Source organism: Pseudomonas sp. HMSC076A11 (assembly GCF_001810205.1).
Lineage (GTDB): Bacteria > Pseudomonadota > Gammaproteobacteria > Pseudomonadales > Pseudomonadaceae > Pseudomonas > Pseudomonas aeruginosa.
The window spans coordinates 71,078-127,266 of record NZ_KV800315.1; the positions used below are offsets into that span (position 1 = coordinate 71,078).

A 56,189-nucleotide genomic window follows, 5' to 3' on the forward strand; every position below is an offset into this window, starting at 1 on the left:
CCAGCCGTAAGGCTGGACGGATCGTTACGGAGAGTCACCGCATGATCGATCTCTACACCGCCGCCACGCCGAACGGCCACAAGGTTTCCATCGCCCTCGAGGAAATGGGCCTGCCCTACAGGGTGCACGCGCTGTCGTTCGACAAGAAGGAGCAGAAGGCTCCGGAATTCCTCAGGATCAATCCCAACGGCCGCATCCCGGCCATCGTCGACCGCGACAACGACGACTTCGCCGTCTTCGAGTCGGGCGCGATCCTCATCTACCTCGCCGAGAAGACCGGGCAACTGATGCCCGCCGACGTCAAGGGTCGCTCGCGGGTGATCCAGTGGCTGATGTTCCAGATGGGCGGGGTCGGCCCGATGCAGGGGCAGGCCAACGTGTTCTTCCGTTATTTCCCGGAGAAGTTGCAGGGCGCCATCGACCGCTACCAGCATGAGACCCGGCGCCTCTACGAAGTTCTCGACGGTCGCCTGGGCGAGGCCGAGTACCTCGCCGGCGACTACAGCATTGCCGACATCGCCACCTATCCCTGGGTGCGCATCCACGACTGGTCCGGTGTCGCCGTCGACGGGCTGGACAACCTGCAGCGCTGGATCGCCGCCATCGAGGCGCGTCCCGCGGTGCAGCGCGGACTGCTGGTGCCGCGGCGGGAGAAGGAGGGCGACGACGCCATCCGTACCGCCCAGTCGATGCTGACCCGTTGAGGGCCGGTATGCGAGGGTTCCTGTTGCTATCCCTGGGCGTTTTCAGCTTTTCGGCGCTGGCCGCCGACCTTCCCGGCAGCCATGACCTGGACGTCCTGCCGCGCTTCCCGCGCGCCGAGATCGTCGACTTCCGCCAGGCGCCGAGCGAGGAGCGGATCTACCCGCTAGGGGCGATCAGCCGCATCAGCGGTCGCCTGCGCATGGAGGGCGAGGTGCGCGCCGAAGGCGAGCTGACCGCGCTGACCTACCGCTTGCCGCCCGAGCACAGCAGCCAGGAGGCGTTCGCCGCGGCGCGCACCGCGCTGCTCAAGGCCGACGCCACGCCGTTGTTCTGGTGCGAGCGGCGCGACTGCGGCTCCAGCAGCCTGCTGGCCAACGCCGTGTTCGGCAATGCCAAGCTGTACGGCCCGGACGAGCAGCAGGCCTACCTGCTGGTGCGCCTGGCGGCGCCACAGGAGAACAGCCTGGTGGCGGTCTACTCGATCACCCGCGGCAATCGCCGCGCCTACCTGCAGGCCGAGGAACTCAAGGCCGATGCGCCGCTGGGGGAACTGCTGCCGAGCCCGGCGACCCTGCTGCGCCTGCTCAAGGCCAACGGCGAACTGACCCTCAGCCATGTGCCGGCGGAGCCGGCCGGCTCCTGGCTGGAGTTGCTGGTGCGGACCCTGCGCCTGGATACCGGGGTGCGGGTCGAGCTGTCCGGCAAGCACGCCCAGGAGTGGCGCGACGCCCTGCGCGGGCAGGGCGTGCTGAACAGCCGCATGGAGCTGGGCCAGTCGGAGGTCGAGGGCCTGCACCTCAACTGGCTGCGTTGAACGCGTTCGCCCGGGCCTGCGGGCCCGGGCGATGGCGAAAATGCCTTCGGCAAGGCCGCCCGCCAGAGTAGACTGCCTTTCCCCCGCGCCCCACGCTCCGGCTGGAAACGGCGCACGCCGAGCGCTGTCTATCGGTGTATCCCCCTTTGAGGAAGGCCTGCCTTGATGTTCGATAACGATCGGCTGTTGCTTCGCGTGCTGTTGTTCGGCCTGCTCGGTGCCAGTCTCTGGGTGCTGGCGCCATTCTGGTCGGCGCTGTTCTGGGCCGCGGTGCTGGCTTTCGCCAGTTGGCCGCTGATGCGTATGCTCACGCGCCTGCTCGGTGGCCGCGAGTCGCTGGCGGCGGGCCTGCTGACCCTGGGCTGGATCGTCCTGGTGGCGTTGCCGCTGATCTGGCTCGGCTTCGGCCTGGCGGACAACGTTCGTTCGCTGATGGAGCTATTGAAGAATCTCCAGGTCGAGGGCCTGCCGCCGCCGCCTTCGTGGATGGCCGGCGTCCCGCTGATCGGCGACCGCCTGATCGGCTGGTGGAACTCCATCGACCAACAGGGCGTGGCGTTCTTCTACGTGCTCAAGCCCTATGTCGGCGAGGTCGGCAACTGGCTGCTGGCGCGCAGCGCGAAGATCGGTGGAGGGATCCTGGAACTGGTCCTCAGTCTGATCCTGATCTTCTTCTTCTACCGCGACGGGCCGCGCCTGGAGTCCATCGTCCACCGTGCCCTGGAACGCCTGATCGGCAACCGCGCGGAGCACTATCGCGACCTTGTCGCCGGCACCGTACAGCGGGTGGTCAACGGGGTGATCGGCACCGCCGCGGCGCAAGCCCTGCTGGCCTGGATCGGCTTCACGATCGCCGGCGTACCGGGAGCCATGCTGCTCGGCCTGCTGACCTTCGCCTGCAGCCTGCTGATGGTCCCGCCGCTGGTCTGGGGCCCGGCCACCGCCTGGCTGTTCTTCAAGGGCGACTATGGCCACGGGGTGTTCCTCGGCCTGTGGGGCTTCTTCATCATCAGCGGGGTGGACAACATCCTCAAACCCTACCTGATCAGCCGTGGCGGCAACCTGCCGCTGGTGGTGGTGCTGCTCGGGGTGTTCGGCGGCCTGCTGGCGTTCGGCTTCATGGGCCTGTTCCTCGGCCCGATCCTGCTGGCAGTGGCCTACAACCTGCTCAGCGACTGGCTCGCCAGCACGCCGCGGACGCCGCCCGCCGAAGGGCGCGGCCCGGATGCCTGAGTGACGAAGGAGAAAAAGCCCCGCGATGCGGGGCTTTTTGCGTCTGCGGGGCTACAGGTGTTCGCTGCGGGCCGCCACGTACTGGCTGCGCCCGGCGCCGAGGCCGAACAGGGTAGCGGCGATGGCGACGCCGATGAAGATATAGCCGACCGCGTTCCAGCCGCCGGTCAGGTCGTGGACCACGCCGACCATGAACGGTCCCATGGCCGCCAGGGTGTAGCCGACGCCCTGGGCCATGCCCGACAGATGCGAGGCGACGTGGGCGTCGCGCGAGCGCAGGACGATCAGCGCCAGGGCGATGCTGAAGGTGCCGCCCTGGCCGAGGCCGAGCAGGACCGCCCAGCCCCAGATGGTCGGCAGCGGCGCATAGAGGAAGCCGAGCAGGCCGGCGAGGGTGGTAGCCATCACCAGCACCACCGCCAGGCGCTGGTCCCTGGCGCGAGCGGCGAGCCAGGGCGCGAGCAGGGCGGTGATCAGTTGCAGCATCACCGAGCCGGACAGCACCAGGCCGGCTTCCACCGCAGTCATGCCGCGGTCGATCAGGATCGACGGCAGCCAACCGAAGACGATGTAGGCCAGGGACGATTGCAGGCCCATGTACAGCGTGACCTGCCAGGCCAGCGGGTCGCGCCACAGGCCGACGACACGGAAGGCCTGGCGATGGGCGTGCTGGCCCTGGCGGGTCTGCGGCAGCCAGAAGGCGGCGGCGAGGATCGCCGGCAGCGACCAGAACGCCAGCGCCAGTTCCCAGTTGCCGAAGAGCTTCTCCAGCGGCGCGGTGGCGCCGGCGGCGAGCGCGGCCCCCAGGCACAGGGCCATGGTGTAGACCCCGGTCATCACCCCGGCCTGGCGCGGGAAGTCGCGTTTGACGATGCCCGGCAGGAGCACGCCGATGATGCCAATGCTGGCGCCGGCCAGAACGCTGCCGGCGAACAGGCCGAACACCGGGAACAGGCTGCGCAGGACGATGCCGCCGGCCAGGCAGAAGAGGATCAGCAGCACGCTGCGTTCGGCGCCGATACGCCGGGCCAGGCGCGGCGCGAGCGGCGCGAACAACCCCAGGCAGAGTACCGGCGCGGTGGTCAGCAGGCCGGCGGCGGCGGCCGAGAGGCCGGTATCGTCGCGTACCTGGTTGAGCAGGGGGGCGAGGCTGGACAGCGCCGGGCGCAGGTTCAGCGCCACCAGCACCAGGCCCAGCAGGAGCAGCCAGGGGCGTAGCGGCGGCGCCGGCGGGGCTGGTTCGTCGTCGACTTCGGCATCGATCAGCAGTTCTTCCGGAGGATGGCCGGGGTGCGCTCCCGGCCGGGCATTCAAGGCGTGAGTCATGGGTCTGTCCCGGGTTCAGATCAGCAGTGCGCGGTTGGCCGCGGCGGCAGCGTCCGGGTCTCCGCGTTCTATGGCGTCGAGCAGTTGCTGGTGCAGCTCGAAGCAGGGCTGGGCCCTTTGTGGGTCGGCCATGGTGCGTTCCAGCGAGGTCCGGATGACCTGCGAGAAGTAGCGGTAGAGTTCGCTGAGCACCGGATTGTGGGCGGCATCGACCATCCGTTGGTGGAAGCGGACGTCGTGCTCGATGTAGTCCTGCAGGTCGTCGCTGCCGTAGCGCTGGCGCGATGCGTCGAGATACTCGCGCAATGCGCTCAGGTCGCTGTCGTCGCGGCGAACGGCAGCCAGGCGCGCCGCCTCGATCTCGATCATCCCGCGTGCCTCCAGGGAGTGCTGCACCGCGCTGCGCGCCAGCACCAGCATGGTTTCCAGTGGATCGGCGCAGGCGCGCACGTAGGTGCCGTCGCCCTGGCGGACTTCCAGCACGCCGGAGAAGGTCAGCACGCGCACCGCTTCGCGCACGGTGTTGCGGCTCATGCCGAGCAGCTCGGCGAGTTCCGGCTCCGGCGGCAGGCGCTGGCCGAGCGGCCAATGGCCGGCGTCGATGCGCTGGCGGATCTGCTCCAGGGCGATGTCCACCAGGGAGCGCTTGAGGGGAATGGTCACGGAAGAAACATCCAATCATCGGATGAATTTGCGCGCAGGATACCTCGGCAGTTGCAAGCCCGGAAAGCGTCGCTCGGGGAAAAAGCGTTGGCCTGGCGGCGAGACGCATGACGCTGCGCCGCCAGGTCGCCGATGCGTCAGTCTACGGCGGCGGTTTCGCCGGCGCGCAGGGACATGCCCAGTTGCGCTCGTCGGCGCAGCCAGGGACTGGGCCGGTAGCGCGGGTCACCGGTAAGCGCCTGCAAGCGCTGGAGAATGCTCAGCAGGCGCCGCGGGCCGAGGCGGTCGCCCCATTCCAGCGGGCCGTGGGGATAGCCGAGGCCGAGGTGCACCGCCTGGTCGATATCCTCGACGCTGGCAATGCCCTGCTGGGCGATGTCGCAGGCGAGGTTGACGATCATCGCCAGTACCCGCTGGACGACGAAGCCGGGACTGTCGCGCAGCACCGTGACCCCGACGCCGTCGCCAGCCAGTAGCGCGTGTGCCGCGTCGCGCATGGCCGGGGCGGTCAGCGGCGAGAGCATCAGGCAGCGCCGGCGCTCGAGGTCGCAGAGCAGGTCGATGCCGACGCTGCGCTCGGCGGGACAGGCGAAGCGCTGCACGGCGCTGCTCAGGTCCTCGCCCCAGGCGGCCAGCAGGCAGAGCGCTGCGGCGGAAGGGCGTTCGCCGGTTTCCGGCTCGACGCCGAGGCGATGCAGCAGTTCGGCGAGCGTGCGGCGGTCGTCCTCGTTTTCGCAGCCCAGCCACACCGGTGGTCGGGCGGCGGCCTGCGGCACCGGTTGCGGACCGGGCTTGTCCTGCGGCTGGCCGTCGACGTAGCGATAGAAGCCCTGGCCGCTCTTGCGCCCGAGACGGCCGGCGGCGAGCAACTGGCGGGTCAGCGGGTGCGGGCGGTAGCGCGGTTCCTGGTAGTACTGCTGGTAGATCGATTCCATTACCGGGTGCGACACGTCGAGGCCGGTAAGATCGAGCAGTTCGAACGGCCCCATGCGGAAGCCGGCACACTCGCGCAGCACACGGTCGATCTCGGCGCATTCGGCGACGCCTTCGCCGAGGATGCGCAGGGCCTCGGTGCCATAGGCGCGGCCGGCATGGTTGACGATGAAGCCGGGGCTGTCCTTGGTCCGTACGCCGCGGTGGCCCAGGCGCGCGGCGAGGGCGAGCAGGGCGTCGCCGACTTCCGGAGCGCTGGCCAGGCCGTCGACCACCTCGACCACGCGCATCAGCGGCACCGGGTTGAAGAAGTGAAAGCCGGCGACCCGCTGCGGCCGCTCGCAGGCGGCGGCGATGGCGGTGATCGACAACGACGAGGTATTGCTGGCGAGGATGGTCTCCGGCGCGACTATGGCTTCCAGCCGGCGCAGCAATTCCTGCTTGGCCTCCAGGCGCTCGACGATGGCCTCCACCACCAGTTCGCAGTCGCCCAGTTGTTCCAGGCGTTCCGCCACCCGCAGCCGGTTTTGCGCGGCCTCGGCGTCGGCGGCGCTCAGCTTGCCTTTGCCGCACAGGCTCTCGAAGGTCTGCCGCAGGCGCTGGCGTGCCTCGGCGGCGGCCTCGGCGCGGCTGTCGAACAGCCACACAGTCAGGCCGGCCTGGGCGGCGATCTGGGCGATCCCGGTGCCCATCGCACCGGTACCGACCACGGCGATACAACGAATATCGGGCATCGTCTATTTCCCCTGGTAGTTCGGCGGGCGTTTCTCCAGGAAGGCGTGCATGCCTTCCTTCTGGTCCTGCGAGTCGAACAGCAACTGGAACGCCTTGCGTTCCAGGGCCAGGGCACTGTCCAGCGGCAGGTCGGCACCGGCCAGGACCACCTCCTTGATCTGCGCCAGCGCCAGAGGGGGCAGGCGGGCGATCTCCGTGGCCAGTTCCAGGGCGCGCGCCAGCGTCGACTCGTCCGCCACCACTTCGCTGACCAGGCCCATGGCCAGCGCTTGCGGAGCCTTCACCAGGCAGCCGGTGAACAGCATGCGCAGCGCCTGGAACTTGCCCACCGCCCGTACCAGGCGCTGGGTGCCGCCGGCACCCGGCATCACCCCGACCTTGATCTCCGGCTGGGCGAACTGTGCCGACTCGCCGGCGACGATCAGGTCGCAATGCATCGCCAGTTCGCAGCCGCCGCCCAGGGCGAAGCCGTTGACCGCGGCGATCACCGGCTTCGGGCAGCGCGCGATGGCTTCCCAGTAGCGCTCGCTGTGGCGGCCGTACAGGCCGATCGCCGTGCTCGTCGAGAGATCGCGGAGATCGGCGCCAGCTGCAAAGCAGCGCGAGTCGCCGGTGAGCACGATGACGCGGATCGCCGGATCCGCGCCGAGCGTCTGGAAGTGGCTGGCGAGGCGCTGGCGCACTTCGTCGTTCAGCGCGTTCCTGGCTTGCGGACGATTGAGGCGAAGCAGGGCGATATCGGCTGCGGGAAATTCGAGCAGGACCACGGGCGAAGGATCGGCGGACATGGAAGCTCCGATGAATTGATATTTCGCTATGCGAAATATAGTTTCATGATTTATCGAAAATAATCAGCGCCAGCCGGGGCGTTGTAAATACTCGCGTCGGATTTTGGACGATCTACTTATACAATTTACTGTTTTAAAAGGATTTTATTTTCGTTGTTGAAAGTGCATGGGTTCTTCTATTAGTTTCGCTATGCGAAATATGATTTTGTTTTATTGATTTTTTGAAAAAGAGGTCCCTACTATGCGCGGCAACGACGAGCGCCGGAGTCCGGCGGAAGGTGCCAGTACGGAAGCGGAAGTGTCCGCCTTCGAAGCTGTGCTGATCGACCCGATGCAGGAGAAAGACGAGGAACTCAAGGACCGCCAGTTCGTCACCGCGCTGGCCCGCGGGTTGGAATTGCTGCGCTGTTTCACACCACGGGAAAGCCTGCTGGGCAACCAGGAACTGGCGAAGAAGACCGGCCTGCCGAAGCCGACGGTGTCGCGTCTGACCCACACCCTGACCCGGCTGGGCTATCTGCGTCACCTGCCGCATAGCGGCAAGTACCAGTTGGAAGTGGGCGTGATGTCGTTCGGCTACGCGATGCTCTCGAACCTGTCGATTCGCGCGCTCGCCCGCCCTTTGATGGAAGAGATGGCCGGCTACGCCAAGGCCGCGGTGGCCATGGCGGCCCGCGACCGGCTGAGCATGGTCTACCTCGACGTGGTGCATGGCGAGGCCAACCTGACCATGCGTCGCCAGGTCGGCAGCCACCTCTCGCTGCACCGCAGCGCGATCGGTCGGGCCTGCCTGGCGGCGATGCCGGAGGACGAGCGGGAGTTCATCCTCGGGCACATCCGCAAGCGCCACCCGGAAGACTGGCCGGAAGTGCGCAAGGGGCTGGAGCGGGCCTTCCGCGACTATGCCGACTACGGCTTCTGCCTGTCGCTCGGCGAGTGGCAACGCGACGTCAACGCGGTGGGCGTGGCCTTGCACCATGAGAGCCATGGGCTACTGGCGTTCAATTGCGGCGGGCCGAGTTTCCATCTCAAGCGCGAGAAACTGGAGGACGACATCGGCCCGCGCCTGCTGCACATGGTCCACAACATCGAGGCCGCCACCCGCTGACCGAGGCCGGTGACGGAATCATGGCAACCGGCCTAGGGGCCTATTGGAGTGAGCATGATTCGTGATCCGGAAACCCTGAACCTGCTGCTGGACAGCATCCGCCAGTTCGTCCGCGAAAGCCTGGTGCCTCATGAGCAGGAAGTGGCGGAAACCGACCGCATTCCCGAGGCGATCATCGCCCGCATGCGCGAGATGGGCCTGTTCGGCCTGTCGATCCCGGAGGCCTACGGCGGCCTCGGGGTGACCATGGAGGAAGAGGTGAGCATCGCCTTCGAGCTGGGGCGGACCTCGCCAGCGTTCCGTTCGCTGCTGGGCACCAACAACGGCATCGGCTCCCAGGGCATCGTCATCGACGGCACCGAAGAACAGAAGCGGCGCTACCTGCCGCGCCTGGCGTCGGGCGAACTGCTCAGTTCGTTCTGCCTCACCGAACCGGACTCCGGTTCCGACGCCGCCTCGCTGAAGACCACGGCGGTGCGTGACGGCGAGCACTACGTGCTCAACGGTACCAAGCGCTTCATCACCAACGCCCCGCAGGCCGGCATCTACACCGTGATGGCGCGCACCGACCCGGCGATCCGTGGCGCCGGCGGAATCTCCGCTTTCGTCGTCGAGCGCGGTACGCCCGGGCTGTCCCTGGGCAAGCCGGATCGCAAGATGGGACAGAAGGGCGCGCATACCTGTGACGTGATCTTCGACGACTGCCGGGTGCCTGCCAGTCAGTTGATCGGCGGGGTCGAGGGCGTCGGCTTCAAGACCGCGATGAAGGTGCTCGACAAGGGCCGCCTGCACATCGCCGCAGTCTGTGTGGGGGTCGCCGAGCGGATGCTCGAGGATGCGTTGCGCTATGCCCTGGAACGCAAGCAGTTCGGCCAGCCGATCGCCGAGTTCCAGTTGATCCAGGCGATGCTTGCCGACAGCAAGGCCGAAGCCTACGCGGCGCGCTGCATGGTCATCGACGCCGCGCGGCAGCGCGACGAAGGCCGCGATGTCGGTACCGAGGCGTCCTGCGCCAAGCTGTTCGCCTCGGAAATGTGCGGCCGCGTCGCCGACCGCGCGGTGCAGATCTTCGGCGGCGCCGGCTATATCGGCGACTACGGGATCGAGCGCTTCTATCGCGACGTGCGGCTGTTCCGCATCTACGAGGGCACCACGCAGATCCAGCAACTGCTGATCGCCCGCAACATGATCCGCGCCGCCCAGGGCTAGCGTCGATCCTTCGCCTTGTCACCGGCCGTGGCGCAGTCCCCGGCCGGTTGCTCTCCCAGGCGCTGTCCGCGCCACTCTTTACGCTTTCTTTATGCCGTCCGGCGCGGCCCGGAATCGCTTCTTTACGCCCCCTTTGCGGAGACTTTCCCTCAAGCGGCAGAGGCCGTTCGAAGGAGAGATCGCACACATGACCGTTCTGGATTGGTTGTCCCTGGCCCTGGCCACGGGACTGTTCGTCTATTTGCTGGTGGCGCTGCTACGCGCCGACCGTGCCTAGGGGAGGGCACATGAACAGCCACGAGATTCTCTTGATCCTGGCCTTTTTCGCCCTGGTCCTGGTGCCTGCACCGTTCCTCGGGCGCTACTGCTTCAAGGTGATGGAAGGCCAACGCAATCTCCTCAGCGCGCCGCTGGCGCCACTGGAGCGCGTCTGCTATCGCCTGTTCGGCGTCGATCCGGCGAGCGAGCAGGACTGGAAGACCTACACCCTGGCGCTGCTGGCATTCAACCTGGCCGGCCTGGTCCTGCTGTTCTCGATCCTCATGCTGCAGGGCAGCCTGCCGCTGAACCCGCAGCACCTGCCGGGCCTGGAATGGACCCTGGCGTTCAACACCGCGGTCAGTTTCGTCACCAACACCAACTGGCAGGCCTACAGCGGCGAGGCCTCGCTGAGCTACTTCAGCCAGATGGTCGGCCTCACGGTGCAGAACTTCGTCAGCGCGGCGGTCGGCCTCTGCGTGCTGGTGGCCCTGGCGCGCGGCATCAGCCGCCGCTCCACACGACAGCTGGGCAACTTCTGGGTCGACCTGACCCGCGGCACCCTCTACGTGCTGCTGCCGCTGTGCCTGCTGCTGGCGTTGCTGCTGGTCTGGCAGGGCGTGCCGCAGACCTTCTTCGACTACGTCCATGCCACCACCTTGCAAGGCGCCGAGCAGACCATCCCGCTCGGCCCGGCGGCCAGCCAGATCGCCATCAAGCAGCTGGGCACCAACGGCGGCGGCTTCTTCGGCGTCAACTCGACTCATCCGTTCGAGAACCCGAGCGCCTGGAGCAACCTGTTCGAAGTGGCCTCGATCATCCTGATCCCGGCGGCGCTGGTATTCACCTTCGGCCATTACGTGAAGGACCTGCGCCAGAGCCGCGCGATCCTCGGCTGCATGCTGCTGCTGTTCTGCCTCGGCCTGGGCCTGTCGCTGTGGGCCGAATATCAGCCGAACCCGGCGCTGGCGCAGTTGCCGGTCGAGCAGGGCGCGCCGATGGAGGGCAAGGAGAGTCGCTTCGGCACCGCCGCCAGCATGCTCTGGGCGATCACCACCACCGCCGCCTCGAACGGCTCGGTGAACGCCATGCACGACAGCCTGAGCCCCCTGGGCGGCATGCTGCCGCTGCTGAACATGATGCTCGGCGAGGTGATCTTCGGCGGCGTCGGCGCCGGCCTCTACGGCATGCTGCTGTTCGTCCTGATCGCGGTGTTCCTCGCCGGCCTGATGGTCGGGCGGACGCCGGAGTACCTGGGCAAGAAGCTCGAGGCGAAGGAGGTCCGCCTGCTGGTCTTCACCCTCCTGGTGATGCCTGTCGGCGTGCTGGTGCTCGGCGCCATTGCCGCCAGCCTGCCGGGACCGGCCTCGGCGGTGACCAACCCCGGCCCGCACGGTTTCAGCCAACTGCTCTACGCCTACACCTCGGGGAGCGCCAACAACGGCTCGGCGTTTGCCGGTTTCGGTGCCAATACGCCGTTCCACAACCTGATGATCGGCCTGGCCATGCTCATCGGCCGCTTCGGCTACATCCTGCCGATCCTCGCCATCGCCGGCAGCCTGGCGGCGAAGAAGGCCAGCCCGGTGGGGCCGAACAGTTTCCCGACCCATGGTCCGCTGTTCGTCAGCCTGCTCACCGTGACCATCCTGCTGGTCGGCGGCCTGACCTTCCTGCCGACCCTGGCCCTCGGCCCGATCGCTGAACAACTGAGCCTCGGCTTCTGAAGGAATCGCACATGAACGCTCAGACCCAGGCGTCCAAGAACGCCTTGCACAAATCGCTCGAACGTCGCAACAACGCGTCCACCAGCCTCGCCGCCTTGTGGCGGCCGGCGCTGCTGCAAGCCTTCGTCAAGCTCGACCCGCGCCAGTTGCTGCGCTCGCCGGTGATGCTGGTGGTCGAACTGACCGCCGTGCTCACCACCTTGCTGTGCTTCGTCCCCGACCAGGCGGTGCCGACCTCGGTGGCGCTGCAGATCGCCCTCTGGCTGTGGTTCACCGTGCTCTTCGCGAATTTCGCCGAAGCGCTCGCCGAGGGGCGTGGCAAGGCCCGCGCGGACAGTCTCAAGGCCGGCAGCCAGGGCCTCTCCGCCAATAAGCGGCGCGCCGACGGCAGTTTCGAGAGCGTCGCTGCCAGCAGCCTGCGCAAGGGCGACGTGGTACGGGTCCAGGCCGGCGAGATGATTCCCGGCGACGGCGAAGTCATCGAAGGCGTGGCGGCGGTCAACGAGGCCGCCATCACCGGTGAATCGGCGCCGGTGATCCGCGAGTCCGGCGGCGACCGCTCGGCGGTGACCGGCAACACCCAGGTGGTGTCCGACTGGCTGCTGGTGCGGATCGGCGCCAACCCGGGCGAGTCGACCCTGGACCGGATGATCGCCCTGGTGGAAGGCGCCAAGCGGCAGAAGACCCCCAACGAAGTAGCGCTGGACATCCTGCTGATCGGCCTGACCCTGATCTTCCTGCTGGTGGTGGTGACCCTCAAGCCGTTCGCCCTGTTCGCCGGCGGCAACCTGCCGCTGGTGTTCCTGGTGGCGCTGCTGGTGACGCTGATCCCGACCACCATCGGCGGCCTGCTCTCGGCCATCGGCATCGCCGGCATGGACCGCCTGGTGCGCCTGAACGTGATCGCCAAGTCCGGTCGCGCGGTGGAGGCGGCCGGCGACGTCCACGTGCTGCTGCTCGACAAGACCGGCACCATCACCTTCGGCAACCGCCGCTGCAGCGCGCTGTATGCCGCGCCGGGGGTGAGCGGCAAGGAACTGGCCGAGGGCGCGTTGCTGGCCTCGCTGGCCGACGACACCCCGGAAGGCAAGTCGATCGTCGAATACCTGCGCATCCTGCATCCGATCGAGGAGCCGCGCCGCGAGGAGCTGACGCCGATCGCCTTCAGCGCGGAAACCCGCCTGTCCGGGGTCGACTGGAACGGCCAGGTGTACCGCAAGGGGGCGGTGGATGCGGCGCTGCGCTTCATCGACCTGCCGCGGGAGAAGATGCCCGAGGTGCTTTCGCGGGAGGTGGACAAGATCGCCCAGAGCGGCGGCACCCCGCTGCTGGTGGTAGCCAACGGCCGGCTGCTCGGCGCCATTCACCTGAAGGACGTGGTCAAGCCGGGCATTCGCGAGCGCTTCGCCGAACTGCGCCGGCTGGGCATCCGCACCGTGATGGTGACCGGCGACAACCCGCTGACCGCCGCTGCCATCGCCGCCGAGGCTGGGGTCGACGACGTGATCGCCGAGGCTACCCCGGAGAAGAAACTGGCGCGGATTCGCCAGGAGCAGGGCGAAGGTCGCCTGGTGGCGATGTGCGGCGACGGTGCCAACGACGCCCCGGCGCTGGCCCAGGCCGACGTCGGCATGGCCATGAACGACGGCACCCAGGCCGCCCGCGAGGCGGCCAACCTGGTCGACCTGGACAGCGACCCGACCAAGCTGCTCGACGTGGTCCAGGTGGGCAAGGAGTTGCTGGTCACCCGCGGCGCGCTGACCACCTTTTCCATCGCCAACGACGTGGCCAAGTACTTCGCCATCCTGCCGGCGCTGTTCGTCGGCATCTACCCGCAGCTCGACGTGCTCAACGTGATGCGCCTGCAAAGCCCGCAGAGCGCGATCCTGTCGGCCATCGTGTTCAACGCGCTGATCATCGTCGCGTTGATCCCATTGGCCTTGCGCGGCGTGCGGGTTCAGGCGGCGGACGCTTCGCAACTGCTGCAGCGCAACCTGCTGATCTATGGCGTCGGCGGCCTGGTGGCGCCGTTCCTCGGGATCAAGGCGATCGACCTGCTGCTGACCGCCGTCGGCCTGGCATGAACAACGGCCCTCGCCGTCGGGCGAGGGCCTGGGACTGAAGAGAGGATCTGCACATGTTCAAGCAACTCCGTCCGGCACTGGCGTCACTGCTGGTGCTGAGCCTGGTCACCGGCGTGGCCTATCCGCTGCTGGTCACCGGTATCGCCCAACTGGCGTTCCCCGAGCAGGCCAATGGCAGCCTGCTGCGCGACGCCGAGGGCAAGGTGTTCGGCTCGCGGCTGATCGCGCAGAAGTTCGACGGCGAGGAGTGGTTCCATTCGCGGCCTTCGGCGGGCGACTACGCCACCGTTTCCAGTGCCGCGAGCAACCTGGCGCCGAGCAACCCGGCACTGGCCGAGCGCATTGCCAGGGACGCCGCGCAGGAGCGTATCGCCGACCAGGGGCCGGTGCCGCTGGCGCTGGTCACTACCTCCGGTAGCGGACTCGATCCGCAGCTGCCGCCGCAGGCCGCGCGTTACCAGGCGCTGCGGGTGGCCACGGCGCGCGGGCTGCCGCTGCGGCTGGTGGAAGACCTGGTGGAAAGCCACACCGAGCGGCCGCTGGTGGGGCCGGCGGTAGTCAACGTGCTGGCGCTGAACATGGCGCTGGCGGGGTTGAAGCGCTAGGTTTCCCCAGAGACCCACGCAAGGGCTTGCAATATCGCCGCATCGGCGGATGATCGCCGGCGATCGTCCGCCCCGCGCGGCGCAGAGCAACGGAGTACGACCGATCCATGACCGACACCGCACGCGCCGACGCGCTGCTGGCCGACCTGCCCGCTGACGGGCGCGGCCGCCTGAAAGTCTTTCTCGGCGCGGCGCCGGGGGTGGGCAAGACCTTCGCCATGCTGCAGGCCGCCCAGGCCCAGTTGCGCCAGGGCGTGAAACTGCGCGCCGGGGTGGTCGAGACCCACTCGCGGGCGGAAACCGAGTCCCTCCTCGCAGGCGTGCCGCAGCAGCCGCTGCGCAGCCTCGAGTATCGAGGGATGAAACTGCAGGAAATGGACCTCGACGGTCTCCTCGCCGACCCGCCGGCGCTGGCCCTGGTCGACGAACTGGCCCACAGCAACGTTCCCGGCAGCCGCCACGCCAAGCGCTGGCAGGACATCCAGGAGTTGCTGGCGGCGGGAATCGACGTCTACACAACGGTCAACGTCCAGCACCTGGAGAGCCTCAACGACCAGGTCCGCGACATCACCGGCGTGCAGGTCCGCGAGACGGTGCCGGACTGGGTGTTGCAGGAGGCCTACGAGATCGTCCTCATCGACCTGCCGCCGCGCGAGCTGCTGGAGCGCCTGCGCGAGGGCAAGGTCTACGTGCCGGAACAGGCGCGGGCGGCGATCGATGCGTTCTTCTCGCAGACCAACCTCACCGCGCTGCGTGAACTGGCGATGCAGACCGCCGCCGCGCGGGTCGACGCCGACCTCAACCACCGCTACCGCCAGCGCGGCGAGGAAGCGCCGGCGTTGCGCGGGCGGCTGCTGGTGGGCATCGACGGTGACGAACAGGCCGAACGCCTGGTGCGCCACGCCTGCCGGGTCGCCGAACGTCGGCACCTGCCCTGGAGCGTGGTACACGTCGATACCGGCGGCTTGCGCGGCGAGCAGGCGCGGATGCGCCTGCAGGGTGCGCAGCAACTGGCCGAGCGGCTCGGCGGCGAGATCGTCGTGCTGCGCGCCGGCGAGGTGGCGCGGACCCTCCTGCAACATGCCCGCGAGCGCCGCGCCAGCCTGGTCCTGGTTGGCCAGTCGCGGCGCCGCTGGTACCGCCGGGCCTTCGGCGGTGGTCTCGCCGGGCGTCTGCTGCGCGACGGCCAGGGCCTGGAGATCAGTGCCCTGGACAGCGAGGCCGACCTGCGCCCGGCGGAACCGCGGCCACGCTATCCGGTGGTGTGGAACGACTATCTGCTGGCGCTGCTGGCGACCGCCCTGGCCAGCGGCCTGGCCTGGATCGTGGCGCACCTGCTGGAGCTGCCGAACATCTCCCTGGTGTTCCTGATGGCGGTGCTGCTGGTGGCAGTGCGCAGCAGCCTGATGCCGGCACTGCTGTGCGCGGTGGCGTCGTTCCTGGCCTATGACTTCCTGTTCATCCCGCCGCATTTTTCCTTCGCCATCCATCGCCACGAAGACCTGCTGAGCCTGGCGTTCTTCCTGTTCATGGCCGGCCTCACCGGCAACCTGGCGGCACGCCAGCGGCGCCAGCTGGAGGCGCTGCGCGATACCCAGGAGGAAACCAGCCTGCTGCTGGAGCTGTCGCGCAAGCTCACCGCCGCCACCGACCGCCAGGCGGTGCTGGCCGCCGCCGCCCAGCAGTTCGACGACTGGAAGGACGTCGAGGTCTGTCTGCTCGGTCAGGTCAATGGCGAGTGGAAGACCGAGGCCGGCGTGCAGCGGCAACTCGCCGACCAGGAACGGGTCGCCGCGGACTGGGCCTGGGCCCACGACCAGCCGGCCGGCCTCGGTACTGGCACGCTGCCCGGAGGACGCTGGTGGTGGTGGCCGCTGTCGGCGGAAGAGGGACCGCTGGCACTGCTCGGTGTCGCGCCGCTGGACGGCCAGCCGCTGAGCCCGCAGCGCCGGCGCCTGCTTGCCGCCCTCGGCCAGCCTCTGGCCCAGGCCCTGGCGCGGGCTCGCCTGGCCGAGGACCTGGAGGCCGCGCGCCTGCACGGCGAAACCGAGCAACTGCGCAGCGCCTTGCTCGCCTCGGTGTCCCACGACCTGCGCACGCCGCTGACGGCCATGCGCGGCTCCATCGACAGCCTGTTGGCGCTGGGCGAGGCGATCCCGCCGGCGGATCGTCGCGAACTGCTGGAAAGCACCCGCGACGAGGCCGAGCGACTGGACCGCTATATCCAGAACCTGCTCGACATGACCCGTCTCGGCCACGGTGGCCTGAAGCTGGCGCGCGACTGGGTGGCGCCGGGCGACATCGTCGGCAGCGCGCTGAACCGCCTGCGCGCGGTGCTGGCGCCGTACCGGGTGCAGGCGATCGTGGCCAACGACCTGCCGTTGCTCTACGTGCATGCGGCGCTGATCGAACAGGCGCTGATCAACGTGCTGGAAAATGCCGCGCGCTTCTCGCCGAGCCACGGCCGGTTGCGCATCGAGGTCAGCCAGGATGCCGCCGAGCTGCGTTTCGCGGTGAGCGACGAGGGGCCGGGGATTCCCGAGGCCGAGCGGGAGAAGATCTTCGACATGTTCTACACCGCTGCCCGTGGCGACCGCGGTGGCCAGGGCACCGGCCTGGGCCTGGCGATCTGCCAGGGCATGATCGGCGCCCACGGCGGGCGCATCAGCGTCGGCGAAGGCCTCGACGGTCGCGGCACCACGCTGGTCCTGCACCTGCCGCTGCATCCGCAGCCGGACCTCGGGCAACTGGAGGGCGACGAATGAGCCCGGCGCACTTGCCTGGCGCCCGCGCTCGCGCTATTCCTGCCGTTTCCGCGACGCCGCCGCTGGCCTGTCGCCGTGTTCACCTGCCGTGCCGAGTGCCATGACCCAATTGCAGAACAGCATCCTGCTGATCGACGACGAACCGCAGATCCGCAAGTTCCTCCGTATCAGTCTCAATGCCCAGGGCTACCGGGTGCTCGAGGCCGGCACCGGCGAAGAGGGGCTGGCCCAGGCCGCGCTGAACCGACCGGACCTGGTGGTGCTCGCCCTCGGCCTGCCGGACCGCGACGGCCAGGACATCCTTCGCGACCTGCGCGAATGGTCGCAGGTGCCGGTGCTGGTGCTGTCGGTGCGCGCCAGCGAGGGCGAGAAGGTACTGGCCCTGGACGGCGGCGCCAACGACTACGTGACCAAGCCGTTCGGCATCCAGGAGTTCCTCGCCCGCGTGCGCGTCCTGCTGCGCCAGGCGGCGCAGGGCGAAAGCCCGGAGGCGTCGGTGGCGGTCGGCCCGTTGCAGGTGGACTTCGCCTATCGCCGAGTCACCCTGGAGGGTGCGGAAGTGGCGCTGACGCGCAAGGAGTATGCAGTGCTCGCCGCGCTGGCACGCCATCTCGGACGGGTAGTGACCCAGCAGCAACTGCTCAAGGATATCTGGGGTCCGACCCATGTCGAAGACACCCATTACCTGCGGGTCGTGGTCGGCCACCTGCGCCAGAAGCTCGGCGACGATCCGGCCAGCCCGCGCTTCCTGGTGACCGAGGCGGGTGTCGGTTATCGCCTGCGCGACAGCTGACGCGCAGCGCAATTCTGCGCGAGGGGCATGCCTCCCGTGCGTTCATCGCCTATGATGCCGCGCATTCGCGCTGGCCCGGATGCGCCCGGGTCGGTGCCCCGGTGTCACCACGAAGGTCATCATGCAGCAACTGTTGAACGAGATTCTCGATGAAGTCCGCCCGCTGATCGGGCGCGGCAAGGTCGCCGACTACATCCCCGCGCTCGCCGGCGTCGAGCCGAACCAGCTGGGGATCGCCGTGTACAGCCGCGACGGCGAGCTGTTCCATGCCGGCGACGCCCTGCGGCCGTTTTCCATCCAGAGCATTTCCAAGGTGTTCAGCCTGGTCCAGGCGATCCAGCATTCCGGCGAGGACATCTGGCAACGCCTTGGCCACGAGCCCTCCGGCCAGCCTTTCAACTCCCTGGTGCAGCTGGAGTTCGAGCGCGGCAAGCCGCGCAACCCGTTCATCAATGCCGGCGCCCTGGTGATCTGCGACATCAACCAGTCGCGTTTCGCCGCGCCGGCGCAATCGATGCGCGATTTCGTCCGGCGTCTGTGCGGCAACCCGGAAGTGGTGTCGGACTCGGTGGTGGCGCGCTCGGAGTACCAGCACCGCTCGCGCAACGCGGCGGCGGCCTACCTGATGAAATCGTTCGGTAACTTCCACAACGACGTCGAGGCGGTGCTGCTCAGCTATTTCCATCATTGCGCGCTGCGCATGAGCTGCGTCGACCTGGCGCGGGCGTTCTGCTTCCTCGCCGACAAGGGCTTCTGCAAGCACAGCGGCGAGCAGGTACTCAACGAGCGGCAGACCAAGCAGGTCAACGCGATCATGGCCACCAGCGGGCTCTACGACGAGGCCGGCAACTTTGCCTATCGGGTCGGCCTGCCGGGCAAGAGCGGTGTCGGCGGCGGCATCATCGCGGTAGTGCCGGGGCGCTTCACGGTCTGTGTCTGGTCGCCGGAACTGAACGCCGCGGGCAATTCGCTGGCGGGTATCGCCGCGCTGGAGAAACTCAGCGAGCGGATCGGCTGGTCGATCTTCTGAAACCGCCGCCCGTCGTGGCGGCGCTCGAATTCCCGGCGCCGCTGCGCTATGTTCTGCGGCTACCGCTTGCCGGCGCCGGATGCGCCGGTCCACTCGCCAGGAAGGTCGCCATGTCCCGTCCGATCCCCGTTTCCCGTGTCTTCGCCTGCCTCACCGTTCTCGCCGCCTGCGCGCATGCCGGCGCCGCCGAACCGGACTGGCGTGGCTACACCAGCGAACAGCAGCAGCGCAGCGTGCTGGCCGTCGAGCAGGACGCCGAGGCCATCAACAAGCGCTACTACGACAGTGCCTTCGAGGAATTCCTGCCGGAACTGGAGCAACTGGAACTCAGCCTGGCGCAGCCCGTCGTCTCCGTCGACGAGAAAGGCCTGCTGGGCGACTGGAAGTGCCGCTCGACCCAGGCCGACCAGTACGGCATCTATCGCTATCCGAACTTCCAGTGCCGCATCCGGCGTACCGACCGCGGCCTGTTCCTGGAGAAGACCAGCGGTTCGCAGCGGGTCAGCGGCTACCTGTTCCGCGAAGGCACGCAGCGCTACGTGTTCCTCGGCGGCGCCACGGTCAACGACGAGCCCCAGGTGGCCTTCAGTGGCCTGGCCCACGGCGCGCCGGCTGAGTCCGACGTGGTCGCGCTGCTGCGCCCGCACGCCGGTGGCTTCCTCCTGCTGTTCCCGGAACGGCGCGGCGGCTACGAGGTCCTCGAGTTCAGCCGCTGAGGCTCAGGCGTTGTCTTCCTCGTAGCGGTCCAGGGTGTCGCTGGCGATCTGCCGGCCGAGGGCGATCAATTCCGGCGCCTTGTAGAACTCGAAGAAGCGGCAGACCCGCTTCGGCACGTTGATCAGGATGTCCGGCGGGTAGCCGGCGATCTTGTACTGCGCCAGCGAGGTCTGCATCACCTCGAAGCTCTGGTTGACCAGTTCCAGCAGCGATGCCGGACCGCTGCTTTCCACCACCGTGGTGCCGCTGGCCGACTTCGGCGAGTCCTTGCCTTGCGGCGCCGCGGCCGGCTGTTGCAGTTGCGGCTCGGCGGGCTCCTCGGATTCCGCCGGAACCGGATGGAGCAGGGCGTCGGCGCTCAGCTCCGGCGGGGTATTGTCGTCGCCGTGGCGGCGGAAGAACGAGAGTTTGTGGCCGAGGCTCTCGATCATGCTGTCGAAGCGCCCCTTGAGCGCGGCCGGACGCTCGATCACCGGCAGGTGGTACTGCTTCTGGTTGGTGGCGTTGAGATTGACCGCGATGATCAGGTCGCTGTGGGCCGACACCACCGGCACGATCGGCAACGGGTTGAGCAGGCCGCCGTCGACCAGCATGCGGCTGCCCTGCATGACCGGTGTGAACAGGCTGGGGATTGCCGCCGAGGCGCGCATGGCCTGGTGCAGGCAGCCTTCCTGGAACCAGATTTCCTGCTGGTTGGTGAGGTCGGTGGCAACCGCCGTGTAGGGAATCGACAGGTCCTCGATGTTTACCTCGCCGAGGATCTCGTGGATCTTGCCGAACACCCGCTCGCCGCGGATCGCGCCGAGGCGGAAGCTGACGTCGAGCAGGCGCAGCACGTCGAGGTAATCCAGGCTTTCCACCCACTCGCGGTACTCGCGCAGCTTGCCGGCGGCGTAGATGCCGCCGATCACCGAGCCCATGGAACAACCGGCGATGCAGGTGATCTCATAGCCGCGTGCCTCGAGTTCCTCGATCACGCCGATGTGCGCGTAGCCGCGCGCACCGCCGGAGCCCAATACCAGGGCGACCTGTTTGCTCATCTGCAACCCCTTGCCAATACTGCGTGACGAAGCGAAAACGATACGCGTGTCGCCCGGCCGCCGCCAAGTGCGTCGCGGCGATGCGCGGCCCTTTCCCTGTCCGGAGATCGTTCGATGAAAACCTGGATCGTTCTGCCCGTCCTTGCCCTGACCCTGGCCGGCTGCGCCGGCAAGACCGCCTACCGGGAGAACTGCGCCGACCAGTTGGACGCGGCCTGGAAGGAACTCGACCTGGCCAAGGCCGAAGGTTTCGCCGGCACCGTCAGCTACTCGAAGGCCCTGACCCTGCTCACCGGGGCCAAGACCCAGCAGCAGTTCGAGGCCTACGAGGGCTGCACCAGCAAGGCCGAGAAGGCGCGCTTCTATATCCGCGAGTCGCGCGCCGGGCGCTGAGCCGGGCGCGGCGATCGGTCCTCTGGCGGCGGCGCCGGCTTTGCTAGAATGGGCACTTTTCCGACATCCACGGGAGTACACCGATGAGCGAGGCGATCCGCCTGACCCAGTACAGCCACGGCGCCGGCTGCGGCTGCAAGATTTCGCCCAAGGTACTGGAGGTGATCCTCGCCGGCAGCGGCGCGCAGAACCTCGATCCGAAGCTCTGGGTCGGCAACGCCTCGCGCGACGACGCGGCTGTCTACGCCCTCGACGAGGAGCGCGGGGTGGTCTCCACCACCGATTTCTTCATGCCGATCGTCGACGACCCCTTCGATTTCGGCCGTATCGCCGCGACCAACGCCATCAGCGACATCTATGCCATGGGCGGCGACCCGCTGATGGCCATCGCCATCCTCGGCTGGCCGGTCAACGTGCTGGCCGCGGAAGTCGCCCGCGAGGTGATCGCCGGCGGCCGCAAGGTCTGCGAGGAAGCCGGCATCCCGCTGGCCGGCGGACACTCCATCGACGCCCCCGAGCCGATCTTCGGCCTGGCCGTGACCGGCGTGGTGGAGAAGCGTTTCATGAAACGCAACGACACCGCCGAGGCCGGCTGCAGGCTGTACCTGACCAAGCCGCTGGGCATCGGCATCCTCACCACTGCCGAGAAGAAGGCCAGGCTGCGCGCCGAGGACGTCGGCGTGGCGCGCGACTGGATGTGCACCCTGAACAGGCCCGGCGCGCGCTTCGGTCGGTTGGCCGGGGTCAAGGCGATGACCGACGTCACCGGTTTCGGCCTGCTCGGCCACCTGGTGGAAATGGCCGACGGCAGCAAGCTCACCGCGCGCGTTGAGTACGCCGCGGTGCCGCGCCTGGCCAGTGCCGAATATTACCTGGAGCAGGGCTGCGTGCCCGGCGGCACCCTGCGCAACTTCGACAGCTATGGCGAGCGCATCGCGCCACTGCCGGAGGTGCAGAAGCTGTTGCTTTGCGATCCGCAGACCAGCGGCGGCCTGCTGGTGGCGGTGGCTCCGGAAGGCGAGGCGGAGTTCCTCGCCGTGGCGGCGGAACTCGGCCTGCAACTGGCGCCGATCGGCGAACTGGTCGAGCGACAGAGTCTCGCGGTACAGGTGCTGTAATGCGCGACAACACCCAGCACTACCGCGAACTGTTTCTCGACGATATCCCCCTGATGGATGTGCGCGCCCCGGTGGAGTACCACAAGGGCGCCTTTCCCAACACGGTCAACCGGCCGCTGATGAACGACATCGAGCGGCAGAAGGTCGGCACCAGCTACAAGCAGCACGGCCAGCAGGCCGCCATCGCTCTTGGTCACGAACTGGTCTGCGGGGCGCTCAAGGCCGAACGGCTGGCGGCCTGGAAAGCCTTCGCCGAAGCCAACCCGAACGGCTACCTGTATTGCTTCCGCGGCGGCCTGCGCTCGCAGATCGTCCAGCAGTGGCTGAAGCAGGACGCCGGCATCGACTACCCACGAGTGATCGGCGGCTACAAGGCGTTGCGCAACTTCCTTTTCGAAACCACCCGCGCGGCGGTCGACGAGTGCGATTTCGTGCTGGTCGGCGGCCTCACCGGTTGCGGCAAGACCGAGGTGATCGCGGCGCTGGACAACAGCCTCGATCTCGAAGGCCACGCCAACCACCGCGGTTCCAGCTTTGGCCGGCGAGCCACGCCGCAGCCGGCGCAGATCGACTTCGAGAACCGCCTGGCCATCGACATCCTGAAGAAGCGTCATCGCGGCGTCGGCCAGTTCGTCCTCGAGGACGAGGGGCGGATCGTCGGCAGCTGCTCCTTGCCGCTGGAGCTGTACCAGGGCATGCAGGGCTACCCGCTGGTCTGGCTGGAGGATGCCTTCGAGCAGCGTGTCGAGCGTATCCTCAGGGACTACGTGATCGACCTGCGCAGCGAGTTCGAGCGTGTGGTGGGCGTGGAGGAGGGCTTCGCCGCCTTCTCCGCCTACCTGCAGAAGAGCCTCGCCGGCATCGTCAAGCGCCTCGGTGGCGAGCGCTACCAGCGGCTGGCGGCGATCCTCGTGCAGGCGCTGGAAGAGCAGGGCCGCGACGGCTCGGTGGATACCCATCGCGGCTGGATCGAGGGGCTGCTCAAGGAGTACTACGACCCGATGTACGCCTTCCAGCGGCAGAGCAAGGAAGACCGCGTCGAGTTCCGCGGCAACCAGGCCGAGGTGATCGGCTACCTGCGCCAGCGTCAGGCGTTGCGGCCATCGTAGTGCTGTACCGGGAGCGCGCTGGCGTCGATGTCCTCCAGGCAGCGCGCGTTGACCGCGGCCATCGCCTGGCCGTCCGGACCTATGCCTTCGCTGAACGGCGCGCAGCCGCAGGTGGGGCAGAAGTGATGCTGCAGGCGATGGGTGTTGAAGGTGTAGGTGTGCATCGCGCTGGCCGGCGTCTTCAGCGCCAGACGGTCGCGCGGGACGAACCACAGCAGCCAGCCGCGCCGGCTGCACAGTGAACAGTTGCATTGGATCACCTGGTCGAGGTCGCCTTCGACTTCGTAGGCGATGGTTCCGCAGTGGCAGCTTCCTCGATAGTTCATGGCAGGGCTCCTGGGTGAGGGTAGGGCAAGTCTAGCCGCTGCCTCCAGGTGGTGCAGGGCCGCGGCGCAGACGGTCGCGAGAGCTGCGGGGCTGCGGCATAATCGGCGTCCCCTCCGTCGATTTCCGCGAGACCGCCATGCAACTGGACTTCACCACCATCGCTCCCGCCGAGGCCTATCGCTGGTTGGCTTCCACCGTCACCCCGCGACCGATTGCCTGGGTCTCGACCCTGTCCGCCGAGGGCGCCAGCAACCTGGCCCCGTTCAGCTTCTTCCAGGTGATCAGCGACGAGCCGCCGACCCTGATGGTCAACGTCAGCCTGCGCGACGACGGCAGCCTCAAGGACACCCTGCGCAACGTCCAGGCCACCGGGCAGCTGGTTATCCACCTGGTCGGCGCCGCCCAGGCCGAAACCATGAACGCCACCTCCGCCTGGCTGCCCCATGGCGTGAGCGAGATCGAGACGGTCGGCATCCCTACCGTGTCCAGCGTACGCGTGGCGCCGCCGCGGATCGCCGCGGCGGCGGTGGCCTTCGAGTGCGAGGTGGCGGAGATCAAGCCGTATCCGGCGGAGAACCCCAATTGCCACCTGATCTTCGCCCGCGTGCTGCTGGCCCATGTCGATGATGCCGTGCTGGCCGACGAGCGCCATGTGGATAGCGCCCGGCTCGACCTGGTCGGTCGCCTGGGCGGCAGCCACTACAGCCATACCCGCGACACGTTCAGCATGATCCGGCCCAGGTAGCCGGGCTCAGTCCGGCGCCCGCAGGCACTCGTCGACCGTGCGCCGGCACACTGGCGCCTGGCCCGCGGCCTGGCGTTCCTGCCACTGGCGATAGGCGAACTGGTAGCTTTCCGGATATACCCCGCCGCGCTTCAGCGGCGCCACGATACTCGCGCGCAGCGCCTGTTCGGTCAGCGCCAGGTGCGCGGCCAGGCGCTGGAACTGCCAGGGCTGCTGGCCCTGGCGGCGCTCCAGGACCTCGACGTGGTACAGGCCGTCGGCCGCCGCGCTCGACAGGTTGTGCACGATCAGCCAGCGCGACAGGCCCGGCGCCGCCGGCAACGACCAGAGCGGCTGCTCGATCGGGCCGCTCCAGTCGGCCAGGGTGGGGGCGCACAGACTCAGCGACAGCAACAGCGGCAATACGGGACGCATGGCAAGCTCCTTTTTCCATGGGGCGCCCAGTATGGCTCCGCGCTCGACCGACGTCAGCCCGGATATCCTGGAAACGACCTGCGCATATCTCTCCTGGCCATTATCGTGCCACTACCTTGCCCGGCCGCTCAGGTTCGGCGAAAAACGCGCGACACAGCGGGAAATGCGCACGCAGACGGCGCGTCACGGGGGAGGGGAGTCATGCTGGGGTTGCTGCGCAGGCGTCTGGCCGATCTCGGCACGGCGAAGAAACTGGCCATCGGTTTTACCCTGGTCCTGCTATTGACCGCGCTGGTGGCCGCGCTCGCGGTGCTCTCGCTGCATGCGCTGGGGCAGCGCTTCGCGCGCCTGCAGGAGATGAGCGCGATCAATCGCGACGTGCTGGAGGTTCGCCAGGCCGAGAAGGACTTTGCCCTGCACGGGGAAAAGAGCGACGCCGAGCGCTTGCGCCAGCGCCTGGCCGCGACCCTTGAACGGGTGGGCCGGCTCAAGGCCGACGGCGACGCCGATCAGGCGCTTGGCATGGCCGAGGTGGAGCAGGTGCTGGCGGCATACCTAGAAGCGTTCGGCCGCTTCGAGCAGTCCATCCAGGGACGCCAATTGGCTTGGGAAAGCGCCAGCTGGTCGCTGAACGGCGCCGCCAACAGCCTCGATATCCTCCAGTCCAGCCTGGCCGAGGATGGCGCCTATGCGCTGAAGGAGAGCCAGGGGCACGACGGCGAGCCGCTGTTGCAGCAGGCGGCCCAGGTCGCCCAGGTCAATCGCCTGGTCCTTCAGGGGCTGGACGAGGCCCGCTCGCGTCTCGAAGCGCGCGCCGCGGATGCGCAGGAGGGGCCGCCGAAATCGCTGCGCGAGGCGCTGGAGCTGGCAGCCCGGCTGGAGCAGGCGATCACCGACGATGCCTACGTGTCGGTGGTCAAGGACGTGCTGACCAATATCCGCGGTTTCGCCGACAAGCTCGCCGAGTACCGCGCCAGTCAGCTCCAGGAGCGGCAGATGTACGCCGCCATGGGCGAGCGCGCCGGGCAGGTGATGGCGCGTGTCGACCGTAGCTGGGAGGCGCAGCAGCAGGCCATGCTCCACAGCCTGCGGACAAACTCCCTGCTGATCGTCGGCGCCGCCGTGCTGGCGCTGCTGGTGGGCCTGGGCGCGGCCTTCGGCATCAGCCTGCTGATCGTCCGTCCGCTGCGCCAGGCGATGGGTGTGGCGCAGCGGATCGCCGAAGGCGACCTTGCGGTACGGGTCGACAGCGAGCGGCGCGACGAGGTTGGCCAACTGATGGCCGCGATGCGCGCCATGACCGGCAGCCTGCGCGGTATCGTCAGCCAGTTGCAGGACGGCGTCGGGCGGATTGCCGGCGCTTCCGAGGCGCTGTCCGGCGTTACCACGCGCACCCGCCTGGGAATCGACAGCCAGCGGGCGGAAACCGAACAGGTGGCCACGGCGATGAACCAGATGGCCGCCACCGTCCATGAAGTGGCGCACAACGCCGAGGAAGCCGCGGGGGCGGCGGAAAGCGCCGACGGCAAGGTCAGCGTCGGCCAGGAGGTGGTACGCCAGACCCTGGAGCGGATCGAGCGACTGGCCGAGGCGGTGCGCGCGGCCACCGCCAGCGTCGAGGCGCTGAGCGCCGACAGCCAGCGCATCGGCAGCGTGCTGGACGTGATCAAGAGCGTGGCCGAGCAGACCAACCTGCTGGCGCTGAACGCCGCCATCGAGGCGGCGCGGGCCGGCGACCAGGGTCGAGGCTTCGCCGTGGTCGCCGACGAGGTGCGGGCGCTGGCGCGGCGCACCCAACAGTCCACGGCCGAGATCGAGACCCTGATCGGTGCCTTGCAGAATGGCACGCAGCAGGCGGTGCAGCGTATGCAGCGCAGCCACCAGTTGGTGGACCAGAGCGTCGACGACGCGTTGCAGACCGAGGCGGCGCTGGGCAACATCGCTACGGCGGTGGCGCTGATCCAGCAGATGAACCAGCAGATCGCCGCAGCCTCCGAGCAGCAGAGCGCGGTCGCCGAGGAGATCAACCGCAGCGTCACGGCGATCCGCGAGGTGGCCGATCAGTCGGCCCAGGCCATGCAGTCGACGGCTTCGTCCAGCGAACAACTGGCGGAGCTGGGCCGCGAACTACAGGGCATGGTCAGGCATTTCCGCTTGTAGCCGCGGCCTGGGCGGCGAGTCTTTCCTGCTGGCGCAGCCAGTAGCGATAGGCACTGACCCCGGAGCGCACCGAGCTGAACACCAGCGGCGGCTTGATCTCGCCGAGCATGCTCGAGCGTTGCAGCAGGTCCAGCGTCTGCCCGGTCACCCGCGCCAGCGACAGGTGCACGCCCTGGGCCTTGAGGATCTGTTGCACCTCGTGGAGGGTGGCCAGGCCGCTGATGTCGAGGTTGGTCATGGCTTCGGCGTTGAGCAGCACCGCATTCGGCCGCTCGCTGCCGTCCACCACGGCAAGCACCCGCTGCTTGAAGTAGTCGGCGTTGAAGAACAGCAGGGGGGCGTCGAAGCGGTAGATCACCAGGCCGGGAAGAGTGGTGGCCTGCGGGTACTTGGCCAGCTCGACCTGGCCGTCGATGCCGTGCATCCAGCCGAGCACCGCGTCGCTCGGGCGATAGGTGTAGTAGAGCAGGCGCAGTACGGCGATGCTGACGGCGACGAAGATTCCCGGCAGCACGCCGACGCTGAGCACGCCGACGGTGGTCAGCAGGCAGAGGCTGAACTCGAAGCGGCTGAGCTTCCAGAAGCCCTTCAGCGCCTGCACGTCGATCAGGCCCCAGCCGGCCAGCAACAGGACCGCGCCGAGCGCCGGCATCGGCACCCAGCCCAGGGGCTTGTTCAGCAGCAACAGGGTGGCGGCGATCACCAGCGCGGCGACCACGCCGACCAGTTGGGTCTTGCCGCCGACCATGTCGTTCACCGCGGTGCGTGAGTCGGCGCCGCTGATGGCGAAGCCCTGGGAGACCCCGGCGCCGATGTTGGCCAGGCCGAGGGCGACGAATTCGTGGTTGGGGTTGATGCTGTAGCCGTGACGGGCGGCGAAGCTGCGCGCGGTGAGCATGGCGCTGCAGAAGCTGACCACCGTGATGCCGGTGGCGTCGCGCAGCAGGCTTTTCAGTTCCTCCAGGCTGGTCTGCGGCCAGCTCAGTTGCGGCAGCCCGGCCGGTACCTCGCCAAGCAGTTCCACGCCGTAGCGATCCAGGCCCAGCAGCGCCGCGGCGAGGCTGGCCAGGAGGACGCCGCAGAGCGCCCCGGGCAACTGCGGGAAGCGCCGCGGCAGCAGCACCATCAGCAAGAGCGAGAGGCTGCCGAGGATCAGCGTCGGCCAATGGATGTGCAGCAGGTTCTCCAGCAGCGCGAGGATGCCGGCGACGAAGCCGCTGGTCGCCGCCTCGTAGCCGAACAGCTTGCCCAGTTGCCCGACCAGCAGGCTCAGGCCGATGCCGTTGAGGTAGCCGACCAGGATCGGTCGCGAGAGGAAGCTGGCGATGAACCCGGCGCGGGCCAGGCCGGCGACGATGGAGAACAGCCCGACCATGATCGCGACGATCATCGACAGGTCCACCAGGCGCTGCGGATCGCCCGCCGCCAGCGGGGTGATGGCGGCGGCGACCATCGCCGCGGTCGCCGCGTCGGGGCCTACCATCAACTGCCGCGAGCTGCCGATCAGGGCGTAGATCAGCATCGGCAGGATGCACGCATAGAGGCCTACCTGGGGCGGGAAGCCGGCGATCTGGGCGTAGGCGATGGCGGTGGGGATCTGGATCGCCGCTACCGACAGCCCGGCCTGGACATCCGGACGGAACCAGGCGCGGCGGTAGTGGAGCAGGCTATCGAGTCCGGGTACCCAGCGGGCGAGTGGCATGCGGCTGATTCCTTGCAGGCGCGGATGCCGCAGCTTAGCCCGAAGGACAGGCGGCAGGATTGCCGGGAATCATTATTTCTTCAGTGCACACGCTCTTCGAGGCGAGGCGCTATCCGCCGCTTCTTCGCGCCGGCGGCGGACCTCAGACCTTCAACACCAACTTGCCGAAGTTTTCCCCGCTGAACAGCTTGAGCAGCGTTTCGGGGAAGGTCTCCAGGCCTTCGACGATGTCCTCGCGCGATTGCAGCTTGCCTTCCGCCAGCCAGGTGGCCATCTCCTTCAGGCCTTCTGGGAAGCGCTGGGCATAGTCCATCACCACCATGCCTTCCATGCGCGCCCGATTGACCAGCAGCGACAGGTAGTTGGCCGGGCCGCGCACCGCTTCCTTGTTGTTGTACTGGCTGATCGCCCCGCAGAGGACGATGCGTGCCTTGAAGGCGATGCGGGTGAGCACCGTGTCGAGGATTTCGCCGCCGACGTTGTCGAAGAACACATCGATGCCCTTCGGGCATTCGCGCTTGAGTCCGGCGGCGAGGTCTTCGTTCTTGTAGTCGATGGCGCCGTCGAAGCCCAGCTCCTCGACCAGGAAGCGACATTTCTCGGCGCCGCCGGCGATGCCCACCACCCGGCAGCCCTTGAGCCTGGCGATCTGCCCGGCAACGCTGCCCACCGCACCGGCGGCGCCGGAGATCACCACGGTCTCGCCGCTCTTCGGCTGGCCGACGTCGAGCAACGCGAAGTAGGCGGTCATGCCGGTCATGCCCAGCGCCGAGAGATAGCGCGGCAGCGGCGCGCGGGACGGGTCGACCTTGTAGAAACCCTTGGGCTCGCCGACGAAATAGTCCTGCACGCCGAGGGCGCCGTTGACGTAGTCGCCGGTCTGGAAGCCGGGGTGCTTCGAAACCAGCACCTTGCCGACGCCGAGCGCGCGCATCACCTCGCCGATCCCCACCGGCGGGATGTAGGAGCGGGCGTCGTTCATCCAGCCGCGCATCGCCGGGTCCAGCGACAGGTACTCGTTCTTCACCAGGATCTGGCCCTCGGCCGGCTCGCCGAGCGGGGTCTCGACGAAACTGAAGGTGTCGCGGCCGGGCAGCCCGCTGGGACGCTGGGCCAACTGGTATTGCCGATTGATCTGGGAGGTCATGGCAGGGCACTCGAATGTCGGGAAACAGGCCCCTAGGGATAGCCGGCGCCGGCGCCGGCGGCAAGCGAAGGCGAGTGCGGAAATGACCGGTCATCTATGCTGATGATTCGCCGCCATCAGTCTTATCAGCGGGCTGGATGGCCCATCCTCCAGTCCCCTGATAGTGCTATGCCTTGCGCCGGCCCTGGCTAGACTGGCGCGGCCCGGTTCCGTCGCGGTTGGCGGAAGGCGATTTTCCGAGGAGCAGCAGATGAGCAAACTTCTTTCCGGCCAGGTCGCACTGGTCACTGGCGGTGCGGCGGGCATCGGCCGCGCTACCGCGCTGGCCTTCGCCGCCGCCGGGGTCAAGGTGGTGGTCGCCGACCTGGACAGCGCCGGCGGCGAGGGCACGGTCGAAGCGATCCGCCAGGCAGGTGGCGAAGCCCTCTTCATTCGCTGCGACGTCACCCGCGACGCCGAGGTCAAGGCGCTGGTCGAGGGTTGCGCGGCGGCCTACGGCCGTCTCGACTACGCCTTCAACAACGCCGGCATCGAGATCGAGCAGGGCAAGCTGGCCGACGGCAACGAAGCCGAGTTCGACGCCATCATGGCTGTCAACGTGAAGGGCGTCTGGTTGTGCATGAAGCACCAGATCCCGCTGATGCTGGCCCAGGGCGGCGGCGCGATCGTCAACACCGCCTCGGTCGCCGGGCTCGGCGCGGCGCCGAAGATGAGCATCTACGCTGCTTCCAAGCACGCGGTGATCGGCCTGACCAAATCGGCGGCGATCGAGTACGCGAAGAAGGGCATCCGCGTCAACGCCGTGTGTCCGGCGGTGATCGACACCGACATGTTCCGCCGCGCCTACGAGGCCGATCCGCGCAAGGCCGAGTTCGCCGCCGCGATGCATCCGCTGGGTCGGGTCGGACGGGTCGAGGAAATCGCCGCCGCGGTGCTCTACCTGTGCAGCGACCACGCGGGCTTCACCACCGGTATCGCCTTGCCAGTGGACGGCGGGGCGACGGCGATCTGAGCGGGCGGCGATACAATCGGGATGCCCCGGCGCGGGGCATTCGCATTCTGTTACAGGTCGGCGCGCGGTTTGGCGCGCCAGGCCACTGCCGGGGGACTAACCTGGGTCGAGAATCCGGGGCCTGAGCCCGTCTCCATCGCATCGGAGCAATAACAATAATGACCGCCGATCCCATCCTGACCCTGTTCCTCCCCATCGCCCTGGGCATCATCATGCTCGGTCTCGGACTGTCCCTGACCCCGGCCGACTTCCTCCGCGTGGTGCGCTACCCGAAGCCGGTGCTGGTCGGCCTGGTGTGCCAGATCGTCCTGCTGCCCCTGGCCTGTTTCCTGATCGTCCAGGGCTTCGCCCTGGAGGCGGCCCTGGCGGTCGGCATGATGTTGCTGGCGGCCTCGCCCGGCGGCACCACCGCCAACCTCTACAGCCACCTGGCGCATGGCGACGTGGCACTGAACATCACCCTGACCGCGGTGAACTCGGTGATCGCCATCCTCACCATGCCGCTGATCGTCAATCTGTCGCTGCAATACTTCATGGGCGACGGGCAGGCGATTCCCTTGCAGTTCGGCAAGGTCGTGCAGGTCTTCGTCATCGTCCTCGGCCCGGTGGCCATCGGCATGCTGGTGCGCAACCGCCTGCCGGCCGTGGCGGATCGCCTGCAGAAGCCGGTGAAGATCCTTTCCGCGCTGCTGTTGCTGGTGATCATCCTGCTGGCGCTAGCCAAGGACTGGCAGACCTTCGTCACCTACGCGCCGGTGGTCGGGCTGGCCGCGCTGGCCTTCAACCTGCTGAGCCTGGCGGTGGGCTACTGGGTGCCGCGCCTGCTGCGCCTGCCGAAGGCCCAGGCGGTGGCCATCGGCATGGAGATCGGCATCCACAACGGTACCCTGGCGATCGCCCTGGCGCTGAGTCCGAGCCTGCTGAACAACAGCACCATGGCGATTCCGCCGGCGATCTACGGAGTGCTGATGTTCTTCACCGCGGCGGCCTTCGGCTGGTGGGTCAGCCGTGGCCACCAGGCCGCGCCGGCGCCCGTGACGGCGCCGGACTGAGGTCGGTCAGCCGCGCCGCCAGTTGAGCACGAACTGAGTCAGCAGGCCGGCCACCAGGCCCCAGAACGCCGAGCCGATGGACAGCAGGGTGAAGCCGGAGGCGGTGACCATGAAGGTCACCAGCGCGGCCTCGCGCTGGCGCTCGTCGGCCATCGAGTTGGCCAGGCCGTTCATGATCGAGCCGAGCAGTGCGATGGCGGCGATGGACAGTACCAGTGCCTTGGGGAACGCCGCGAACAACGCTGCCAGGGTGGCGCCGAAGGTTCCTGCGACGCAGTTGAAGAAGCCGCACCAGAGCGCCGCGGTATAGCGCTTGTGCGGGTCCTCGTGGGCCGAGGGTCCGGTGCAGATCGCCGCGCTGATCGCCGCCAGGTTGATCCCGTGGGAGCCGAACGGTGCCAGCAGGATCGAGGCGATGCCGGTACTCGAGATCAGCGGCGAGGCTGGCACCTGGTAGCCGTCGGCGCGCAGCACGGCGATGCCGGGCATGTTCTGCGAAGCCATGGCGACGATGAACAGCGGGATGCCGATGCTGATGGTGGCGGCCAGGGAGAAGCTCGGCGTGGTCCACTCCGGTACCGCCAGTTCCAGGCGGAACCTGCTGAAGTCCAGTTGGCCCAGTATCCCGGCCAGCAGCACCCCCACCAGTAGCGCAGCGAACACCGCATAGCGCGGCGAGAAGCGTTTGCACAGCAGATAGCTGAAGAACATCGCCAGCACCAGCAGGGTCTGTTGCTCGGCGGCGTTGCAGATCTCGATGCCGATGCGGAACAGCACCCCGGCCAGCAGCGCCGAGGCCAGCGAGGAGGGAACCTGGCGCATCAGGCGTTCGAAGCTGCCGGTGACGCCGCACAGGGTGATCAGGAGGGCGCAGACGATGAAGGCGCCGATCGCCTCGCTGTACGGCACTCCGGGCAGGCTGCTGATCAGCAGCGCCGCGCCGGGGGTGGACCAGGCGATCACGATCGGCACCCGGTAGCGCAGGGTCAGGCCGATGGTCGCCAGGCCCATGCCGATCGACAGGGCCCAGATCCACGAGGAAATCTGCGCGCTGCTGAGACCGGCGTTCTGCCCGGCCTGGAACATCAGTACCAGCGAGCTGGTGTAGCCGGTGAGCATGGCGACGAAGCCGGCCACCACGGCGGCGGGAGAGGAGTCGGCGAACGGACGCAGACGAGGCTGGGGCTGGGTGGTTTCGGTCATGCCGGGTACTTCCATGGAGTGTGCGGGACGACCGGGCACGGCGGTGGGCGGAGCCACGGGGCAGGTTGCGCGAGGCGCGGAGTGCCGATCATCTTTTTCTGTTTTGCGCAGCCTAAACAGCCGGCCAGGGGCTGTCCCGGTACAGCCGCGGACATAGTTGGCCATACAGTCGCAGCTGCCGGAAGCTGGCGGAGCTGGTAACTTCCCGGCATTTGCCGAGGAGCTTCGCCATGGATGCAAACCCCTACGCCACGCCGCGTGTCGAATTGGTCGAGCAGGGCATACCGGATGCTTTCCGCCGGCGCTGGACGCCCGCGCAACTGCGCATCCTCGCCTGGCTCTGCCTGGCCTCGATAGCCGGCGGCGTGGTGCTGATGGTGCTCAGCCTGCTGGAGGCATTCGGCGACGGCGCCGCGTTCAGGGTCTACGCCGACTGGCTGGGCCTGCTCCTCAGCCTGCTCGGCGCCTACCTGCTGCTGCGGCTCAAGCACCTGGTCGAGTCGCGCTTTCGCGGCCCCTCGCTGGCCTGGCCGGTATGGTTGTCGATTCTCCTGACCCTGCTGGGCGAGGGCTGGAGCCTGCTGGCGGTTACCGACGATGCGCTGCAGGGCTGGAACTGGCAGGCGCTGGTGTACTTCGCGCTGCTTGCGCTGATCGGCGCTACCACCCTCTGGCTGGGCCTGCGTCTGCTCAAGCAGGAAAACCTCTATCCGTCGCTGCGGATCATGGCCTGGCTGGACATCGCCGGCGGCGCGATGCTGGCTTCGGTGCTGTTGCTGGTGCTGGCGGTACTGCCGCTGCTGGCCGCCACCGTGGCCATGGCGCTGGCCTGCTGGCGCGCGGCGCGGGAGTTGGAGCGGAGCTAGCGGGCAGCCGGTCGGCTTGTCGAGCGTCCATGCGCCAGGCCCATGGGGCGTCAGTCGGCGGCCTCCGTCGCCGCTTCGCCGCGGCTGCCTGCATGCGCCCGAGCCAGGGTGCGATTGACCGCCAGCCAGCCGGAGACCGCTTCGCCGCCGGCTTCCTCGAAGCAGCGTTGGAGCAGCCGCGACTGCTCGCGACGCAGCGCCTTTTCCAACCGCACGCCCTCGGCGGTGAGGCCGAGGAGGCGTTTGCGCTTGTCGTCGTCGGCGGTGGCGCTGCCGATCAGGTTCATCTCCAGCAACTGGCGCAGCGGGATGTTCAGCGCCTGCTTGGTCACGCCGAGCAGGGCCAGCAGTTCCTTCACGCTGAGGCCCGGATAGCGGGCGATGAAGAACAGCACGCGGTGGTGCACACGTCCCAGGCCGCGGCGGGCGAGCATCTCGTCAGGCTTGGTGGTGAAGGCCTGGTACGCGAAGAAGAAGGCTTCCATCATGGCCTGCTGCTGGACGGCGTGGTTTTTCAGGTCAGGCATATTGACGCTTCCGGGTGCGGCATCGTAGTTTCGGTCAAGCAGTTTGACTCATTTTTCCCCGCCTACGCTACCGGTGATCCCATGGCCTTCTCTGAACGCATCTCCCGCCTGAAAAGCTCCTTGATCCGCGAAATCCTTGCCGCGGCGCAGCGTCCGGAGGTGATGTCGTTCGCCGGCGGGCTGCCGGCCGAGCCGATGCTGCCGAAGGTGCAGTGGGAGCAGATGCCGGCCTCCATGGGCCAGTACGGCATGAGCGAAGGCGAGCCTGCCCTGCGCGAAGCCATCGCCGCCGAAGCGCGTGCCCTCGGCGTCCCCTGCGAGGCGAGCCAGGTGCTGATCGTCAGCGGTTCGCAGCAGACCCTCGACCTGGCCAGCAAGCTGTTCATCGATCCGGGCACCGAGGTGCTGCTCGAGGCGCCGACCTACCTCGCCGCGCTACAGGCCTTCCAATTGTTCGGCGCCGATTGCGTGACCGTGCCGCTGGGTGCCGAGGGCCCCGACCTGGTTGCCCTGCGGCAGCGCCTGGAGCGACACAAGCCGGCCTTCGCCTACCTGATCCCGACTTTCCAGAATCCGTCCGGCGTGCGCTACAGCGAGGAACGCCGCGACGCGGTGGCGGCGCTGCTAGACGAATTCGGCGTGACCCTGATCGAAGACGAACCCTATCGCGAACTGGTGTTCGACGAGGGCCGCGCAACCCCGCTGGTCAGCCGCCTGCGCAAGTCCAGCTGGATCTATACCGGCACGGTGTCGAAGACCCTGCTGCCGGGCCTGCGCGTCGGTTTCCTGATCGCCACCCCGGACCTGTTCCCCCACCTGCTGCGGCTGAAACAGTCGGCCGACCTGCATACCAACCGGGTAGGGCAGTGGCAGGCGCTGCAATGGTTCGGCAGCGAGGCCTACCGCCAGCACCTGGCCGAACTGCGCGAGTTCTACCGGGTCCGCCGCGACGCCATGCAGGAGGCGCTGCTGGAGCACTTCGGTGAGCTGGCCGAATGGAATATCCCGGAGGGCGGGCTGTTCTTCTGGCTGACCCTCAGGCAGCCGCTGGATACCCGCACCCTGCTCCAGCCGGCGCTGGCCGCCGATGTCGCATTCATGCCCGGCGAACCTTTCTTCGCCGAGCCGGAGCAGAACCTCGGGCGTCTGCGGCTGAACTTCAGCCACGTCGCCCCGGAGCGCCTGCACGAAGGCCTGCGGCGCCTGGCCAAGGTCGTCCGCGACGCCCAGGCCGCCGAAGCGGCCTGAACCCTCATCGGCGCTCCTTCCGGGGCGCCGGCCATCCGATCCGAGGAGCGACACGATGTACAAGGTCTACGGTGATTACCGTTCGGGCAACTGCTACAAGATCAAGCTGGCCATGTCGCTGCTCGGCATCGACTACCAGTGGGTACCGGTGGACATTCTCAAGGGCGAGACCCAGACCCCGGAGTTCCTGGCGAAGAACCCCAACGGCAAGATACCGGTGCTGGAGCTGGAGGACGGCAGTTGCCTGTGGGAGTCCAACGCCATCCTCAACTTCCTCGCCGACGGCAGCGCCCTGTTGCCCAGCGAACCGCGCCTGCGCACCCAGGTGCTGCAATGGCAATTCTTCGAGCAATACAGCCATGAGCCCTATGTGGCCGTGGCGCGCTTCATCAAGCTCTACCTCGGCCTCCCGGAAGCCCGCCGCGCCGAGTTCGAAGAGAAGAAGATCGGCGGCTACAAGGCCCTCGACGTCATGGAGAAACAGCTGTCGCGCACGCCATTCCTGGTCGGCGAACAGTTCTCCATCGCCGATATTACCCTCTACGCCTACACCCATGTCGCCCATGAAGGCGGCTTCGACCTGACGGCCTACCCGGCGATCCGCGCGTGGATCAAGCGAGTGGGGGAGGTGCCGGGGTATGTGGGGATGCTGGATTGAGGGGAGCTTCGATCAGCGGTTGGCGAGGCAGTGATTTCTGTCATGAGCGGGAGTTTCGGGTAGAGCGAAATTTTTATGCATCGGGCTGGATGCGCGTTTTTCCTGATTATTCGTAGCTCGCTTTCCTGGCGCTGCTGTTGGTACCCGGCGCTGCGCTGGTGGCGGGTCAGTTACTGGCCGTTGAGGTCGATGCCCAGGAGGGCAACGACCGACTGGCCGCGCTAGCCGACCCGACTACTGTCGGGCAGCTTTCTCGCCAGTAGGCGCACAGCACTGTCGAGCGGGTAAGCGGTGCGCAATTCTCTGTCGTCGCCGTACGCGGCCTACCGCATAAGTTGGTCATCGAGGGCTTGGCGATAGGCGCTGCGGCGGTCATCGAATCCTGCTTTCCTGACTGCTCGGGTCGCTATCGATTTCCGTCCAGCCGGTGCGGTACGGGCGTGTCCAGGGTAAACGCAGCGGTGCGTCCCGCCTACAGTCGGTCACGGCGCAACTTCCTCGCCGGTGGCCATGGGACCGCCCATCTCGATTAATTTCTCTAACAATTCCCGTGCCAGTCTTTTCATGGCTCTTTTAATCAATCTCATTCAATGGCTGATTGTTATCCATGTCTCATTCTGAAAAGAAATATAACAAGTGAATTGAGCAAGAAGTTGCGCAGTGTTGTGCAACTTTTTGCGCAGTAGTGTTCAGGCCAGTATTTTCAAGGGCTGTGGACTGTTATTGGGGATGTTTCTTGGTTTTCATTGTGCAACTTCTTGCACAATCGCTATTACGCTCTAAATCAGCTGTTGGTCCGCTTGGAAGGCCTATGTTTCGAGGCTCTCCGGAGAAATCCATACTGCCTGCCTTATTTTTTATAAATTGTTAACTACCTGTTTTGGTAGGGTTTTCCAAATGGCCATCAATGTCGTTATGATGGCTATAGCCAAGCCGTAAAGGGCATGGACGCAGACGCCTGACGTTTGGCTGAAAATCTTTCATTGATTCGTATCAATGAATAGGAAAATTCCCAAAGAGGGAATGTCCTGTTGCTTGCCAGTTTTTATGTTGTTTTCATGGAGAAGGCAAAGAGCTCTTCAGACTATTGGGATTTTCGTTCGGTTTTTATGCCAACTAGTTGAATTGTTAAGATATTCATTGGCGCACATGGTGTGCATTGAAGGGTTAGGATGACCTATTCGAGCAAGCTCTCCTCGCATTATCTGGAACTCGCGGAACAGCCGATTTCAAAGGATGTCTTTGCGGGTGAGGATGTGCGTTTTTCCAGCGAATACGAGGCGCTGGAAAATGAGCTGGGCAAGGCGCTCTCGCTCCATGAGAACGGCCAGACCGACTGGTTGAAAATCCTGGAAAACAGCGAAGCGCTGCTTCGTGCCCAATCCAAGGACCTGCGTGTTGCAGCCTGGTTGACCTGGGCCCTCTACCAACGGGAATCCTTTCCCGGTTTGCTGGCCGGACTGGGATTGCTGGAACGTCTGTGCAGCCGGCATTGGGTCGAGATCCATCCGCTCAAGGCGCGCACTCGCGCCGCGGCCATTGCCTGGCTGGTGCCCCGGTTGGAGCAGGCGCTGAACGAAAACGTACCGATCAAGGAGCAACTCCCCCTGTTCCGGCGTCTCGCCGAGCACCTGGAAAAACTCGATACCGCGCTGACCGCGCAACTGGGCGACGACGCGCCCTTGTTGCTGCCGATCAGCCGACGCCTTTCGGGCATGCTCCAGCGCGCCGCCGACAACCAGCCCGAACCTGGCGTGGTCGGCGCCGTGGTGGCCCAGGTCAAGCAGGCGGCCAGCCAGTTGCTGGCGCCGGGTGCGCCCATCGACAACGAGCGCGACGCCCACAAGGCCATGCGCGCCCAGCAGGAGGCCGCACGCCCCCTGTGCGCCTGGTGGCTGAAGCAGAAAGCCACCGATCTGCGCGCGCTGCGCCTCAACCGAACGATGCTCTGGCTGCCCATCGAGTCCATGCCCGAGCGCAATGCCGAACAGGTCACCGCGCTAAGGGGAGTGCCGGCGGACAAGCTGAAAAGCTACCAGGAGCGTTTCGCCCAGGGCCTGTACGCCGATCTCCTGGTGGAGCTGGAGGCGAGCCTGGCACGGGCGCCGTTCTGGTTCGACGGCCAGCGCCTGGTCTGGGAGTGCCTGCAAGGGCTCAACGCCGAGCAGGCGATGCGGGAAGTCGAAATGCATTTCGCCTTGCTCCTGCAGCGTCTGCCGGGGCTGGTGGAGCTGCGTTTCCACGATGGCAGCGCATTCGCCGATGCGGCCACCCGCGGCTGGATCAGCGCCCATGTCATGCCCCATCTCCAGAACGACAGTGCGCCGCGCAAGGTCGAGACCGTGGCCCTGCAGGCCGAATGGGACGTCGCCCTGGACGAGGTCCAGCCGGTGTTGCGCAAGGACGGCCTGAAGGCGGCGGTACAGGTGTTGAAGCAGGGCATGAAGCGCGCCCACGGCGGACGCGCCCGGTTCTTCTGGCAACTGAGCCTCGCGCGACTGTGCTTCCTGGCGAAGAAGTACGAGCTGGCCAAGACCCAGCTGGAGAGCCTCGACCATCAGTTGCACGAATCGGGATTGCACGCCTGGGAGCCCGATCTGGCGCTGGATGTACTGCACCTGCTGCATAGCTGCTGCGAGCTGTTGCCGCAGAACCACGCCGTGCGAGAACGCAAGGAAGACATTTATCGCAGGCTGTGCCACCTCGATCTCGAGGTGGTGCTCGAATAGGGCTTCGCGCCCTCAATTCTCAAGGAGAAAAAGCCATGGCCAAAGAAGGCTCGGTAGCCCCAAAGGAACGCATCAACGTCACCTTCAAGCCCGCCACCGGCGGTGCCCAGGAGGAAATCGAACTGCCGTTGAAGCTACTGGCGATCGGCGATTACACCCAGCGCGGGGATGAGCGCAAGGTGGAGGACCGCAAGCCGATCGGCATCGACAAGATGACCTTCGACGAGGTCCTGGCCAAGCAGGAGCTGGGGCTGACGCTGAGCGTACCCAATCGTCTCCAGGAGGAGGGCGGCAGCGACGAGCTGGCGGTGGGGCTGCAGATCAACTCGATGAAGGACTTCAACCCGGCCAGCATCGTCGAGCAGGTGCCCGAGCTGAAGAAGCTGATGGAGTTGCGCGATGCGTTGGTGGCCCTCAAGGGCCCGCTGGGCAACGCCCCGGCGTTCCGCAAGGCCATCGAAAGCGTACTCGCCGACGACGAGTCCCGTAGCCGTGTGCTGGGCGAGCTGGGGCTGAGCGCCGCCCCCTCCCAGGACGCCTGAGCCACCCCCTAGCCAAGGAAGCAGATACATGAGCACCAGTGCCGCACAGCAAGGCCGGAACCAGAACGGCGAATACAACATTCTCGACAGCATCATCGCCGAGACCCGCCTGAGCCCGGACGACGAGGCCTACGACATCGCCAAGCGCGGCGTCTCCGCCTTCATCGAGGAATTGCTCAAGCCGCAGAACGACGGCGAGCCGGTGAAGAAGGCGATGGTCGACCGGATGATCGCCGAGATCGATGCCAAGCTCAGCACGCAGATGGACGAGATCCTCCATCATCCCGATTTCCAGGCGCTGGAGTCGGCCTGGCGCGGCCTGCAACTGCTGGTCGACCGCACCAACTTCCGCGAGAACATCAAGATCGAGATTCTCAGCGTTTCCAAGCAGGACCTGCTGGACGATTTCGAGGACTCGCCCGAGGTGATGCAGTCCGGCCTGTACAAGCACATCTACACCGCCGAATACGGCCAGTTCGGTGGCCAGCCGGTCGGCGCCATCATCGCCAACTACTACATGTCGCCCAGTTCGCCCGACGTCAAGCTGATGCAATACGTCTCCAGCGTGGCCTGCATGGCCCATGCGCCGTTCGTGGCGGCCGCCGGTCCGAAGTTCTTCGGCCTGGAAAGCTTCACCGGCCTGCCGGACCTGAAGGACCTGAAGGATCATTTCGAAGGCCCGCAGTTCGCCAAGTGGCAGAGCTTCCGCCAGTCCGAGGATTCCCGCTACGTGGCGCTGACCGTACCGCGCTTCCTGCTGCGCACGCCCTACGATCCGGAAGAGAATCCGGTCAAGTCGTTCGCCTACAAGGAGACCGTGGCCAACAGCCATGAGCATTACCTGTGGGGCAACACCGCCTATGCCTTCGGCACCAAGCTGACCGACAGCTTCGCCAAGTATCGCTGGTGCCCGAACATCATCGGGCCGCAGAGCGGCGGTGCGGTAGAGGACCTGCCGTTGCACCACTTCGAGAGCATGGGCGAGATCGAGACCAAGATCCCCACCGAGGTGCTGGTGTCCGATCGCCGCGAGTACGAACTGGCCGAGGAAGGCTTCATTTCCCTGACCATGCGCAAAGGCAGCGACAACGCCGCGTTCTTCTCCGCCAGCTCGGTGCAGAAGCCGAAGTTCTTCGGCATCAGCGCCGAAGGCAAGGCCGCGGAGCTGAACTACAAGCTTGGCACCCAGCTGCCGTACATGATGATCGTCAACCGCCTGGCCCATTACCTGAAGGTCCTGCAACGCGAACAGCTTGGATCGTGGAAGGAGCGTACCGACCTCGAACTGGAGCTGAACAAGTGGATCCGCCAGTACGTCGCCGACCAGGAAAACCCCAGCGCCGAAGTACGCGGCCGTCGCCCGCTGCGCGCTGCGCAGATCATCGTCAGCGACGTCGAGGGCGAGCCGGGCTGGTACCGCGTCAGCCTGAACGTGCGCCCGCACTTCAAGTACATGGGGGCGGACTTCACCCTGTCGCTGGTCGGCAAGCTGGACAAAGAGTAAGCGGAGCTTTCCATGACCGGATACGGCAGCCTGTTCGAGCGCCTGAACGGCGACGCGGATAAGCGCGTCGGCTGGAGCCGCGAGGTTTCCGCCATGGCGTCGGTGGCTGCCCATCTGGGCAAGATGCTCAGCACCCGGGCGGGCAGCGTGCAGACGCTGTCCGACTACGGGTTGCCCGATCTCAACGACATGCGCCTGAGCCTGCACGACTCCCTGAGCCAGGCCCGCTCGGCCATCGAAGGTTTCATCGAGGCTTACGAACCGCGCTTGAGCAACGTGCGTGTCGTTTCCCTGCCACGCGACAACGACCAGCTCCGCCTGGCCTTCAGCATCGAAGGGTTGCTGGAGGTGGAGGGTTTCAAGCGCCAGGTGAGTTTTTCCGCATGCCTGGATGGCAGCGGCCAAGTGACGGTCAGCTAAGGAGGTTTCGATGTCCGGCAAACCCGCAGCCCGCGTTTCCGATCCCACCGCTTGTCCGCTCCCCGGGCATGGCAGCAATCCCATCGTCGTCGGTTCCGCCGACGTGTTCTTCGACGGCCTCGCGGCGGCCCGCCAGGGTGACGCCTCGGCCTGGCGCTGTACCGCTTCGATGCCTGGTTCGTCCATGAGGTCTTCTGAGATGGGCGCGAATCGGGTCGATTACGGAAAGACAACGGACACCGTGGGTTTCCGATCTTCAGGCCAGAAATGTCATTGCGGTTTTGGCGGCAGCGGTCAGACGACTGCCATCAGTGAAACGATATCCAGCAGGTAAGCCGTGTCCTTCAATCATTACTACCAGAGCGAACTCACCGCACTGCGCCAGCTGGGGCGCCGTTTCGCCGAGCGTAGCCCGGCCCTGGCCCCGTTTCTCGGGCAGGTCGGACGCGATCCGGATGTCGAGCGCCTGCTCGAGGGCTTTGCCTTCCTGACCGGGCGGTTGCGGCAGAAGCTGGACGACGAGTTGCCGGAACTCAGCCACTCGATGATGCACCTGCTGTGGCCGAACTATATGCGCCCGCTGCCGGCTTTCAGCATTCTCCAGTTCGACCCCCTGACCCGCCCGGGCGGGGCGCTGCGCGTGGAGCGCGATACGCCGGTCGAGAGCCGGCCGGTGGGCGAGGTCGCCTGTCGCTTCCGTACCTGCTACGCCACCGAGGTCCTGCCGCTGGTGCTGGAGGCGCTCAACTATTCGGTGACCGGCGAAGGCGCGCTGCTCGGCCTGCGCCTGGCGATGAACTGCGACGGGCATCTCGGCGAGCTGGGCCTGAGTCGGCTGCGCCTGCACCTGGCCGGCGAGCGCTACATCAGCCAGATGCTCTACCTGTGCCTGCTGCGCAACCTGGAGAGCATCCAGCTGATTCCGCTGGACGCCCATGGGCGGCCGCTGGATGGCGTGGCCGGCAAGCCGATGTCGTTCCGCCTGACGGGCGAGCGGGTGCAGCCGGTGGGTTTCGCCGAAGACGAGGCGTTGATTCCCTATCCGCTGAATACCTTCCGTGGCTATCGCTACCTGCAGGAGTACTTCGCGTTCCAGGACAAGTTCCTGTTCGTCGACGTGGATGGCCTTGACCTGCTCGGCGCGCTGCCCGAGGAAACCCTCAAGCAGGTCCGCGGCCTCGAGTTGCGCTTCGATATCCGCAAGAGCGGCATCCAGCGCCTGCACCCGACGCTGGAGAACGTCAAGCTGTACTGTACGCCGGTGGCCAACCTGTTCCGCCACGATGCGCTGCCGATCCGCCTCGACGGCAAGCAGGACGAGTACCTGCTGATGCCGGCCGAATACAGCCTGGAGGACTGCGGGGTGTTCTCGGTAGAAGGCGTCACTGGCTGGCGGCCGGGCGGGCTCGGCTACCAGGCTTACGTACCGTTCGAGTCCTTCGAGCACGATCCCAGCTTCGACGTTCCCGAAGCACGGCCCCACTACAGCGTCCGGCAACGGACCTCGTTGCTGCACGATGGCCTGGACACCTACCTGAGCTTCGGCATCCGCCATCCCGAGCAGATCGAGACGCTGTCGGTGGAACTGACCTGCACCAACCAGAACCTGCCCCAACGGCTGCGCCTGGGCGATATCTGCGTCGCCTGCGAAGGCACGCCGGAGTTCCTCGGTTTCCGCAATATCACCCCGGCGACGCCGAGCTACGCGCCGCCGCTGAACCGCGATTTCCTCTGGAAACTGATCAGCAACATGTCGCTCAACTACCTGTCGCTGGCCAACGTCGACGCACTCAAGGTGATCCTCGAAACCTACGACCTGCCGCGCTACTACGACCAGCATGCGGCGAAGGTCAGCAAGCGCCTGCTGGGCGGGCTCAAGGCGGTCCGCCACGAGCATGTCGACCGCCTGCATCGGGGCCTGCCGCTGCGCGGCTTGCGTACCGAGCTGACGATCGATCCGGAAGGCTACATCGGCGAGGGCGACCTGTTCGTGTTCGCTTCGGTTCTGAACGAATTTTTCGCGCTTTACGCCAGCATCAACTCCTACCACGAGTTGCGGGTGAGGAGCACACAGGGAGACGTGTACCAATGGAAACCGCGCATGGGTTTGCAGCCCCTGCTGTAAGCGCGCTGGCCCGGGGCATTCGCGAGTACTCGCTGTTCCAGGCGGTCCTGCTGGTCATGGATCGCCTGCGCGAGGAATATCCCGGCCTGGGAGACGAGGCGCTCTACGATCAGTTGGAATTCCAGGCCAATCCTAGCCTCGGTTTCCCGGGCAGCGATGTCGATCGGGTGGAGTTCTTCGAAGAGCGCGGCATGCTGCGGGCGCGGCTGCGTTTCAACCTGATCGGCTTGTTCGGTGCCAGTTCGCCGTTGCCGGCGTTCTACAGCGAGCAGGCTCTGGGCGACAGCGAGGAGGGCAATCCTACGCGGAACTTCCTCGATCTCTTCCATCACCGCCTGCATCGGCTGCTGTTGCCGATCTGGCGCAAGTACCGCTACCGGGTGAGCTTCCAGAGCGGCGCGAGCGATGCGTTCTCCGCTCAGTTGTTCGCCCTCGTCGGATTGGGCGGGGAAGAGATCCGCAAGGCCAGGGAACTGAACTGGAAACGCCTGCTGCCCTACCTGGGCCTGCTCAGCCTGCGGGCGCACTCGGCGGCCTTGATCGAGTCGGTGCTGCGCTACTACTTCAAGCATGCCGAACTGGTCGCCGAGCAGTGTATCGAACGGCGCGTCGCGATCCTCGAAGAGCAGCGCAACCGGCTCGGCCTGTTCAACAGCCAGCTTGGCGAAGACGCGGTGCTGGGCGAACGGGTCCGCGACCGCAGCGGCAAGTTCCGCATTCATATCCGCCAGCTCGACTGGCAGCGCTTCCACGAGTTCCTGCCGATCGGTCCCGGCTACCAGCCGCTTTGCGCGCTGGTTCGCTTCACCCTGCGCGACCCGCTCGACTACGACATCCGGCTGGTCTTGCGCCACGAGGAAATCCGCGAGTTCCGCATCGGCGCGCAGAACGCCTGCCGCCTTGGCTGGACCAGCTGGCTGGGCCGGGAGCGCGCGGATGGCGTGGTGACGCTGGGCAGCAAGATTCATTAAGGATGGATGAGCATGATCAACGTAGACCTGCAACAACTGATTCAGGCGCTGGATGCCGACACCCGGCGCGACCTCGAAGGCTCGGCCGAGCGCTGCGTAGCCCGCGGCGGCAGCAAGGTACTGGTGGAGGACCTGTTGCTGGGCCTGCTGGAGCGTCCCCAGGGACTGCTGGCGCGCGCCCTGCAGGATGCCGCGGTGGACGCTGGCGAACTCAACGCCGCGTTGCAAGCGCGGGGCGAGCACAGCGCCTCGCGCAATCCGGTGTTCGCGCCCGAGCTGGTGCAGTGGCTGCAGGATGCGCTGTTGCTGGCCAACCTCGAACTGGGCCGTAGCCAGATCGACCAGGCGGCATTGATCCTGGCCCTGCTACGCAACCCGTTGCGCTATGCCGGCAGCCGCTACCAGCCGCTGCTGGCGCGGCTCGACATCGAGCGGTTGAAGGACTTCGCGCTCTCGCAGCCGCTGGAGGGCGCGCCCAGCGGCAAGCCGGGCGGTGGCGAGTCCCTGTTGCAGCGTTTCACCCACAACCTTACCCAGCAGGCGCGCGACGGCAAGCTCGATCCGGTGCTCTGTCGCGACGGGGCTATTCGCCAGATGGTCGACATCCTGGCCCGTCGGCGGAAAAACAACCCCATCGTGGTCGGCGAGGCCGGCGTCGGCAAGACCGCCATCGTCGAAGGCCTGGCCTCGCGGATCGCCGCAGGGGAAGTGCCGCCGGCGCTGAGGGACGTCGAGCTGTTGTCCCTCGACATGGGCCTGTTGCAGGCCGGTGCCAGCGTGAAGGGCGAGTTCGAGCGGCGCCTGAAAGGCGTCATCGACGAAGTGAAGGCAGCGCTCAGGCCGACCATCCTGTTCATCGACGAGGCCCATACGCTGATCGGCGCGGGCGGTCAGGCCGGCGGCTCGGATGCCGCCAACCTGCTCAAGCCGGCCCTGGCACGTGGCGAGTTGCGCACCATCGCGGCGACGACCTGGGCCGAATACAAGAAGTATTTCGAGAAGGACCCGGCGCTGGCCCGGCGCTTCCAGCCCGTGCAGTTGCATGAGCCGAGCGTTGCCGAGGCGGTGACGATCCTGCGTGGCCTGGCCCGAGTTTACGAGGAAAGCCACGGTATCTACCTGCGCGACGACGCGGTGGTGGCCGCCGCCGAACTGTCCGCCCGCTACCTGGCGGGTCGCCAGTTGCCGGACAAGGCCGTCGACGTCCTCGACACCGCCTGTGCGCGGGTGCGCATCAGCCTGGCGGCGGCGCCGGAGAGTCTCGAGCGCCTGCGCGGCGAGCTGGCCGAAGGCGAGCGCCAGCGCCAGGCCCTGCGCCGCGATGCCGAGGCAGGCCTGCCGATCGACCACGATACCCTGCAGGCGCTGGAGGAGCGCCTGGCCCAGGCGGAAAGCGAGCGGCACGTACAGGAGGACCAGTGGAGCCGCCAGCGCGAACTCGCCGAGCGCCTGCTCGCCCTGCGCCAGCAATTGGCCAGGGCCCGCGAGGCGAACCGGGAAGAGCAGGGCGGCGAGGCGGACGCGGAGACTTTCCCGGCCGACGAGCATGGCGGTGTCGAAGCCCTGGAAAAGGCCCTTCACGAAACCCGCCAGGCGCTCGCCGATGCCCAGGCCCAGGGGCGGCTGGTCAGCTTCGAGGTCTGCCCGCGCCTGGTTGCCGAGGTGATCGGCGCCTGGACCGGCGTACCGGTGGAACAACTGGCGCGGGAACACAACGCCAAGGTGATGGGGTTCGCCGACGACCTGCGGGCGCGGATCCGTGGCCAGGAACAGGCGGTCAGCGCCCTGGACCGCGCGATGCGCGCCACCGCGGCCGGGCTGAACAAGCCCGATGCGCCGGTCGGCGTGTTCCTGCTGGTGGGCCCGAGCGGGGTGGGCAAGACCGAGACCGCGCTGGCGCTGGCCGACCTGCTGTATGGCGGCGAGCGTTTCATCACCACCATCAACATGTCCGAGTTCCAGGAGAAGCACACCGTCTCGCGCCTGATCGGCGCGCCGCCCGGCTATGTCGGCTATGGCGAGGGTGGCATGCTCACCGAGGCGGTACGCCAGAAGCCCTATTCGGTGATATTGCTGGACGAGGTGGAGAAGGCCGATCCGGACGTGCTCAACCTGTTCTACCAGATCTTCGACAAGGGCGTGGCCAACGATGGCGAAGGGCGCGAGATCGATTTCCGCAATACCTTGATCCTGATGACCTCCAACCTCGCCAGCGAGCACATCGCCGCGCTTTGCCAGGACGGCGCGCGGCCTTCCGCCGAACTCCTGGAGGAAACCATCCGGCCGGCGCTCAGCCGGCATTTCAAGCCGGCGCTGCTGGCGCGCATGCGCGTGGTGCCTTACTACCCGGTGGGCGGCCCGGTACTGCGCGAGCTGATCGAGATCAAGCTGGAACGCCTCGGCGAGCGTCTGGCGCGCCGTCAACTGGCTTTCGACTACAGCCAGGCGCTGGTGGACCACCTGGCCGAGCGTTGCACCCAGAGCGACAGCGGCGCACGGTTGATCGACCACCTGCTGGACACGCACCTGCTGCCGCTGGTGGCCGACCGTTTGCTGGAAGCGATGGCGCGCGACGAGCGTCTCGAGCGGGTCCATGCGACGCTGGGCGAGCACGGCCGCGTGCTCTGCGAGTTCGCCTGAGGTGGGTGCGATGTTCAGCCGCGTACCGCAACCCCTGGCCTTCGCCGAAGCCCTGCTCGCTCAGTTCGGCGCGCTGTCGCGGGAAACCGACATCGCGGCCCTGCTGGGCGGTTTCGCACGCGCAGTCGGCGAACTCAGCGGCTGCGAGCTGAGCCAGTTGTATCTGCTCGACCAGACCCATACCGCGCTCACCCTCAACGCCGAATGCCGGGACGGCCTGTTGCAGGCGCTGGAGCCGTCGAGCCTGCCGGCGGACTACACCGGCGAGCAGTTGCTGCAGTTCGCCCTGTGCCAGAACCGCGTGGTCAGTCTCGTCGACCTGCCGTCGCGGCTGCACGAGACCGGCTTCCTGCCGGCAGGGGAGCAGCCCTGGCTGTCCCTGCTCTGCGTTCCGCTGGTGAGCCCGGAGAAAACGGTCGAGGGCATGGTGGTCTGCGCTACCCGGCGCCCACTGGACCTGCAGGGATTCGCCCATCCACTGGGCCAGCTGGGCTCGTTCGTGCTGGCCCAGCTGCATCTGCTGCAACGCCTCTCGCAACCCTCCGGCGAGCCGCAGGGACCGTCCAGCGCACCGGTGGTCAGCGGCTACGGGCTGATCGGCAGGAGCGCGGCGATGCGTGAGACCTGCCGCCTGATCAGCAAGGTCCTGCACAACCCCTATACCGTGTTGCTGCAGGGCGAGACCGGCACCGGCAAGGAGGTGGTCGCACGGGCGATCCACGAGTACGGCCCGCGGCGTGCACAGGCGTTCGTGGTGCAGAACTGCGCGGCGTTTCCGGAAAACCTGCTGGAAAGCGAGCTGTTCGGCTACCGCAAGGGCGCCTTTACCGGTGCCGAGCGCGATCGTCCCGGGTTGTTCGATGCCGCGGATGGCGGAACCCTGCTGCTCGACGAAATCGGCGACATGCCCCTCTCGCTCCAGGCCAAGCTGTTGCGCGTGTTGCAGGAAGGCGAGATTCGCCCGCTCGGCGGCAACGACACGCACAAGGTCGATGTACGCATCATCGCCGCTACCCACCGTGACCTCGCCCTGCTGGTACGCGATGGCAAGTTCCGCGAAGACCTCTACTACCGGCTGGCGCAGTTTCCCATCGAGTTGCCGCCGTTGCGCCAGCGCGAGGGCGACGCCCTCGAACTGGCCCGGCATTTCGCCGAGCGCGCCTGCGTGTTCCTGCGCCGCGCGCCGCTGGGCTGGTCCGCGGAAGCGCTGGAACTGCTCGACGGCTATGGCTTTCCCGGCAACGTTCGGGAGCTGAAGGGACTGGTGGAATGCGCGGTACTGCTCTGCGAAGGCGAGATGCTGCTGGCCGAACACTTTTCCCTGCGCGCGCCCCCGGAAGCGGAGGCGCCGCTCAAGCTGCGCGAGCATCTGGAGCAGATCGAACGGGACCTGCTGCTCGCCTGCCTGCGCAGGAACGCTGGCAACCAGACCCTCGCCGCGCGCGAACTGGGTCTGCCGCGACGAACCCTGATCTATCGCATGGGACGCCTGAACATTCATTTCGGCGATCCCCGGACCTGAAGCCCATGATCGAGATTTCCTTCCAACCAGCCCAGCCGGGCGCGCGCCTGGAGCGCGGCGTCCGCGGCCCTTCCATGGAGACTCCCTGATGCCTGTTCGTCACTGGCCCGCCGTGCTTCTGGCCCTGGCCGTCCTCTGCGGCCTCGCCGGTTGCAGCGGCAACTACAAATTCAACGACGGCGACTATCGCCCGCTTGGCGATCCGCAGGCGGTCAATCGCGGCAAGTGACCGCAAGGAGCGATCTCATGGAACTGGTATTGGAAATGCTCAGCGCCAAGCAATTCGTACCGACGGAGCTATGCAGCAAGACCTTCGGCAGGAACGGCGGCCTCATCGGCCGCGGCGGTGAGTGCGATTGGGCGATTCCCGATCGCAAGCGGCACCTGTCCAAGCAGCATGCGCGGGTCAGCTATCGCAACGGCGCGTTCTACCTGACCGACACCAGCAGCAACGGCATCCGCGCCGGCAACGGCAGCCGCCTGCCGCATGGCGAGCCGCAGCGCATCGAGCAGGACAGCGTCTTCCTGCTCGGCGACTTCGAGATCCGCGCGCGGTTGCTGCGCGAGCCCGACGAGCTCGCCATGGACGTCGGGCGGCCGCAGCCGGCGGGCAGCATCATTCCGGACGATGCCTTCCTGGCCCTCGATCCGTTGCAGGCGCTCGACCAGGACGGTGCAGATGCCTACGAACTCGACGACCTGAGCGCGATCGCCCAGCCCAGTCATGAGGCCGGGGCGCGTGCGGACTACGCGCGGATCGACATGGAAAGCCTGGTCGTACCGGAGCTGGTGCCCGCCCCGGCGGCTCCGCAGGAACCCGTGGAAAGTCCGCGTCCGGGTCGCGACGAAGCCTTCTGGCAGCGTTTCGGCCAGGCCCTGGGAATGGACCTCGAAGGCCTCGACGGCGCTGCGCGCGAAGCGCTGGCGATCGACGCCGCCGGTTTGCTGCGGCAGTGCATCGGCGGCTTGCAGCAGAGCCTGCGGACCCGCAGCGAACTGAAGAACGAACTGCGCCTGTCGCTGAGCACGTTGCGCGATACCGGCAAGAATCCCTTGCGCTTCAGCGCCGATGCCGGCGAGGCGCTGGGGCATCTGCTACGGGATGGCAAGCCTGGCCAGTTGAGTGGCGAACAGGCCGTCGCACGCAGTTTCCGCGACCTCCAGGCGCACCAGGTGGCGCTGCTCGGCGCCAGCCGGGCGGCGGTGCGCGCGACCCTCGAGCATTTCTCGCCGCAGCAGCTGGCCCTGCGTTTCGAGCGCGACGGTCGCCGGCCGTTGCTGGCCACCTCGGGCAGCCGCTGGCGTGCCTACGGTCGCTACCACCAGTCGCTATGCCAGGACGACGATTGGAGCGAGCGTCTGTTGGCGCGTGATTTCGCCCAGGCCTACGAAGAGCAGGTTCGCCTGATTTCCACCCTCTACACCGAGCACCAAGGATGATCGCCATGTCTCGTCGCCCGATCCCGCCAGCCAGGGCGCTGGCCATGCTCGCCGTCCTGGCGCTGCTGGCCGGCTGTTCCACGCTGTCGCCGTATTCCAGACTGACCAAGCTCGACCTCGCCCTGAGCGCCGGCGAGCGGGTCAATCCCGACCTCAATGGCCGGCCGTCGCCGGTGGTAGTGCGGCTGTTCGAGCTGAAGCACCCGGTGGCGTTCGAGAACGCCGACTTCTTCAGCCTCTACGAACGTCCCAAGGAGACCCTGGACCCCGACCTGGTGACCAGCGAGGAGCTGGAGCTGCGTCCCGGCGAGCGGGTCGAACTCAAGCTCAGCGTGGGGGAGGGGAGCCGCTACGTGGGCGTGCTCGCCGCCTACCGTGATCTCGGCGAGGCAAGCTGGCGCTACGTGGTGCCGGTCACGGCGAAAGAGCTGACCCGGGTAGAGCTGAAGCTGGGCCAGAAGGGCATCCTGAATGCCGGCGAACTGCTCGGCAAGGCGGGTGACGCGCGATGAACGTGCACAAGATCGTCTGGCAGGAAGGCATGCTGCTGCGCCCGCAGCACCTGCAACACAACGACCGCTACTACGACAACCAGATGAAGGCCCGGACCCAGTTGCTGGGCAGCTACAACTGGGGCTTCCTCGCCCTGGAGCTGGACCGCCAGTTCCTCAACATGGGCAAGCTGGTGATCAGCCAGGCCTCCGGCGTATTGCCCGACGGCAGCCTGTTCGAACTCGGCGGCAACACCGAGCCGCTCGCCCTCGACGTGCCGCCCAATACCTCGAACGTGCCGATCTACCTGGCCCTGCCGCTGGTCACCGGCAACCACATCGAGGCGCGCCGGCCGGAGCAGGCCGAGGTCCTGGCGCGCTATACCGCCTATGACCTGGAGGTGGCGGACTCCAACGCCGGCGAGGATTCCATGGTGCAGGTCAGCTGCGCGCGGCCGGATTTTCGCCTGCTGCTCGGCGAGCAGCAGAGCGACCAGGCCTACGTCAAACTGAAGGTGGCGGTGGTGCTGGATACCACGCCGGACGGGGTGATCAGCCTCGACCCCGACTTCGTGCCGAGCTACCTCCACGCCCACGCATCCGCCTACCTGCTGTCCTGCCTGAAGGAGGTGATCAGCATGCTCGGCCATCGCGGCGACACCATCGCCGAGCGTATCCGGTCCAATGGCAAGGTCGGCGGCGCGGAGGTCGGCGATTTCATGATGCTGCAACTGATCAATCGCACCGAGTTGCTGCTGCGCCACTACCTGGGATTGGAGCAGGTGCATCCGGAGCAGTTGTACCGGGTGCTGCTGACCATGCTCGGCGACCTCGCCACCTTCGGCAGCGAGAGCAAGCGTCCGCGCCTGGACAGCCGTTACCAGCACAGCGACCAGGGCGCCAGCTTCCGCAGGCTGATGGAGGCGATCCGCCAGGTCCTGTCGATGGTGCTCGAGCAGCATGCCATCGAACTGCCTCTCCAGGCCCGCCAGTACGGCATCCTGGTCTCGCCCCTGCACGACCACAAGCTGCTCGGCAGCGCCTCGTTCGTGCTCGCCGCCAGTGCCAATTGCGAGTCGGAGGAACTGCGCCAGCGGCTGCCCGCGCATCTCAAGGTGGGTGCGGTCGAGCACATTCGCCAACTGGTCAACCTGCACCTGCCGGGGATCCGGGTCAAGCCGCTGCCGGTGGCGCCGCGGCAGATCCCGTTCCACTCCAACAAGACCTATTTCATTCTCGAACCCAACGCCGAGGACATGGCCCAGCTGGAGCGCTCCGGCGGTTTCGCGTTCCACGTATCCGGCGAGTTCTCCGAGCTTGAACTGAAATTCTGGGCCATCAGGAACTGAACATGATCAAGGAAAGGGAATACCACGAGGACGAGAAGACCGTCCTCCTCGATCACCAGGGACAGGTACCGGCCCAGGGGCCGCTGACCGATTTCGCCGAACCGCCGCGCTTCGAGCAGCTCGAGGAGCGGATGATCTACGCGGCGCGCCTGCGTCCGGGCGAGGCCTTCAACGTCAGCCTGAACCCGCTGGTCGCGGCGGCTTCCGAACTGCTTTCGGAAGTGGTCCGGCTCAAGCACAGCACCGTGCTGGAGAACCTTGCGGCGCTCAAGGAGCGGTTGACCTCCGCCATGAAGCTCTTCGAATTCCGCGCCGTGCAGGATGGCGTGGAAAACAGCCAGGTCATGGCGGCGCGCTACGTGCTGTGCACGGTGGTCGACGAGGCGGTGGTGACCACCCCGTGGGGCAACGAAAGCGAATGGTCGAAGATCAGCCTGCTGAGCAGCTTCCATAACGAGACCTTCGGCGGCGAGAAGTTCTTCCAGTTGCTCGACCGGCTGTCGAAGAACCCGGTCAAGCACCTGCCGATGCTGGAGCTGATGTACCTCTGCCTGGCCCTAGGCTTCGAGGGCAAGTACCGGGTGATGGCTCGCGGCGTGCTCGACCTGGACGGTATTTCCGACGCGCTCTACCGGCAGATCCGCCAGTTGCGCGGCGACGTGCCGCGCGAACTGTCGCCGCACTGGCAGGGGCTCAGCGACCAGCGTCGCGGCCTGGTGCGGATCGTGCCCTGGTGGATGGTGGCGCTGTTCACCCTGGTCTGCCTAGTGGTGATGTATTCGGGATTCGCCTGGGTTCTCGGCGAACAACGCGACACGGTGCTGCAGCCTTACCAGTCGCTCGATGCGGCGGCAGGACAGCCCGGTTCGTAAACACAGGGACGCGAAATGAAAAACTTCTTCAAGAAAGTCGGCGCCTTCCTGCGCAAGACGTGGGTCTGGACGCTGTTGCTGGTACTCCTGGCGGCATTGCTGGTGTGGTTCGTCGGGCCGCTGCTGGCGGTCGCCGACTACAAGTTCTGGGAAAGCCCGACCTCGCGGTTGCTGAGCATCAGCCTGATGTTCCTGGTCTGGGGGCTGGCGATGGTCTTCGTCAGCTGGCGCGCCGGAGTGCGGCGCAAGGCCGTCGAGGACAGCGACGAGGGCCAGGAGCGCCTGCGCCGCGACGGTCTGATCGAAGACGAACAGAAGGAATTGCGCAGCCGCTTCAAGGACGCCTTGCGCACCCTGAAGACCTCCAGCCTGTACCGCGGTCGCAGCGAGCGCTGGCGCAACGAGCTGCCCTGGTACCTGCTGATCGGCCCGCAGGGAAGCGGCAAGACCAGCCTGCTGGACTTTTCCGGACTGGAATTCCCGATCAACCGGATCGACCGCAAGCTGACCCGCGACACCGCCGGCACGCGCTACTGCGACTGGTACTTCGCCGACCACGGCGTCCTGATCGACACCGCCGGGCGCTACCTGACCCAAGCCGACGGCGAGGTCGACGGGGGCGCCTGGGCGACCCTGCTCGGCCTGTTGCGCAAGCGCCGCCGCGCACGGCCGCTGAATGGCGTGATGGTGTCGATTCCGGTAGAAACGTTGCTCAGTGACGACGAGATGGCGCTGGATACGCTGGCTCGCCAGGTGCGTGCGCGCCTGCAGGAAATCCAGCAGACCCTGCACCTCGATCTGCCGGTCTACCTGGTGCTGAGCAAGGCCGACCAGTTGCTCGGCTTCGACGAGTTCTTCGACCAGTTGAGCCGCGAGGAGAGCGACCAGGTTCTGGGCACCAGCTTCGGCAAGGAGCAGAACGGCACCGATGTGACGGTCCTGCGCCAGGCGTTCGAGGACCTTCTGCGACGCCTGAACAGCCAGGTGATCATGCGCATCCACCAGGAGCGCGATACCCTGCGTCGCGGTCGCATCCTGGACTTCCCGCACCAGCTTGGCCAGATCGGCGAGCGGTTGTGCCTGTTCGTCGAACTCGCCTTCACCGGCAACCGCTACCAGCGCGCCAGCCGCCTGCGCGGCTTCTACCTGACCAGCGCGCCGCACCTGGCCCAGCAGCTGGACGAGGACACCGCCGGCATCGGCGCCAACCTGGGGATCGCCAGCGGCCTGCTGCCGACCCTGCGCAACGGGCGCTCGCGCTTCATCCATCACCTGCTGAGCCAGGTGATCTTCCCCGAGGCCAACCTGGCAGGTCTCGATCGCCGCGAACGCACGCGCATCCACTGGGGCCAGCGAGCCCTGTACGTCGGTTCGCTGGCGCTCCTTCTGCTATTCGGCCTGCTCTGGGCTGGCGGTTTCTCGGCCAACCACGAGCGCCTGGAGCGGGTCCGCGAGCTGGCGCAGCAATGGGCCCAGCAGCGCCAGGCGCTTGGCGAGCGCGACGACGCCATGGCGGCGCTGAAGACGCTGGATAGCAGCTATGCGGCGACCACCGTGTTTCCGCCCAAAGGGGAAGTCTCGCTGCACGAGCGCGCCGGGCTGTACCAGGGCAACGAGGTCAACCCGCCGCTGGCCGCTGCCTATCGCCGCGAGCTGGAGACGCAACTGCTGCCGCGCGTGGCGCGGATGCTCGAAGCGCAGATCCGCGGCAACATGCAGAATCGCGAACGCCTGCTCAACAGCCTGCGGGCCTACCTGATGCTGAATCTGCGCGAGCGCCGCGAGAACGGATGGCTCAAGGACTGGGTGGCTACCGACTGGTCGCAGCGCTATGCCGGCAACGGCACCGTGCAGAATGGCCTGAACACGCATTTCGCCCGTCTGCTCGAGCAACCGTTCAGCTATCCGCTGAACGAGACCCTGGTGGCCCAGGCACGCCAGGTGCTGCGCAGCGAGTCCCTGGCCAACGTGGTCTACCGGGTGCTGCGCGAACAGGCGCGAAGCCTGCCCGAGTATCGCTTCGGCCAGCACCTGGGGCCGCAGGCCGGTCTGTTCGTCGGCACCGACTACGTGATCCCGGGGTTCTACACCCAGCAGGGCTACCAGCAATACTTCGTGGTCCAGGGCGCCAGCCTGGTCAACGACATCCTTCGCGACAACTGGGTCCTGGGCGAGGGCAGCGGGATCAGTGACATGGACCTGCGGCGCCTGATGGTCGAACTCGAGCAGCTGTATTTCCGCGACTACGCGAACTTCTGGAGCGAGGCGGTCGGACGCCTGGGCCTGCTGCCGTTCAACGATGCCGGCGAGGGCGCCGACCAGGTTTCCGGGCTGCTCGCCGCCAACTCGCCGATCCTCCAGTTGTTGCTGGAGGTCCGTGAGAACACCCGTTTCCCGGTCCTGGCGGAGAGCGCCGAGGCGCTGGCAGAGGCCAGCGACAAGGCCGCGGAAAAGGGCGGCAAGCTGGGCAAGGCGGCCGCCGCGGCGGCCGGCAAGGCCAGGGACGCGTTGGCGAAGAACCTGCCGGATACCGCGAAGAAGTCCCTGCAACGCCGCTTCGAGCCCCTGCATCGCCTGCTCGACGATAACAACGGCCCGGCGGCCGACCTCACCCCGCTGTTGCAGGCGCTCAACGAGTTGCAGTTGCAACTCGCCGGACTGGCGCGCGCCAGCCAGCCGGAGCAGGCGGCTTTCGACATGGCGAAGAGCCGCATGGGCGGCCAGCGCGATGCCCTGAGCAACCTGCGCAACGCCTCCGCGCGACTGCCGCGACCGCTCGGCGGATGGTTCAGCGTGCTGGCAGAAGACGCCTGGCGGCTGGTCCTCGGCGATGCCTACCTGTACCTCAACCAGCGCTACCAGAGCGAGCTGTACGGTTTCTACAGCAAGGCGATCAACAAGCGCTACCCGTTCAACGCGCACAGCGCCAGCGATGTCGCGGTCAGCGATTTCCGCGAGTTCTTCAAGGCGCAGGGCGTCGCCGAACGCTTCTTCGAAACCTACATGCGGCCCTTCGTCAGCGGCGACCCGGGCAGTTACCGCCTGCGCAGCGTGGACGGTTACAGCCTGCCGATGTCCAAGGTCTATCTCGACCAGATGGGCACGGCCCAGGTGATCCGCCAGAGCTTCTTCGCCGAGAACCCGGCCGAGCCACAGGTGCGCTTCCGCCTGGAGCCCTATACCCTCGATCCTGGCGTCAGCCGCGCCGAGTTCCGTTTCGACGGTCAGTCCATGGAGTACCGCCACGGCCCGATCGTGCCGATGTCGTTCAAGTGGCCCAGCGACGCCGACGGCGGCCGCACCAGCCTGGTGCTGGAGAAGATGGCCGGACGACCGGTGGGAATCGAACGCAATACCGGGCCCTGGTCGCTGT

General features: G+C 67.0%; 48 protein-coding genes and 1 pseudogene (1 of these 49 cut by a window edge). 38 read left to right on the forward strand and 11 right to left on the reverse strand.

The annotated features are described in order from the left end of the window. Positions 1–41 precede the first annotated feature (41 nt). From HMPREF2716_RS20980 to HMPREF2716_RS20990, 3 genes are all read left to right on the forward strand, one after another. Positions 42–704, forward strand: coding sequence for a glutathione S-transferase family protein (locus HMPREF2716_RS20980; RefSeq protein WP_003087500.1), 663 nt, complete (start codon positions 42–44; stop codon positions 702–704). Positions 705–712: 8 nt separating this feature from the next. Next, the gene (locus tag HMPREF2716_RS20985; RefSeq protein ID WP_003087504.1) at positions 713–1,519 is read left to right on the forward strand and encodes a DUF4892 domain-containing protein; all 807 of its coding nucleotides are present in this window, start codon (positions 713–715) and stop codon (positions 1,517–1,519) included. Positions 1,520–1,684: 165 nt separating this feature from the next. Further along, entirely contained in the window at positions 1,685–2,752 is a 1,068-nt protein-coding gene (locus HMPREF2716_RS20990) for an AI-2E family transporter (RefSeq protein ID WP_023518550.1), read from the forward strand. 51 nt (positions 2,753–2,803) lie between these two features. Here the strand turns inward: HMPREF2716_RS20990 and HMPREF2716_RS20995 are convergent, their stop codons facing one another. The 4 genes from HMPREF2716_RS20995 to HMPREF2716_RS21010 form a co-directional block, all read right to left on the reverse strand. Further along, positions 2,804–4,078, reverse strand: a complete 1,275-nt coding sequence (locus tag HMPREF2716_RS20995) for a CynX/NimT family MFS transporter (protein ID WP_003136147.1) — start codon at positions 4,076–4,078, stop codon at positions 2,804–2,806. Positions 4,079–4,093: 15 nt separating this feature from the next. After that, the gene (locus HMPREF2716_RS21000) at positions 4,094–4,741 is read right to left on the reverse strand and encodes a FadR/GntR family transcriptional regulator (protein ID WP_003087512.1); all 648 of its coding nucleotides are present in this window, start codon (positions 4,739–4,741) and stop codon (positions 4,094–4,096) included. A gap of 137 nt (positions 4,742–4,878) precedes the next feature. Then, entirely contained in the window at positions 4,879–6,408 is a 1,530-nt protein-coding gene (locus HMPREF2716_RS21005) for a 3-hydroxyacyl-CoA dehydrogenase (protein ID WP_023518551.1), read from the reverse strand. 3 nt (positions 6,409–6,411) lie between these two features. Further along, positions 6,412–7,197: an enoyl-CoA hydratase gene (locus HMPREF2716_RS21010; RefSeq protein WP_003087516.1), complete on the reverse strand. Its 786-nt coding sequence runs from the start codon at positions 7,195–7,197 to the stop codon at positions 6,412–6,414. Positions 7,198–7,438: 241 nt separating this feature from the next. Here HMPREF2716_RS21010 and HMPREF2716_RS21015 point away from each other — a divergent pair, with 241 nt between their 5' ends. The 10 genes from HMPREF2716_RS21015 (at position 7,439) to HMPREF2716_RS21060 (ending at position 19,489) form a co-directional block, all read left to right on the forward strand. Further along, positions 7,439–8,305, forward strand: coding sequence for an IclR family transcriptional regulator (locus HMPREF2716_RS21015; RefSeq protein WP_003097851.1), 867 nt, complete (start codon positions 7,439–7,441; stop codon positions 8,303–8,305). Between the two features lie 54 nt (positions 8,306–8,359). Beyond that, a complete protein-coding gene (locus tag HMPREF2716_RS21020; protein WP_003097850.1) occupies positions 8,360–9,514 on the forward strand; it encodes an acyl-CoA dehydrogenase family protein in 1,155 nt (384 codons plus the stop codon). 187 nt (positions 9,515–9,701) lie between these two features. Next, positions 9,702–9,791 (forward strand): K(+)-transporting ATPase subunit F, encoded by a 90-nt coding sequence (locus HMPREF2716_RS21025; protein WP_003097848.1) that lies wholly within the window; start codon positions 9,702–9,704, stop codon positions 9,789–9,791. 10 nt (positions 9,792–9,801) lie between these two features. After that, positions 9,802–11,496 carry a potassium-transporting ATPase subunit KdpA gene (kdpA, locus tag HMPREF2716_RS21030; RefSeq protein WP_003087524.1) on the forward strand — a complete coding sequence of 565 codons (1,695 nt, stop codon included), beginning with the start codon at positions 9,802–9,804 and terminating at the stop codon, positions 11,494–11,496. Positions 11,497–11,507: 11 nt separating this feature from the next. Further along, positions 11,508–13,580 carry a potassium-transporting ATPase subunit KdpB gene (kdpB, locus tag HMPREF2716_RS21035; protein ID WP_003109951.1) on the forward strand — a complete coding sequence of 691 codons (2,073 nt, stop codon included), beginning with the start codon at positions 11,508–11,510 and terminating at the stop codon, positions 13,578–13,580. A gap of 53 nt (positions 13,581–13,633) precedes the next feature. Continuing rightward, the gene (gene kdpC / locus HMPREF2716_RS21040) at positions 13,634–14,185 is read left to right on the forward strand and encodes a potassium-transporting ATPase subunit KdpC (RefSeq protein WP_003163432.1); all 552 of its coding nucleotides are present in this window, start codon (positions 13,634–13,636) and stop codon (positions 14,183–14,185) included. 107 nt (positions 14,186–14,292) lie between these two features. After that, a complete protein-coding gene (locus HMPREF2716_RS21045; RefSeq protein ID WP_003144823.1) occupies positions 14,293–16,950 on the forward strand; it encodes a sensor histidine kinase in 2,658 nt (885 codons plus the stop codon). 100 nt (positions 16,951–17,050) lie between these two features. Continuing rightward, complete coding sequence (locus HMPREF2716_RS21050) at positions 17,051–17,743, forward strand: response regulator (RefSeq protein WP_070621999.1); 693 nt, start codon at positions 17,051–17,053, stop codon at positions 17,741–17,743. A 121-nt stretch (positions 17,744–17,864) separates the two neighbouring features. Further along, positions 17,865–18,773, forward strand: a complete 909-nt coding sequence (glsB, locus tag HMPREF2716_RS21055) for a glutaminase B (RefSeq protein ID WP_003087537.1) — start codon at positions 17,865–17,867, stop codon at positions 18,771–18,773. Positions 18,774–18,883: 110 nt separating this feature from the next. Next, the gene (locus tag HMPREF2716_RS21060; RefSeq protein ID WP_003163431.1) at positions 18,884–19,489 is read left to right on the forward strand and encodes a DUF4893 domain-containing protein; all 606 of its coding nucleotides are present in this window, start codon (positions 18,884–18,886) and stop codon (positions 19,487–19,489) included. A gap of 3 nt (positions 19,490–19,492) precedes the next feature. On the opposite strand, the gene HMPREF2716_RS21065 is transcribed toward HMPREF2716_RS21060, so the two are convergent. After that, positions 19,493–20,530 carry a patatin-like phospholipase family protein gene (locus HMPREF2716_RS21065; RefSeq protein ID WP_003087542.1) on the reverse strand — a complete coding sequence of 346 codons (1,038 nt, stop codon included), beginning with the start codon at positions 20,528–20,530 and terminating at the stop codon, positions 19,493–19,495. A 114-nt stretch (positions 20,531–20,644) separates the two neighbouring features. Between HMPREF2716_RS21065 and HMPREF2716_RS21070 the strand changes: the two genes are divergently transcribed. The 3 genes from HMPREF2716_RS21070 (at position 20,645) to mnmH (ending at position 23,150) form a co-directional block, all read left to right on the forward strand. Next, positions 20,645–20,923, forward strand: coding sequence for a hypothetical protein (locus HMPREF2716_RS21070; protein WP_003097836.1), 279 nt, complete (start codon positions 20,645–20,647; stop codon positions 20,921–20,923). Between the two features lie 83 nt (positions 20,924–21,006). Then, entirely contained in the window at positions 21,007–22,041 is a 1,035-nt protein-coding gene (gene selD / locus HMPREF2716_RS21075) for a selenide, water dikinase SelD (RefSeq protein ID WP_003087546.1), read from the forward strand. Next, positions 22,041–23,150, forward strand: coding sequence for a tRNA 2-selenouridine(34) synthase MnmH (gene mnmH / locus HMPREF2716_RS21080; protein WP_003087548.1), 1,110 nt, complete (start codon positions 22,041–22,043; stop codon positions 23,148–23,150). Before selD ends, mnmH begins: the two co-directional genes overlap by 1 nt. On the opposite strand, the gene HMPREF2716_RS21085 is transcribed toward mnmH, so the two are convergent. Next, positions 23,129–23,476, reverse strand: a complete 348-nt coding sequence (locus tag HMPREF2716_RS21085) for a GFA family protein (RefSeq protein ID WP_003087550.1) — start codon at positions 23,474–23,476, stop codon at positions 23,129–23,131. The genes mnmH and HMPREF2716_RS21085 overlap by 22 nt on opposite strands. Positions 23,477–23,613: 137 nt before the next feature. Between HMPREF2716_RS21085 and HMPREF2716_RS21090 the strand changes: the two genes are divergently transcribed. After that, positions 23,614–24,222, forward strand: coding sequence for a flavin reductase family protein (locus HMPREF2716_RS21090; RefSeq protein ID WP_003097831.1), 609 nt, complete (start codon positions 23,614–23,616; stop codon positions 24,220–24,222). 6 nt (positions 24,223–24,228) lie between these two features. On the opposite strand, the gene HMPREF2716_RS21095 is transcribed toward HMPREF2716_RS21090, so the two are convergent. Continuing rightward, a complete protein-coding gene (locus HMPREF2716_RS21095) occupies positions 24,229–24,636 on the reverse strand; it encodes a DUF5086 domain-containing protein (protein WP_003117744.1) in 408 nt (135 codons plus the stop codon). A gap of 201 nt (positions 24,637–24,837) precedes the next feature. Here HMPREF2716_RS21095 and HMPREF2716_RS21100 point away from each other — a divergent pair, with 201 nt between their 5' ends. After that, positions 24,838–26,796, forward strand: coding sequence for a methyl-accepting chemotaxis protein (locus HMPREF2716_RS21100; protein WP_003114601.1), 1,959 nt, complete (start codon positions 24,838–24,840; stop codon positions 26,794–26,796). On the opposite strand, the gene HMPREF2716_RS21105 is transcribed toward HMPREF2716_RS21100, so the two are convergent. Together HMPREF2716_RS21105 and HMPREF2716_RS21110 are read right to left on the reverse strand one after the other, a co-directional pair. Continuing rightward, positions 26,777–28,498 (reverse strand): SulP family inorganic anion transporter, encoded by a 1,722-nt coding sequence (locus tag HMPREF2716_RS21105; protein WP_003097828.1) that lies wholly within the window; start codon positions 28,496–28,498, stop codon positions 26,777–26,779. The two genes, HMPREF2716_RS21100 and HMPREF2716_RS21105, sit on opposite strands and share 20 nt — an antisense overlap. 142 nt (positions 28,499–28,640) lie before the next feature. After that, entirely contained in the window at positions 28,641–29,645 is a 1,005-nt protein-coding gene (locus HMPREF2716_RS21110; protein ID WP_003087564.1) for an NADP-dependent oxidoreductase, read from the reverse strand. 250 nt (positions 29,646–29,895) lie between these two features. Here HMPREF2716_RS21110 and HMPREF2716_RS21115 point away from each other — a divergent pair, with 250 nt between their 5' ends. Together HMPREF2716_RS21115 and HMPREF2716_RS21120 are read left to right on the forward strand one after the other, a co-directional pair. After that, a complete protein-coding gene (locus HMPREF2716_RS21115; RefSeq protein ID WP_003120415.1) occupies positions 29,896–30,657 on the forward strand; it encodes an SDR family oxidoreductase in 762 nt (253 codons plus the stop codon). Between the two features lie 158 nt (positions 30,658–30,815). Continuing rightward, positions 30,816–31,709, forward strand: coding sequence for a bile acid:sodium symporter family protein (locus HMPREF2716_RS21120; RefSeq protein WP_003117741.1), 894 nt, complete (start codon positions 30,816–30,818; stop codon positions 31,707–31,709). Between the two features lie 6 nt (positions 31,710–31,715). On the opposite strand, the gene HMPREF2716_RS21125 is transcribed toward HMPREF2716_RS21120, so the two are convergent. Then, positions 31,716–32,912 carry a benzoate/H(+) symporter BenE family transporter gene (locus HMPREF2716_RS21125; protein WP_003087572.1) on the reverse strand — a complete coding sequence of 399 codons (1,197 nt, stop codon included), beginning with the start codon at positions 32,910–32,912 and terminating at the stop codon, positions 31,716–31,718. A 230-nt stretch (positions 32,913–33,142) separates the two neighbouring features. Between HMPREF2716_RS21125 and HMPREF2716_RS21130 the strand changes: the two genes are divergently transcribed. After that, the gene (locus HMPREF2716_RS21130) at positions 33,143–33,778 is read left to right on the forward strand and encodes a hypothetical protein (RefSeq protein WP_003097821.1); all 636 of its coding nucleotides are present in this window, start codon (positions 33,143–33,145) and stop codon (positions 33,776–33,778) included. A 50-nt stretch (positions 33,779–33,828) separates the two neighbouring features. Here the strand turns inward: HMPREF2716_RS21130 and HMPREF2716_RS21135 are convergent, their stop codons facing one another. Further along, positions 33,829–34,305 carry a MarR family winged helix-turn-helix transcriptional regulator gene (locus tag HMPREF2716_RS21135; protein WP_003097819.1) on the reverse strand — a complete coding sequence of 159 codons (477 nt, stop codon included), beginning with the start codon at positions 34,303–34,305 and terminating at the stop codon, positions 33,829–33,831. An 81-nt stretch (positions 34,306–34,386) separates the two neighbouring features. Between HMPREF2716_RS21135 and HMPREF2716_RS21140 the strand changes: the two genes are divergently transcribed. From HMPREF2716_RS21140 to tssM, 17 genes and pseudogenes are all read left to right on the forward strand, one after another. Then, the gene (locus tag HMPREF2716_RS21140) at positions 34,387–35,553 is read left to right on the forward strand and encodes an aminotransferase-like domain-containing protein (protein WP_003097818.1); all 1,167 of its coding nucleotides are present in this window, start codon (positions 34,387–34,389) and stop codon (positions 35,551–35,553) included. A 55-nt stretch (positions 35,554–35,608) separates the two neighbouring features. Continuing rightward, entirely contained in the window at positions 35,609–36,211 is a 603-nt protein-coding gene (locus HMPREF2716_RS21145) for a glutathione S-transferase family protein (RefSeq protein WP_003097816.1), read from the forward strand. Between the two features lie 1,172 nt (positions 36,212–37,383). Then, the gene (gene tssA / locus HMPREF2716_RS21150) at positions 37,384–38,940 is read left to right on the forward strand and encodes a type VI secretion system protein TssA (RefSeq protein ID WP_003097814.1); all 1,557 of its coding nucleotides are present in this window, start codon (positions 37,384–37,386) and stop codon (positions 38,938–38,940) included. A gap of 35 nt (positions 38,941–38,975) precedes the next feature. Further along, the gene (gene tssB / locus HMPREF2716_RS21155) at positions 38,976–39,482 is read left to right on the forward strand and encodes a type VI secretion system contractile sheath small subunit (RefSeq protein ID WP_003087592.1); all 507 of its coding nucleotides are present in this window, start codon (positions 38,976–38,978) and stop codon (positions 39,480–39,482) included. Positions 39,483–39,510: 28 nt separating this feature from the next. After that, positions 39,511–40,986: a type VI secretion system contractile sheath large subunit gene (tssC, locus tag HMPREF2716_RS21160; protein WP_003087596.1), complete on the forward strand. Its 1,476-nt coding sequence runs from the start codon at positions 39,511–39,513 to the stop codon at positions 40,984–40,986. A gap of 12 nt (positions 40,987–40,998) precedes the next feature. Beyond that, a complete protein-coding gene (gene tssE, locus HMPREF2716_RS21165) occupies positions 40,999–41,406 on the forward strand; it encodes a type VI secretion system baseplate subunit TssE (protein WP_003087602.1) in 408 nt (135 codons plus the stop codon). Positions 41,407–41,416: 10 nt separating this feature from the next. Continuing rightward, positions 41,417–41,584, forward strand: a pseudogene (locus HMPREF2716_RS29465) (PAAR domain-containing protein); the annotation flags it as partial. A gap of 159 nt (positions 41,585–41,743) precedes the next feature. Beyond that, a complete protein-coding gene (gene tssF, locus HMPREF2716_RS21170; protein WP_003087605.1) occupies positions 41,744–43,531 on the forward strand; it encodes a type VI secretion system baseplate subunit TssF in 1,788 nt (595 codons plus the stop codon). Beyond that, a complete protein-coding gene (gene tssG, locus HMPREF2716_RS21175) occupies positions 43,495–44,502 on the forward strand; it encodes a type VI secretion system baseplate subunit TssG (protein WP_003087607.1) in 1,008 nt (335 codons plus the stop codon). The genes tssF and tssG overlap by 37 nt, the downstream gene beginning before the upstream one ends. A 6-nt stretch (positions 44,503–44,508) precedes the next feature. Next, complete coding sequence (gene tssH / locus HMPREF2716_RS21180) at positions 44,509–47,142, forward strand: type VI secretion system ATPase TssH (RefSeq protein WP_023464476.1); 2,634 nt, start codon at positions 44,509–44,511, stop codon at positions 47,140–47,142. Positions 47,143–47,152: 10 nt separating this feature from the next. After that, the gene (locus HMPREF2716_RS21185) at positions 47,153–48,664 is read left to right on the forward strand and encodes a sigma-54 interaction domain-containing protein (protein ID WP_042930177.1); all 1,512 of its coding nucleotides are present in this window, start codon (positions 47,153–47,155) and stop codon (positions 48,662–48,664) included. An 88-nt stretch (positions 48,665–48,752) separates the two neighbouring features. Continuing rightward, a complete protein-coding gene (locus HMPREF2716_RS21190; RefSeq protein ID WP_003087614.1) occupies positions 48,753–48,893 on the forward strand; it encodes a hypothetical protein in 141 nt (46 codons plus the stop codon). Between the two features lie 17 nt (positions 48,894–48,910). Then, a complete protein-coding gene (gene tagH / locus HMPREF2716_RS21195) occupies positions 48,911–50,104 on the forward strand; it encodes a type VI secretion system-associated FHA domain protein TagH (RefSeq protein ID WP_003097796.1) in 1,194 nt (397 codons plus the stop codon). Positions 50,105–50,109: 5 nt separating this feature from the next. Continuing rightward, positions 50,110–50,616 carry a type VI secretion system lipoprotein TssJ gene (gene tssJ / locus HMPREF2716_RS21200; RefSeq protein WP_003122875.1) on the forward strand — a complete coding sequence of 169 codons (507 nt, stop codon included), beginning with the start codon at positions 50,110–50,112 and terminating at the stop codon, positions 50,614–50,616. Continuing rightward, complete coding sequence (tssK, locus tag HMPREF2716_RS21205; protein ID WP_003097790.1) at positions 50,613–51,944, forward strand: type VI secretion system baseplate subunit TssK; 1,332 nt, start codon at positions 50,613–50,615, stop codon at positions 51,942–51,944. Before tssJ ends, tssK begins: the two co-directional genes overlap by 4 nt. A 2-nt stretch (positions 51,945–51,946) precedes the next feature. After that, on the forward strand, positions 51,947–52,816 hold the full coding sequence (gene icmH, locus HMPREF2716_RS21210) for a type IVB secretion system protein IcmH/DotU (RefSeq protein WP_003087622.1): 870 nt from the start codon (positions 51,947–51,949) through the stop codon (positions 52,814–52,816). Between the two features lie 15 nt (positions 52,817–52,831). Next, positions 52,832–56,189, forward strand: partial view of a type VI secretion system membrane subunit TssM gene (tssM, locus tag HMPREF2716_RS21215; RefSeq protein WP_003122874.1) — the 5' portion only. 170 nt of this gene lie beyond the right edge of the window; the window shows 3,358 of its 3,528 coding nt (coding positions 1–3,358); the start codon lies at positions 52,832–52,834; its stop codon lies off the right edge, out of view.

Excerpts from the sequence above, each read along its gene's own strand:
- HMPREF2716_RS21045 (WP_003144823.1), top strand. The coding sequence starts at position 14,293 with ATGACCGACACCGCACGCGCCGACGCGCTGCTGGCCGACCTGCCCGCT.
- HMPREF2716_RS20980 (WP_003087500.1), top strand. The coding sequence starts at position 42 with ATGATCGATCTCTACACCGCCGCCACGCCGAACGGCCACAAGGTTTCC.
- selD (WP_003087546.1), top strand. The coding sequence starts at position 21,007 with ATGAGCGAGGCGATCCGCCTGACCCAGTACAGCCACGGCGCCGGCTGC.
- HMPREF2716_RS21020 (WP_003097850.1), top strand. The coding sequence starts at position 8,360 with ATGATTCGTGATCCGGAAACCCTGAACCTGCTGCTGGACAGCATCCGC.
- tssB (WP_003087592.1), top strand. The coding sequence starts at position 38,976 with ATGGCCAAAGAAGGCTCGGTAGCCCCAAAGGAACGCATCAACGTCACC.
- HMPREF2716_RS21130 (WP_003097821.1), top strand. The coding sequence starts at position 33,143 with ATGGATGCAAACCCCTACGCCACGCCGCGTGTCGAATTGGTCGAGCAG.
- HMPREF2716_RS21145 (WP_003097816.1), top strand. The coding sequence starts at position 35,609 with ATGTACAAGGTCTACGGTGATTACCGTTCGGGCAACTGCTACAAGATC.
- tssE (WP_003087602.1), top strand. The coding sequence starts at position 40,999 with ATGACCGGATACGGCAGCCTGTTCGAGCGCCTGAACGGCGACGCGGAT.
- tagH (WP_003097796.1), top strand. The coding sequence starts at position 48,911 with ATGGAACTGGTATTGGAAATGCTCAGCGCCAAGCAATTCGTACCGACG.
- tssG (WP_003087607.1), top strand. The coding sequence starts at position 43,495 with ATGGAAACCGCGCATGGGTTTGCAGCCCCTGCTGTAAGCGCGCTGGCC.
- HMPREF2716_RS21070 (WP_003097836.1), top strand. The coding sequence starts at position 20,645 with ATGAAAACCTGGATCGTTCTGCCCGTCCTTGCCCTGACCCTGGCCGGC.
- tssH (WP_023464476.1), top strand. The coding sequence starts at position 44,509 with ATGAGCATGATCAACGTAGACCTGCAACAACTGATTCAGGCGCTGGAT.
- glsB (WP_003087537.1), top strand. The coding sequence starts at position 17,865 with ATGCAGCAACTGTTGAACGAGATTCTCGATGAAGTCCGCCCGCTGATC.
- kdpC (WP_003163432.1), top strand. The coding sequence starts at position 13,634 with ATGTTCAAGCAACTCCGTCCGGCACTGGCGTCACTGCTGGTGCTGAGC.
- HMPREF2716_RS21105 (WP_003097828.1), bottom strand. The coding sequence starts at position 28,498 with ATGCCACTCGCCCGCTGGGTACCCGGACTCGATAGCCTGCTCCACTAC.
- HMPREF2716_RS21015 (WP_003097851.1), top strand. The coding sequence starts at position 7,439 with ATGCGCGGCAACGACGAGCGCCGGAGTCCGGCGGAAGGTGCCAGTACG.
- HMPREF2716_RS21010 (WP_003087516.1), bottom strand. The coding sequence starts at position 7,197 with ATGTCCGCCGATCCTTCGCCCGTGGTCCTGCTCGAATTTCCCGCAGCC.
- HMPREF2716_RS21060 (WP_003163431.1), top strand. The coding sequence starts at position 18,884 with ATGTCCCGTCCGATCCCCGTTTCCCGTGTCTTCGCCTGCCTCACCGTT.
- HMPREF2716_RS20990 (WP_023518550.1), top strand. The coding sequence starts at position 1,685 with ATGTTCGATAACGATCGGCTGTTGCTTCGCGTGCTGTTGTTCGGCCTG.
- icmH (WP_003087622.1), top strand. The coding sequence starts at position 51,947 with ATGATCAAGGAAAGGGAATACCACGAGGACGAGAAGACCGTCCTCCTC.
- HMPREF2716_RS21110 (WP_003087564.1), bottom strand. The coding sequence starts at position 29,645 with ATGACCTCCCAGATCAATCGGCAATACCAGTTGGCCCAGCGTCCCAGC.
- HMPREF2716_RS21050 (WP_070621999.1), top strand. The coding sequence starts at position 17,051 with ATGACCCAATTGCAGAACAGCATCCTGCTGATCGACGACGAACCGCAG.
- HMPREF2716_RS21025 (WP_003097848.1), top strand. The coding sequence starts at position 9,702 with ATGACCGTTCTGGATTGGTTGTCCCTGGCCCTGGCCACGGGACTGTTC.
- mnmH (WP_003087548.1), top strand. The coding sequence starts at position 22,041 with ATGCGCGACAACACCCAGCACTACCGCGAACTGTTTCTCGACGATATC.
- tssJ (WP_003122875.1), top strand. The coding sequence starts at position 50,110 with ATGTCTCGTCGCCCGATCCCGCCAGCCAGGGCGCTGGCCATGCTCGCC.
- HMPREF2716_RS21115 (WP_003120415.1), top strand. The coding sequence starts at position 29,896 with ATGAGCAAACTTCTTTCCGGCCAGGTCGCACTGGTCACTGGCGGTGCG.
- HMPREF2716_RS21085 (WP_003087550.1), bottom strand. The coding sequence starts at position 23,476 with ATGAACTATCGAGGAAGCTGCCACTGCGGAACCATCGCCTACGAAGTC.
- HMPREF2716_RS21005 (WP_023518551.1), bottom strand. The coding sequence starts at position 6,408 with ATGCCCGATATTCGTTGTATCGCCGTGGTCGGTACCGGTGCGATGGGC.
- kdpB (WP_003109951.1), top strand. The coding sequence starts at position 11,508 with ATGAACGCTCAGACCCAGGCGTCCAAGAACGCCTTGCACAAATCGCTC.
- HMPREF2716_RS21185 (WP_042930177.1), top strand. The coding sequence starts at position 47,153 with ATGTTCAGCCGCGTACCGCAACCCCTGGCCTTCGCCGAAGCCCTGCTC.
- HMPREF2716_RS21095 (WP_003117744.1), bottom strand. The coding sequence starts at position 24,636 with ATGCGTCCCGTATTGCCGCTGTTGCTGTCGCTGAGTCTGTGCGCCCCC.
- HMPREF2716_RS21090 (WP_003097831.1), top strand. The coding sequence starts at position 23,614 with ATGCAACTGGACTTCACCACCATCGCTCCCGCCGAGGCCTATCGCTGG.
- HMPREF2716_RS21100 (WP_003114601.1), top strand. The coding sequence starts at position 24,838 with ATGCTGGGGTTGCTGCGCAGGCGTCTGGCCGATCTCGGCACGGCGAAG.
- HMPREF2716_RS21135 (WP_003097819.1), bottom strand. The coding sequence starts at position 34,305 with ATGCCTGACCTGAAAAACCACGCCGTCCAGCAGCAGGCCATGATGGAA.
- HMPREF2716_RS21190 (WP_003087614.1), top strand. The coding sequence starts at position 48,753 with ATGCCTGTTCGTCACTGGCCCGCCGTGCTTCTGGCCCTGGCCGTCCTC.
- HMPREF2716_RS21120 (WP_003117741.1), top strand. The coding sequence starts at position 30,816 with ATGACCGCCGATCCCATCCTGACCCTGTTCCTCCCCATCGCCCTGGGC.
- tssK (WP_003097790.1), top strand. The coding sequence starts at position 50,613 with ATGAACGTGCACAAGATCGTCTGGCAGGAAGGCATGCTGCTGCGCCCG.
- HMPREF2716_RS21065 (WP_003087542.1), bottom strand. The coding sequence starts at position 20,530 with ATGAGCAAACAGGTCGCCCTGGTATTGGGCTCCGGCGGTGCGCGCGGC.
- HMPREF2716_RS20985 (WP_003087504.1), top strand. The coding sequence starts at position 713 with ATGCGAGGGTTCCTGTTGCTATCCCTGGGCGTTTTCAGCTTTTCGGCG.
- HMPREF2716_RS21125 (WP_003087572.1), bottom strand. The coding sequence starts at position 32,912 with ATGACCGAAACCACCCAGCCCCAGCCTCGTCTGCGTCCGTTCGCCGAC.
- tssC (WP_003087596.1), top strand. The coding sequence starts at position 39,511 with ATGAGCACCAGTGCCGCACAGCAAGGCCGGAACCAGAACGGCGAATAC.
- HMPREF2716_RS20995 (WP_003136147.1), bottom strand. The coding sequence starts at position 4,078 with ATGACTCACGCCTTGAATGCCCGGCCGGGAGCGCACCCCGGCCATCCT.
- tssA (WP_003097814.1), top strand. The coding sequence starts at position 37,384 with ATGACCTATTCGAGCAAGCTCTCCTCGCATTATCTGGAACTCGCGGAA.
- kdpA (WP_003087524.1), top strand. The coding sequence starts at position 9,802 with ATGAACAGCCACGAGATTCTCTTGATCCTGGCCTTTTTCGCCCTGGTC.
- HMPREF2716_RS21140 (WP_003097818.1), top strand. The coding sequence starts at position 34,387 with ATGGCCTTCTCTGAACGCATCTCCCGCCTGAAAAGCTCCTTGATCCGC.